We start from the raw sequence: 56,819 nt of genomic DNA, 5'->3' as shown, positions 1-56,819 counted from the left end.
TTTACCCAAGCCTTTAAGAAACCTGCCTTTTTTTTTATGGCACGCGGATTGCATTTCGACCTTCAGGAACATTTCTTGAGGTCGAGTCCATGCCACTTTCCATAGACAGGGCCATTGGTATCCACGGCGATGCGCTGCAGGTGCGCTCAAAGCGCCTGGAGTTGCTCGCCTCCAATATCGCCAATTCCGATACCCCCAACTACAAGGCGCGGGACCTGGATTTTCGTCAGGTGCTCAGCCGTGCACATCAACCTGATGCACTGGGTCTGCGCCTCACCCACGCCGCCCATATTGCCACTGATGCCTCGGGGCAGGGCATGGGCGAGCCGCTCTACCGGGTGCCCACCCAGCCATCCCTGGACGGCAATACGGTGGACCCCCAGCTGGAGCAGGCGGCCTTTGCCGAAAACACCGTGCAGTACCAGGCCAGCCTGGATTTTCTCAGCAAGAAATTCAGCGGCTTGCGTACGGCCCTGAAAGGCGAATAGGCCGGGAGGTTAACCCATGAGCAACATGTTCAAGATCTTTGACGTCTCCGGTTCGGCGCTAAGCGCCCAGTCGGTGCGTCTGAACACCATCGCCAGCAACATGGCCAATGCCCAGGTAGCCAGCACTACCCCCGAGCAGGCCTACCGTTCCAAACAGCCGGTATTCCAGACGGTGATGGACCAGTTCGGCAGGAGTGCGTCCACCACTCCGGTGCGGGTGGCCGGCATCGTCGAGAGCCAGGCCGAGCCCTTCGTGAAATATGAGCCCCATCACCCGCTGGCCAATGAGCAAGGGTATGTCTACATGCCCAACGTGAACCTAGTGGACGAGATGGCCAACATGATCTCCGCCTCCCGCAGTTACGAGAACAACGTGGAGGTGATGAACACCACCAAGCAACTGTTGCTGCGGACCCTACAGCTGGGTCAGTCATAGGAGGGATGAGACATGAGTGTCATTGACGCCAATACCCTGGCCAGTTTGGGGCTGACCTCGGCCGCCGGGCAGGGCAAGGAATCCAGCCGGGATGAGCTGGGACAGGCGGATTTCTTCAAGCTGATGATCACCCAGTTGCAGAATCAGGATCCCTTCGAGCCCATGGAAAGCGGCGATTTCCTGGGTCAGATCGCCCAGTTCGGCACGGTCAACGGGATCGGCGAGCTGCAGAAATCCTTTGAAGGCATTGCCCAGACCATGCAGGCCAACCAGACCCTACAGGCCGCCGCTCTGGTGGATCGCGAGGTCCTGATCCCCGTGGATCTGGCGGTGCTGGGTGACGAGGGAGGCATCCGCGGTGGAGTGGACCTGAAATCCTCCGCCAATGACTTGACGGTAAATGTCTACAACGAGGCGGGTGTGCTGGTAAGTCGCATTCCCATGGGCGGGCAGGGGAGCGGCGTGAAGTCCTTCGTCTGGGACGGCACTACCACGGAGGGCGAGCGGGCACCACCGGGGGTGTATGAGTTTCGCGCCGAGGCTCAGCTGGATGGCCAGACCAGCCAGCCCCAGACCCTGCTCAATGCTCGGGTGGACAGCGTCCGTACCGGGCAGGCCGGCGGGGGAATCACGCTGATCGTTGAAGGCTTCGGTGAGATCGACTTGGTCAATGTAAGACAGATTGGCTGAATGCCATCCTGGGCATTTTTTGTTTATTTTGAGGGGTTCATATCATGCCATTCAATGTTGGAGTTACTGGTCTTAATGCCGCATCAGCGGACCTTAATGTGACCGGTCATAATATTGCCAATGCATCTACTTCAGGATTTAAAGAGTCAAGAGCCGAGTTTATGGACATCTTTGCGCAGTCCTATAACTCAGCTTATAAGACTGCGACAGGTAGTGGTGTCAGATTGGCCTCCGTGAGTCAGCAATTTACTCAGGGCAGTTTGAACTTCACGGGTAATAGTATGGATATGGCGATTAATGGTCAGGGTTTCTTTGTCCTGGAGCGAGACGGTGTCACTGAATACACCCGCGCCGGCCAGTTTCAGGCAAACCAGGAAGGTTTTGTGGTCAATGCTGCTGGGCAGCGCCTGATGGGGTATCCGCCTGAGGGGGGAAACCTGCTGGCGCCGATCCAACTCACGACGGGGGATGCCGAACCAAAGGTGACCTCGAAGATCGATGTGCTGATGAATCTGAGTGCCGAGGCAGAGCCGATTGATGGAGACACAATAGGCATCGACCCCGCAGACCCCGATACATTCAATTATTCCACCTCCTTGACCGTCTATGATTCACTCGGCAGTGCCAGAACAGTTTCCCTATTCTTTCAGCGCCAGCCTCCACCAGAAGATAAGTCATGGAATGTTGATGCATATATGGATGTTGGTGGGGACCTTACCTCTGTAGGCACGGGCGGTCTCGAGTTCAATTCCGACGGCACCCTGGAGACAGTTACGCCCCTACGGATTGAGGCGGTAGATCTGCCCAACGGCGCAGAGAACCTGGGTATCGATGTGGACTTCGGCCAGACCACCCAGTACGGCAACAAATTCAGCGTCGCCGCGTTGAGACAGGATGGTTATGCCATCGGTCAGTTGGTCAGTGTGGATGTGGATACGGACGGCACAGTGTTTGCTAGGTATTCCAACGGTACCGATCGGTCATTGGGACGGGTGGCGCTGGCGAATTTTACTAACCCTCAAGGCTTGCAGTCTGTTGGCGGCACCAACTGGGCCGTGACCCCCGCTTCCGGTGAGCCTGTGCTTGGTGCAGGGGGAGAGTCCAACTTCGGCCTGATTCAGGGCGGGGCTTTCGAAGAGTCCAACGTCAACATCGCCGACCAGCTGGTGAAGCTCATCACCGCCCAGCGTAACTTCCAGGCCAATGCCCAGGTGATCAGCACCGCCGACACCCTGACGCAGACCATCATCAATATCCGTTAACGGAGGTAGCGACTGATGGACCGCATGCTTTACATCGCCATGACCGGCGCCAGGGAGGCCGCGCACTCCCAGCAGGTCAACACCCATAACCTGGCCAATGCCAACACCACCGGGTTTCGCAAGAGCCTGGAGGTGTTCACCAACCACCCCTTGCGGGGGCCGGTGTTCGACAGCCGGGACTATGCCCAGCTTCAGGCCGTGGAAGCGGATTTCACCCATGGTCCGCAGATTGCCACCGGCCGGGATCTGGACGTGGCGGTGCAGGGGGACGGCTGGATTGCGGTCCAGGCCATGGACGGTACCGAGGCCTACACCCGGGCGGGCAATTTCAAGGTGAACAACGTGGGCCTGCTCACCACCGGTGATGACCTGCCGGTACTGGGCGAAGACGGCCCTATCGCCATCCCGCCCTTCGAGACCATTCTCGTGGGTGGTGACGGCACCATGAGCATCCGCCCCATTGGCCAGGAGGCCAATGTCCTGGCCGAGGTGGGACGGGTGAAACTGGTGAATCCGGCTCTGCAGGATCTGGCACGGGGCGAGGATGGCCTGTTCCGCCGCGGCGATGGCCAGGTGGAAGAGGCTGATGCCGCCGTTTCCCTGACCTCCGGGGTGCTGGAAGGCAGCAACGTCAACACCGTGCACGCCATGGTCAACATGATCGAACTGGCACGGAACTACGAGACCCACGTAAAGCTTATGAAGACCGCCGAAGACCTGGATCGCAGCAGCGCACAGCTGTTGCGCATGTCCTGATCGGCCGGCCATGCCTAGCAGGAGGACAAGATCATGAATCAAGCACTCTGGATCGCCAAGACCGGGCTGGATGCCCAGCAGACCCGCATGTCGGTGGTCTCCAACAACCTGGCCAACGTGAACACCACGGGCTTCAAGAAAGGGCGCGCCTCGTTCGAGGATCTGATCTATCAGACCGTGCGTCAACCAGGTGCCCAGTCGGCACAGAACAATCAGCTGCCCACCGGCCTGATGACCGGGGTGGGGGTGCGCACCGTGGCCACGGACAAGATCTTCACCCAGGGGAACCACATCCAGACCGACAATGCCCTGGACATCTCCGTTCAGGGGCGGGGGTTCTTCGAGATCCTGACCCCCGAGGGCAACATCGCCTACACCCGGGACGGCAGCTTCCAGCTCAGCGCCGATGGTCAGATGGTCATGTCCAACGGCTTTGAGCTGCAGCCGGGGATCTTCATTCCGGAAGGGGCCACCAGCGTCAGCGTCAGTCAGGACGGCATCGTCAGCGTCACCTTGGCAGGCCAGGAAAATGCCCCGGTGGAAGTGGGCAATATCCAACTGGCCGACTTCATCAATCCCGCCGGTTTGCAGCCCATCGGCCAGAACCTGTTTATCGAGACCGCCGCCAGCGGCGCGCCCCAGCAGGGCAATCCCGGTCAGGACGGCCTGGGCCGCCTGATGCAGGGTTCCCTGGAGAGTTCCAACGTGAACATCGCCGAGGAACTGGTGAACATGATCGAGACTCAGCGGGCCTACGAGATCAATTCCAAGGCCATTTCCACCTCCGACCAGATGATGCAGTACATCAACAACAACCTGTAATCCCGGCCCGATTCATGACCGAAGGTAGCCCATCATGAACACCCGAAATCCGAACACGGCAACACGGACGCCACTTGCCCTCGCGGGCCTGCCCCTGGCATGTCTGTTGGTGATCATGAGCGGCTGCGCCACGGTGAAGCCGGTAGAGCGGGGCGACAACCCGAACTTCGTCGCCGTCATGCCCCCCATGCCCGTGCCGCCGGAACACAATAACGGCGCCATCTACCAGCCCACGGCGGTGCAAGGCCTGTTTGCCGACTACAAAGCGCGCCAGGTGGGGGATGTGCTGACGGTGTTGTTGGCGGAGCGAACCCAGGCCACCAAGTCGGCCACCACCTCCACGAGCAAGGAATCCAATGTGAACATGGCCAACCCCACCATCCTGGGGCGGCCGGTCACGCATAACGGGCGTCCTCTGCTCAATACCGAGATCAGCGGCAGCCGGGATTTCGACGGTCAGGGCAATGCCTCTCAGAGTAACCGGCTGGATGGCTCCATCACCGTGATGGTGGCCGAGGTACTGCCCAACGGCAATCTGGTGGTGCAGGGGGAAAAGTGGCTGAAGATCAACCAGGGCGAGGAATACATCCGGCTACGGGGCATTGTCCGTCCCGTGGACATCCGTGCCGACAACACCATCCTGTCCACCCAGGTGGCCTCTGCCCAGGTGGCTTACGGAGGACGGGGTGCCCTGGCCGACAGCAACAGTCAGGGCTGGTTGACCCGATTCTTCAACAGCCCCGTGTGGCCTTTCTAGGAGTTAGCGCGCCATGCACAACATACGCACAGTTCTGATCGTCTGGGCCGTGACGCTCCTGGTGCTGTCCCTGCTCATCCCCCACGGCGCCGGCGCGGCGGAACGTGTCAAGGACATGGCCTCGGTGGCCGGTGTCAGAAGCAATCAGCTGGTGGGCTATGGCCTTGTCGTAGGTCTGGACGGTACCGGTGATCAGACCACCCAGGCACCGTTCACGGTGCAAAGCCTCAAGAACATGCTGGGCCAGTTGGGCGTCACCGTGCCGCCCAACGTCAACCCTCAGCTGCGCAACGTGGCGGCGGTGATGATCCATGCCGATCTGCCGCCCTTTGCCAAGCAGGGCCAGACCATTGATATCACCGTATCTTCCATCGGCAACGCCGGCAGTCTGCGGGGCGGCACCCTGCTCATGACCCCCCTCAAGGGGGCGGACGGCCAGACCTACGCCATTGCTCAGGGCAACCTGATCGTGGGCGGCTTCGGTGTGGCGGGCGCCGATGGTTCCCGGGTCAGCGTGAACGTGCCCAGCGTGGGCCGCATCCCCAACGGGGCCACGGTGGAACGTGAAGTGCCCTCGGCCTTCGCCCAGGGGGATCACGTCACCCTGAATCTGCACCGCCATGACTTCACCACCGCCAATCGCCTGAGTGATGCCATCAACGATGTCATGGGGCCGGGCACTGCCCGTCCGCTGGATGGTTCCTCGGTGCGGGTCAGTGCCCCCCGGGACCCGGGTCAGCGGGTGTCCTTCATCTCGGTGCTGGAAAACCTGCGGGTCCAGCCCGGCGAGCCGCCGGCCAAAGTGATCGTCAATTCCCGCACCGGTACGGTGGTGATCGGCAGCAATGTACGGGTGATGCCGGCGGCAGTGTCCCACGGCAGCATGACGGTGACCATCACCGAACGTGCCCAGGTCACCCAGCCCGCGCCCTTCGGGCAGGGTGAGACGGTGGTGACGCCGCAGACGGACATTGAGGTGACGGAAGAAGACAGCCGCATGTTCCTGTTCAACCCCGGCGTGACCCTGGACGAGATCGTCCGTGCCGTGAACCAGGTAGGCGCCGCCCCCGGTGATCTGGTGTCCATCCTTGAAGCCCTGCGTGAAGCCGGTGCCTTGCGGGCCGAGCTGATCGTCATCTGATGCGCGAGTGAGAAGAGAAAGGACATGACCAGCCACATCGCCGACAGTTACCACTACACCGACATGCACGGTCTGGCGGAACTGCGTGCCCGTACCCAGTCCGGGTCCGTGGAGGCGTCGGACGAGGTGGCGCGTCAGTTCGAGGCCCTGTTCATCCAGCAGATGCTCAAGAGCATGCGGGCCGCCATGCCCACGGATGGGGGACTCACCGGCGAGCACACCCGCTTCTTCCAGGGCATGTTCGATCAGCAGATCGCCCTGGATATGGCCCGGGGTAACGGCATCGGTCTGCGGGAGCAGGTGATGCGTGAACTGACGGGTATCGCCGCCGATGCAGTGTCTGCGTCGCCGGGGGAACTGAACATGCCCACCCACCGCATCCCGGTGGTGCGGTCGGCAATTGAAGCGGCTGCGATGACGGGGGCCTCGAAGGCGCCCGAGACAGCGGCAATGAAGGACTCCGCGAGGGCCGCCCAGGTGACGAGGGCCACCCGGGCGGATGACGGCATGGTGGCCGACGGTCCCTGGTCGCCGGGTTCTCCGCAAGAATTCATCCGGGATCTCTGGCCCCACGCCCAGCGCGCCGCCAAGGCCCTGGGGGTGGCCCCCGAGGTGCTGGTGGCCCAGTCCGCCCTGGAGACCGGCTGGGGACGTCACGTCATCAAGCATGGTGACGGTCGCAGCAGTCACAACCTGTTCGGCATCAAGGCCGACCGGCGCTGGGAGGGAGCCCGGGCTCACGTGCAGACCCTGGAGTACGTGAATGAGGTGCCTGAGCTGCAGCGGGCGGCCTTCCGCTCCTATGGCGGCCTGGCCGAAAGCTTTGCCGACTATGTGAATTTCCTGCAGACCAATCCCCGCTATCGCCAGGCACTGGAAGTGGCGGGGGATGCCGAGGCCTATGTACGGGGCCTGCAGTCGGCCGGTTACGCCACGGACCCGGCCTATGCCGACAAGATTCTCAATATCCTGGCGCGAGGCACCCTGGGGAATACCCTCGCAACCCTCAACCAGACGCAGACAGATTCTGTGCGCGGCAATGAGGGATAGGTCATGCGCATACCACTCATTCCTGAATTACGGCATTTTGCCTGGGAGGCATCATGAGTTTCGGACTACTAGGCATTGGCACTTCCGGGCTGGGCACGGCCCAGCGGGCCCTGGACACCACAGGCCACAATATCGTCAATGTGAATACCGAGGGTTACAGTCGCCAGCGTGTGGATCAGGCGACCAGAAACCCGCTGCATTCCCCCGTCGGCTATCTGGGGCAAGGGGTCAACGTCAGCGCGATACGTCGCCTGTATGATGATTTCGTACAGACCCAGCTGCGCACCACTACCACCACCAGCGAGTACTACAGTACACAATATGACTTTACCCGTCGTATCGACAATCTCCTGGCGGATGCCTCGGCAGGGCTGGCGCCGGGATTGCAGAAATTCTTTTCTGCCTTTCAGGAGCTGGCCAATGATCCCACCTCCACGGCGCAGCGTACCGTGGTGCTGGCGGAGTCGGAATCACTGGTAGACCGTTTTCATTTTCTGGATCAGCGTCTGAAGGATCAGCAGACCATCGTCAATGGCCAGATTCAAACCGCTGTCGATGAAATCAACGGCATTGCCCAGTCCATCGCCCATCTGAATCAACAGATCATCGGCGCCCAGAGCCGTGGCATGCCTCCCAATGACCTGCTCGACAAGCGGGAGCAGTTGCTGCTTGATCTGTCCAGGTTTGTTGATGTGAACACGGTACAAGAAGCCAATGGCGGTTTGAACGTATTCATCGGCTCAGGTCAGGCCCTGGTCATGGGGCATCAGCCCAATGCCCTGCAGGCGCAATCTCCCGGCGCCGGTCTGCAGCTGGAGATCGGTTTCAAGTCCTCCGGTGACATCAGCCGGATGATTTCCGGCAATGGGCATTTAGGTGGGCTGCTGGGGGCTCGTTCCACCCTGGAACAGACCCAGAACGAGTTGGGCAAGGTGGCGGTAAGCATCGCCCTGGCCTTCAATAACCAGCACCGGGCCGGGATGGATCTGGACGGAAAAGCCGGCGAGGACCTGTTCCGGGTGCCCATACCGGCGGTGATCCCCAGCCGTCCCGACAGCGCGTTGCCCGAGGTGTCGTTTGATCCGGAGGGTCTCTCCAGCCTCAAGGCCACGGATTACCGGCTGAGCTATGACGGCGACACCTGGACCTTGCGCACTCACCCCCAGGGGACGGAGGTCAAGCTGCCAAGCGAAGACGCAGACGGCAACATCCTCGTCAACGGGCTGATTATCAAGCTGCCCGCCGATGCCCAGGCTGGAGACCGCTTCATGTTGCAGCCTACCCGCGATGCAGCCCGAGATATTCAGTTTTTGGTCGATGACCCCAATGCCCTAGCTGCCGCCGACGCCGCCGCCCAAACCAATGCTATCGGCGACAACCGCAACGCACTGGCCATGGCCGGCATCCAAGGCGCACGTATCCTGGACAACGGTATGACCGACATCGAGGGCGCATACAACTCGCTTATCGCCGGTATCGGCACGCAGACCCGCAAGCTTGAGGTGGCCTCGGAAGCCCAGCAGCGTCTGCTGGCGGATGCAAAAAATCATCGTGAAAGCATATCAGGCGTCAATCTGGACGAGGAAGCCGCCAACCTGATCCGCTATCAGCAGGCCTATCAGGCCTCGGCACAGGTCATCGCGGCTTCCAATGCCCTGTTCGACACCCTGATCGGCATCGTGAGGCGTTAATCATGCGAATCTCCACCACCCAGATGTTTCAAAACGGCATCGATACCATGCAACGCAGGCAGGCGGAGATGTCCCGGACCCAGAATCAGCTGGGTACGGGGCGCCGCATCCTGTCTCCTTCCGATGATCCCAGCGGTAGCGTGCAGACTTTGCAATTTGAAAGTCGCATCCAGCAATCGAAACAGTTCCAGCGCAACGGTACCCTGGCCGAGCAGCGCCTGCGGTTGACGGAAGTGACCATGGCCGCCATGAACAACGGGCTGCATCGGGTGCGGACCCTGGCGGTGCAGGCCAACAATGCCACCCAGACCCCTGAAACCCGAGGCTATATTGCCCTGGAAATGCGTCAGGTCATGCAGGAAATGGTAGAACTGGGTAATACCAAGGATGCCAACGGCGAGTATATCTTTGCCGGTAACCAGGCCCATGTGCAGCCCTTCAGCATGGATGGCGCAGGCAACATCGTCTACCAGGGCGATGGTGAACAGAGGGAAGTCAGTATCAGCTCGGTGCGCACGATCCGTCTGGGGGATGCCGGCAGCACCGTGTTCGGGGGTGGGGGCAATGAGCTTCTCAAGGACGGCAACGGTGTCTTCACCGTGTCGCCGGATCCGGATGCGGACAATACCGGTTCCGGCATCATCACCAGTGGTATTGTCACCGATGCTGGGGAGTGGGATGGGAATACCTCCTATCGCCTGGTCTTTGAAGGTGAGGGCGACAACCTGGGATACCGGGTTGTCGCGGTTGACGACGGCAGCCCGGTGTTTCCGGTTGACGAAGACGGCAATCCTAGCCAAGACCCGATCGCCTACAAGCAAGGAGCCGCCATTTCATTCCAGGGCATCCAGGTACAAGTGAGCGGCTCTCCCAATGATGGCGATGCGTTCGTGATCCGTCCTTCGGAGCCCCATTCCATCTTCGACGGACTGAATAAGCTGGTGAAGGCATTGGAGAAAGGGAGAAGTGGGGGAGGCACGGCACCGGTCAACAATGCCATCAACCAGTCATTGACCGAAATCGACAATATGATGGAACACCTGCTAAGCGTCCGTGCCACCGTGGGTACGCGACTCAATGCGGTGGAGTCTCAGGCCCAGCTCCATGGGGAGCAGGTGCTGCAACTGGAGAGTACCCTGTCCGAAATCCGCGACCTGGACTACGCCGAGGCCATCAGCCGCTTCAGCCTGCAGCAGGTGGGTCTGCAGGCCGCGCAGCAGTCTTACGTGCAGGTGCAACGTCTGTCCCTGTTCGACTATCTGCGCTGATCCCAAAGGCCGGTGGTTTCGCCACCGGCCTGTCCTAAGCTGTTACAATGCCGGGCTTTTCCCCATTCACATCCGCGTTGAAAGGCCGAGCGATGCTGGAACTCAACCCGCTGTTTACCCAAATCAAGGATCTGCAAGGGCGTGTGGAAGCCCTGAGGGGGTATCTTTGACTTCGATGCCAAGCGCGAGCGCCTGGAAGAAGTCAGTCGGGAACTGGAAGACCCCAATATCTGGAATGACCCCGAAAAGGCCCAGTCCCTGGGGCGTGAGCGCGCCCAGCTGGACCATGTGGTCGGCAACCTGGCCACCCTCACCGACAGCCTGAGCGAGACCCGCGAGCTGCTGGAACTGGCCCAGGAAGAAAACGACGAGGACACCGCACAGGCCGTTGAGGCCGATCTGGAGCGGTTCGAACAGCAGGTGGGCGAGCTGGAATTCCAGCGCATGTTCGCCGGCGAGATGGACGGCTGCCCCGCCTTCCTCGATATCCAGGCCGGTTCCGGCGGGACCGAGGCCCAGGATTGGGCGGAGATGCTGCTGCGCATGTATCTGCGCTGGGGTGAACGTCGCGGTTTCAAGACCGAACTGATGGAAGTCTCCGAAGGGGATGTGGCGGGCATCAAGAGTGCCACGGTGCGCTTCGACGGACCCTACGCCTTCGGCTGGCTGCGCACCGAGACCGGCGTCCATCGTCTGGTGCGAAAGTCCCCCTTTGACTCCGGTAACCGCCGTCATACCTCCTTCACCTCGGTGTTCGTCTCCCCGGAAGTGGATGACGACATCGATATCGACATCAACCCGGCGGATCTGCGCATCGACGTCTACCGGGCCAGCGGCGCCGGTGGTCAGCACGTGAACCGGACCGAATCCGCCGTGCGTGTCACCCATGTGCCCACCGGTGTGGTGGCGGCCTGCCAGAATGACCGTTCCCAGCACAAGAACAAGGACACGGCCATGAAGCAGCTCAAGGCCAAGCTCTATGAGCTGGAGCTGCAGAAACGCAACGCCGAGAAACAGGCCCTGGAAGACAACAAGGCCGACATCGGCTGGGGCAGCCAGATCCGTTCCTATGTGCTGGACCAGTCCCGTATCAAGGACCTGCGTACCGGCGTGGAAGTGGGTAATACCCAGGCCGTGCTGGACGGGGATCTGGACCCCTTCATCGAAGCCAGCCTCAAGAGCGGGCTTTGAGCCGCCATTTCACGCACTGCATTCATGTCAGGACCCCGATCAAGCCAATGAACGACCAGACCCAGGACGAAAACAAGCTGATCGCCCAGCGCCGGGAAAAACTGGGCAGGTTGCGTGAAGGCGGCATCGCCTTCCCCAACGACTTCCGTCGCAACGTCATGGCCGGTGAGCTCCACGCCGAATACGACGCGCGGGACGATGCCTTCTTCGAGGCAACCCCGGTGCGGGTGTCCGTGGCCGGCCGCATGATGGCCAAACGCGTCATGGGCAAGGCCAGCTTTGCCCAGGTGCAGGACATGTCCGGGCGGATCCAGCTCTTCGTGCAGCGGGACGCCCTGCCCGAGGGGGTGTATCAGGGCTTCAAGTCCTGGGACCTGGGCGACATCCTGGGTGCGGAAGGAACCCTCTTCAAGACCAAGACCGGCGAGCTGTCGGTGCAGGTGGACAGCCTGCGTCTGCTGACCAAGTCCCTGCGGCCCCTGCCGGAGAAGTTCCACGGCCTGTCGGACATGGAAACCCGCTACCGTCAGCGTTACGTGGACCTGATCATGAACGAACCGGTACGGGAGACTTTCCGGGTCCGCACCCGTATCATCCAGGCGATCCGTGATTATTTGAACCGGCGGGGTTTCCTGGAAGTGGAAACCCCCATGATGCAGGCCATCCCCGGCGGCGCCACCGCCCGGCCCTTTGCCACCCACCACAATGCCCTGGACATGCAGCTGTTTCTGCGCATTGCCCCGGAGCTGTATCTCAAGCGCCTGGTGGTGGGCGGTTTCGAAAAGGTCTACGAGATCAACCGCAACTTCCGCAACGAGGGTCTGTCCACCCGGCACAACCCCGAATTCACCATGCTGGAGTTCTACGAGGCCTACGTCACCTACCATGAGCTCATGGACCTGACGGAAGACCTGCTGCGCAGCCTGGCCCGGGATGTGCTGGGCACTACGGTGGTGAGCTACCAGGGCGACGCCTACGACTTCGGCCGGCCCTTTGCCCGCATGACCGTCAAGAACGCCATCCTGCATTTCAATCCGGCGCTCTCGGCCACGGACCTGGAAGACGAGACCCGTGCCCGGGAGGTGGCCCGGCAGTTGGGTATCCCCCTCAAGGACGGCTACGGTCTGGGCAAGGTGTGGATCGAGATCTTCGAGAAGACGGTGGAATCCCGGCTCAAGGACCCCACCTTCATCACCGCCTATCCCACCGAGGTGTCACCCCTGGCACGGCGCAACGACGACGATCCCTTCGTCACCGACCGCTTCGAATTCTTCGTCGGCGGCCGGGAGATTGCCAACGGCTTCTCCGAGCTCAACGACTACGAGGATCAGGCGGAGCGCTTCCGCCGTCAGGTGGCGGATAAGGAGGCCGGTGACGACGAGGCCATGCACTTTGACGCCGATTACCTGCGCGCCCTGGAACACGGCCTGCCGCCGACGGCGGGGGAGGGGATCGGCATCGATCGGTTGGTGATGCTGTTCACCGATTCGCCCTCCATCCGTGATGTGTTGCTGTTCCCCCACATGCGGCCCGAGGTGTCCTGAGGTCGCCATGTCGCCCGCACGACCCATTGCCCGGCGGATGGCCCACATCCAGCCCTTTCATGTCATGGACCTGCTGGCCCGCGCCCGGCGTCTGGAAGCCCAGGGGCGGGATATCGTCCATCTGGAGATCGGCGAACCGGATTTTCAGACCCCGGCCCCCATCGTGGAGGCCGGTATCCGCGCCCTCCAGGCGGGTTACACCCATTACACCCCGGCCACCGGTCTGCCTGCCCTGCGGGAGGCCATTGCCCGTTACTACCAGGATGTCCTGGGCGCGAACGTGGCCCCCGAGCGTATCGTGATCACCCCGGGGGCGTCGGGTGCCCTGCTGCTGGTGATGGGGATCCTGCTCAATCCCGATGACCAGGTGGTGATGACCGATCCGGGTTACCCCTGCAATCGTCATTTTGTCCGCACCTTCGAAGGCGAGGCGGTATCGGTGCCGGTGGGGCCGGAGACGGATTACCAGCTCACGGCGGCCCACCTGGCCCGGCACTGGTCGGAGCGAACCGTGGCGGCCATGGTGGCCACCCCGTCCAATCCCACCGGCACCCTGGCGGACAGCGCCCTGCTGTCCGAGCTCTTGGATTTCACCCGTGGCCGGGGGGGCACCCTGATCGTGGATGAGATCTACCAGGGTCTGGTCTACGAGGGGGAGACGGGCACGGCGGCGGCCTTGTCCGAGGACCTGTTCGTCATCAACAGCTTCTCCAAATTCTTCGGCATGACCGGCTGGCGCCTGGGCTGGGTGGTGGCACCCCGCGACTGCGTGCGGGAGCTGGACAAGCTGGCTCAGAACCTGTTCCTGGCGGCTTCCACGCCGGCCCAGCATGCGGCCCTGGCCGCCTTCACCCCGGCCTGTATGGAAATTCTGGGGGCCAGAAGGGAGGCCTTTCGGGCACGGCGGGATTTCCTGCTGCCGGCCCTGCGGGAGCTGGGCCTGAAGGTGCCGGTGACCCCTCGGGGGGCCTTCTATATTTATGGAGACAGTACGGCCTTCGGTGAAGACAGTTTTGTCCTGGCGGAGCGTTGCCTGGAAGAGACGGGGGTGGCCATTACGCCGGGACTGGATTTCGGTACCCACCTGGCCCGCTCCCATGTGCGGTTTGCCTATACCCGGGATCTGCCGGTCCTGGAGCAGGCGGTGGAGCGGTTGCGGGCTTTCCTGCGGTCGTAGTCTCTCCCCCTCATCCCCGGCCCTTCTCTCCCGGGGGGGCAGGGAGTAAAACCACCGTCTTCCCTCAATGGGAGAAAAGCACTGTTCTCCCTCAGTGAGATGGGGGCTGGGATCTCAGCGGGATGAAGGCTGAAAATAGCCCCTCTCCCCTTGGGGGAGAGGGGCTGGGGTGGAGGGGAAGAAAAACTCACTCCACCCGCGGTGCCGCCGCCAGCAGTTCCGGGCCGGCTTGGTCCGCATAGGTCTTGAAGTTCTCGTGGAACAGGCGGGCCAGTTTGCGGGCCGTTTCCTGATAGGCCTGCTGGTCCTGCCAGGTATTGGAAGGCACCAAGAGCTCGTCCGGCACGTTGGGACAGGAGACCGGAATGTGCACCCCGAAGATGGGATCCTGCACCGTTTCCACCTTGTCCAGCGAGCCGTCATGGATGGCATCAATGATGGCCCGGGTGTGGGCGATGCTCATGCGCTTGCCCACGCCGTAGGGGCCGCCGCTCCAGCCGGTGTTCACCATCCACACGCGTGCGTCATGCTTGCGGATGCGTTCCGCCAGAAGCTCCGCGTAGCGGGTGGGGTGCCAGACCAGGAAGGGGGCACCGAAACAGGCCGAGAAGGTGGCTTCCGGCTCGGTCACGCCCATTTCGGTGCCCGCCACCTTGGCGGTGTAGCCGCTGATGAAGTGATACATGGCCTGGGCCGGGGTCAGTCGGCTGACCGGCGGCAACACGCTGAAGGCGTCGCAGGTGAGAAAGATCACGTTGCTCGGGTGCCCGCCGGTGCAGGGGATCTTGGCGTTGGGGATGAATTCCACCGGGTAGGAACAACGGGTGTTCTCGGTGATGGAACCATCCTCATAGTTCACCGCGCGGGTATCCCGGTCGTAGGCCACGTTTTCCAGCACGGCACCGAAACGGATGGCATTGAAGATCTCCGGTTCCGCCTTCGGGTCCAGGTTGATGGCCTTGGCGTAGCAGCCCCCTTCGATGTTGAAGACCCCTTCATCGCTCCAGCAGTGTTCATCGTCACCGATCAGGGCCCGATCCGGGTCGGCCGAGAGGGTGGTCTTGCCGGTGCCGGACAGACCGAAGAAGATGGAGACCTCGCCGTCCTGGCCCTCATTGGCGGAGCAGTGCATGGAGAGCACGTTCTGTTTGGGCATGATGTAGTTCATGATGGTGAACACGCCCTTCTTCATCTCGCCGGCGTATTCGGTGCCCAGGATCACGAACTCGCGGCGCTCAAAGCACAGGCTCACGCTGGTGCTGTTTTTCACGCCGGGGATGCCGGTGTCGGCGGCGGTACGGCCGGCGTTGTAGATCACGTAGTCCGGTTCACCGTAGCTCTCCAGTTCTTCCGCGGTGGGGCGGATCAGCATGTTCTGCATGAACAGGGCATGGTAGGCCCGCTCGCAGATCACCCGGATGCGGATGCGATAGCGGGGGTCCCAACCGGCGAATCCGTCGATGACGTAGAGGCGGGCACAGGTATTGAGGTGATCCACCGCCTGGGTGCGCAGGCTGTCGAAACTGCCGGGTTCCAGGCCGACGTTGACGGAGCCCCACCAGACGTCGTCGTTGATGTGGTCATGCTGGACCACACGCTTGTCTTTGGGACTACGGCCGGTCTTTGCGCCGGACTTGGCAATGAGCGCGCCGGTGGAGGAGATGGCGGAGCCGTGCTCGTGGGCCAGGGCCTCTTCGTAAAGGACTGCCGGGGAGGGGTTGCGCAGCACCTTTGCCACGCTGATGCCATGTTGCTGGAGGCTGAAAGTCATGTTGCGGGTATTCCTGTGGGGAGGAGAGAGCTGATCCACAAAAGATTATTCAGTTGCAGTACGCAAAACAACAGCAAATCGGGTATTTTGGAATATTTCCTTGATCGATCTCATTGGGTATAACGGAGGTTTCCGCCCGATGCCGGAAATGATGTGAGACACCGCTCAGACTACGCCTATTCCGATCAGCCCATCAACTGGCGCATCCTGCTCAGTCTGCTGCCCTACCTGATGGAATTTCGTGGCCGGGTGGCCCTGGCCGTGATTCTGCTCACCCTGGCCAAGCTGGCCAATGTGGTGGTGCCCGTGGTCCTTAAGTACATCGTGGATCACTTCGATCCCTCGGTGGAGACCGCCTTGGTGACCATCCCCCTGGGCCTGTTGCTGGCCTATGGATTGTTGCGCTTTGGTTCCGTGTTTTTCGGCGAGTTGCGGGATGCCGTCTTTGCCCGGGTGGCGGAGCGGGCCATGCGCCGGCTTTCGCTGCGGGTGTTCCAGCACCTGCATCGGATGGATCTGGGGTTTCACCTGTCCCGGCGGACCGGCGGGCTGACCCGTGACATCGAGCGCGGCACTGCCGGGATCAGCTTTTTGCTGCGCTTCACCGTCTTCAACATCATTCCCACCCTGCTGGAAATCGCCATGGTGGCGGTGATCCTGATGCTGGTCCTGAGCCCGGGCTTTGCCGTGGCCATGGTGGCAGCGGTGGTCATCTACGTGATCTTTTCCATCTTCGTGACCGAGTGGCGCAACCGTTTCGTGCGCGAGGCCAACCAGATGGACAACCGCTCCAACACTCGGGCCGTGGACAGCCTGCTCAACTATGAAACGGTGAAATACTTCGGTAACGAGACCTTCGAGGCCCGGCGCTACGATGCGGACCTGGAGGCCTGGGAGTCGGCCCGCATGAAGAACCGCCTGTCCCTGGCGGCGCTCAACTCCGGACAGGCCTTGATCATCGCCGGCGGGATCACGGTGATGATGGTCATGGCAGCCTCCCGGGTGGCCGCCGGTGAGATGACGGTGGGGGATCTGGTGATGGTCAACGCCTATATGATCCAGCTGTTCATCCCGCTGAATTTTCTGGGCTTTGTGTACCGTGAGATCCGCGAATCCCTGATCAACATCGAGCGTCTGTTCGGTCTCATGGACAAGCCGCCCAAGGTGGTGGATCGCCCCGGGGCGGGCACGCTGGTGGCCGATGGCGGAGAGATCCGGTTTGCGGATGTCTGTTTCGGTTACGGTCCGGATCGCCGGATCCTGGACCGGGTCAGCTTCCAGATCCCTGCGGGCCACAAGGTGGCCATCGTCGGTGCCAGCGGCGCCGGTAAGTCCACCCTGGCCCGTCTGCTGTTCCGGTTCTACGACGTGGATCAGGGCCGCATCTGCATCCATGGGCAGGATATCCGCGACGTGACCCAGGACAGCCTGCGGGCGGCCATCGGCGTGGTGCCCCAGGATACGGTGTTGTTCAACGACAGCATCCGCTACAACATCGCCTACGGGTGCCCCGGCGCCACGGAAGCCGCCGTGCGGCGCGCCGCACGTCTGGCCCATCTGGAGGACTTCATTGCCCGTCTGCCCCAAGGCTATGACACCGTGGTGGGTGAGCGGGGACTCAAGCTCTCCGGCGGCGAGAAACAGCGCATTGCCATTGCTCGGGTGATCCTCAAGGACCCGCCCATCCTGATCCTGGACGAGGCCACCTCATCCCTGGATTCCCATTCGGAGCAGGCCATCATGGGCGCCTTGAAGGAGATTGCCCGGGCGCGCACCACCTTGGCCATTGCCCATCGGCTCTCCACCATCCAGGATGCGGATCACATCATTGTGCTGGATCAAGGGCAGGTGGTGGAGCAGGGCACCCATGATGCCCTCCTGGCCCGGCAGGGGCGCTATGCCGGACTCTGGCAGAGCCAGTTGCAGCAGTCTGTGAAATAGGCCCGGATCGGCCGCCCTGTCGATGGTCTAGACTCGTGGGACGGTGAAGCCATGCTTGTGCCGTCGATCAACGAATCAAGGAGGTCACCATGAGTCAACGCGAAGCGTATATCGAAAAGCTCAAGGCGAGACTGGATGAGTGGAATGCCGAGATCCACAAGCTGGAGGCCAAGGCCAAGGCCGCCCAGGCGGACATGAAGATCAAGTACGAGGAACAGCTCTCGGCCATGCGGGAGCAGCGGGACAAGGCCCGGGAAAGGATGCACGAGCTGCAGGAATCCAGCGAGGATGCCTGGGAGCACATGCGCGAAGGCATGGAGTCGGCCTGGGAGCGCATGTCGAAGGCCTTCAAGGACGCCAAGAATCGCTTCCGCTAGGGACATTCCGACGACAGGAAAATTCGGAAAAAGTCCCCTGTCGTCACTCCCGCTCCCCTGCCGTCACTCACCTCTCCTGTCGTCACTCCCCCCTGTCGTCACTCCCGCGAAAGCGGGAGTCCATGGGTTTTCGGTCGGCCTCTGGATTCCCGCTTTCGCGGGAATGACGGCGGTATTCACGGTGTAGCTGAGCTGATGGATCTGGATTCCCGCGTGCGCGGGAATGACCAACAAACCGGAATGACCAACAAACCGGGATGGCTTGACAGACGGAAATGGCTTTTTTAGACCGGCTCAGGGCAGCTTCACGTCCACCGGCGGTTGCCAGGCAGGGTCACGGTGCTCGGCCGTCACGTTGGTGTACACACCGCCGCGCACATTGAACTCCGCCGTCAGACGCATGAAACGGGGCGCCGTGGCCGCCACCAGGTCGCCGAGGATGCGGTTGGTCACCGCCTCATGAAAGGCGCCCTCATCCCGGAATGACCACACGTACATCTTCAGGGACTTGAGTTCCACGCAGCGCTCATTGGGTACGTACTCCAGTCGCAGTTCGGCAAAGTCCGGCTGGCCGGTCTTGGGGCAGAGGCAGGTAAACTCCGGCACCCGGATGCGAATGGTATAATCCCGATCCTTCTGAGGGTTTTCAAAGGTTTCCAGGTTCTTGCTGGGCTGGCTTGACATGCTGTTCGATATCCGGTCATCAGTGGTTGGTACAGCCTGATATTCTACGCCCTTGCACCCATGTGCCGGAACCCGTCTACCCTACTGGGAATAATCGCCTCTCGATGCGACTGAGCAAGATCAAACTGGCCGGCTTCAAATCCTTCGTCGATCCCACCACCATCCTGCTGCCCAGCAATCGGGTGGGCATCGTGGGTCCCAACGGTTGCGGCAAGTCCAATACCATCGATGCCGTGCGATGGGTGATGGGAGAGTCCTCCGCCCGCTATCTGCGCGGCGACTCCATGGAGGACGTCATCTTCAATGGTTCCTCCACCCGCAAGCCCGTGGGACAGGCCGCCATTGAGCTGGTGTTCGACAACAGCCAAGGGGTGTTGGGTGGTCAGTATGCCCAGTACGCCCAGTACGCCGAAATCTCCATCAGGCGCCGCGTTTCCAGGGATGGACAGTCCCAGTATTTTCTCAACGGCACCCGTTGTCGGCGCCGGGACATCACCGACATCTTCCTGGGTACCGGCCTGGGTCCCCGCAGCTACGCCATCATCGAGCAGGGGATGATCTCCCGCATCATTGAGGCCAGGCCGGAAGAGCTGCGGGTTTATCTGGAAGAAGCCGCGGGCATCTCCAGGTACAAGGAACGGCGCCGGGAAACCGAGACCCGCATCCGCCATACCCGCGAGAATCTCGAACGCCTGCAGGACCTGCGCGACGAGGTGGACAAGCAGTTGCGGCATCTGCAGCGTCAGGCGGACGTGGCCGAGCGCTATAAGGCCTGGCGGGAGGATGAGCGTCGCCTGAAGGCCGAGCTGATGGCCCTGCGTCTGCGTGACCTGGAGGCCGAGGCCGAACGCCGGGGGCAGGAGTTACGGGTGCAGGAAACCCGTCTGGAGGCCACGGTGGCACGCCAGCGACAGCAGGAGGCGGGGTTGGAGCAGGACCGGGCGGCCCTGGTGGACGCCAACGAGACCTTCAACGAAGTGCAGGGACGTTACTACCGTCTGGGCAGCGAGATCTCCCGCACCGAGCAGTCCATCCAGCATCATCGGGAACTGCGGGAACGCCAGTCCAGGGAACTGGCCCAGGTACGCGACAGCCTGGCCCAGGCCCGGGGCCATATCCAGGATGACGAAGCACGACTGGTGGCGGCGCTGACCGATCTGGAAGCCCTGGAACCGGAGCATGCGGTGGGCAGCGAGGCATTGGAGGAGATCAGTGACCGGCTGATGCAGGCAGAGCAGGCGATGATGTCCTGGCAGGGTCACTGGGAGGACTTTAACCGACGGGCGGCCGAGCCCAGCCAGGTGGCTCAGGTGGAACGCACCCGGATGGAACAGCTGGAACGCCAGATCCGCGCCCTGGATGACCGTCTGGGGCGCCTGACTCAGGAACAGGAGGACCTGTCCACGGACGCCTTGCGCGCCGAGATCCAGGTTCTGGCGGAACAGTCTGTCCTGGCCCATGCCGGGGTGGAAACCCTGGACGAGGCACTGCAGGCAGTTCGTGACCGGATCCATGACAATCGTGAACAGGCCCGCCTCCATAACGCCCAGGTGGACGAGCTGCGCCGCCGCATCCAGTCCCTCAATGGCCGTCTCGCTTCCCTGGAAGCCCTGCAGCAGGCGGCTCTGGGCAAGCAGACCGCATCGGTGACGGGCTGGCTCAAGGCCCAAGGACTGGCGGATGCCCCTCGTCTGGGGGAGGGGCTGGATGTGGCCGCGGGTTGGGAAAAGGCGGTGGAGACGGTGCTGGGGCAGTACCTGGAGGCCATCTGTGTACCGGATCTGGACCCGCTGGCCCAGGTCTGCGACAGCCTGGAAGAGGGGGACCTGTTGGCTTGGGAAACCGTCGGTGGTGATCTGACGGACGCCATGCCGGACTCCGAGCGCCTATCGACCAAGGTGCGTGGCCCGATACCGTTGAATGATCTGCTGACCCCGGTCCATGCCGCCCCTGATCTGGAAACGGCCCTGGTCCTGCGTGCCCGCCTGGCACCCCATGAATCCGTGATCACCCCGGATGGGATCTGGCTGGGCCGTTGCTGGCTGCGGGTGGCCCGGGATCGGGATGAACATGCGGGCCTCATCGGTCGAGACCGGGAGTTGCGTCAGCTCCGTGATGAGATGCACGACCTGCAGGAGGAACTGGAGATCCGACAGCAGGGCCTGGAGGACGGCCGTGAAGGCCTGCGCGAGCTGGAGGCCGGACGGGACCAGGTCCAGGTGGAATTGAACCAGGCTCACCGGGCTGCCAGTGAACTGGATGCACAGCTCAGCAACCGCCGCACCCGCCTGGAGCAGGTGGAGACCCGCATGCAGCGGGTGGAGGGCGAGATCACCGAGGTGCAGGCTCAGCGCCTGCAGGAGCATGAGGCCCTGCAGCAGGCCACCCACCGCCGCAACGAGGCCGTCACGCGAATGGAGGCCCTGGCCCGGGAACGGGACTCCCTGGAGCGGGGCAGGGATGGCCTGCGCCGTGACCTGGACATGATCCGGGGCGAGGCCCGGTCCCGCCGCGAGGCAGTGCACCAGATGGCCCTGAAGCTGCAGACCCTGCGGGCCGCACGGGACGCCGCTCGGCAGGCCCTGGATCGCCTGCAGGGGCAGTCCGCTCAGTTACAGGCCCGTCTGGAATACCTGCAGATTGCCCTGGATGATGCTGAGGCACCCATCGGCGAGCTGGAAGACACCCTGGTTACCCTGGTGGATGATCGCATGGACGTGGAGCAGGCCCTGGCCGCGGCCCGCGCCCGGGTCCAGGCCCTGGAGGCGGAGATGCGCGACAAGGATCAGCATCGCCTGGGGGCCGAGCGGGAAGCGGACACCCTGCGCGACCGTCTGGATCAATTGCGCATGGCTTGGCAGGAGATTAAGGTTCGCAGGCAGACGGTACTGGAACAGTTGGAGGAGGCCGGTTTTACCCTCGCCTCATTGTTGGCGGCGATGGACCCGGCGGCCACGGTGGCAGACCGGCAGGCGCAGGCGGATGCCCTGGGGCAACGCATTGCGCGCCTGGGCCCCATCAACCTGGCGGCCATTGATGAATACAAGGCCCAGAGCGAGCGACAGACCTATCTGGACGCCCAGTATAATGATTTGACGCAGGCCCTGGAGACCCTGGAAAGCGCCATCCAGCGTATCGATCGGGAGACCCGGAGCCGTTTTCGCGATACCTTTGAGCGGGTGAACGGGCGCCTGCAGGAGATGTTTCCCCGTTTGTTCGGCGGCGGGCAGGCCCACCTGGAGATGACCGGCGATGACCTGCTCTCTACCGGCATTGCGGTGATGGCCCGGCCACCGGGCAAGCGTCTGTCCACCATTCACCTCATGTCTGGTGGCGAGAAGGCGCTCACGGCCGTGGCCCTGGTGTTCGCCATCTTCGAGCTGAACCCGGCGCCGTTCTGTATGCTGGACGAGGTGGACGCCCCCCTGGACGAGGCCAACGTGGGGCGTTTCTGCGCATTGGTGCGGGAGATGTCGGAACGGGTACAGTTCATCTTCATCACCCACAACAAGACAACCATGGAACTGGCCGATCAACTGGTGGGCGTGACCATGCGGGAACCGGGGGTCTCCCGTCTGGTGACCGTGGACGTGGAAGAAGCCGCCCAGATGGCCACTACCTGAGACACAACCAAGAAGGACCCGGGAGATGGATACGTTGCGCTGGATTCTTTTGATACTGGGAATCATGATTCTTGTCGGCATCTACTTGGCCGGCCGCATGCGGGCGCCCAGGCGTCGCCGTGATCTGCCCAGGGAAAACCTGGAGCCGGATGAGCTGGAGCATGTGCACATCCGGGCTGATGACGGCCTCGAGGACCCGCCGCGAATGGGGGATGATCTGGACGGTCTGAGTGATCTGGTGGCGGACGAGGTCCGTGACCGCCCCGTGGCCATGACCGTGAGGAAGGCCGCGCCCTCCGCACAATCCCGACCGGCGAAAACAACGCGGGCTGCCGGGAAGCCCGGCACCGGCCTGCTGGGGCGGTTGCCGAAGATCCCCGGATTGGGCGGGGCTTCGGGCCCGAACCGGCCGACCCGGGAGACCTCAAAGGCAGGGCCGGCGGTCTCGGCAAGGTCTGCGATCGAACCTGTGGAACCCATGGAGGCCATGGAGCCTGCGGTTCCCGCTGCGCCGGAACCGGCCGAGCGCCCCGGGACATCGGCGGAGCCAAGGGAAAAGCTGGTGGTCCTGCATGTGGTGGCGGGCGTTGAGGATCGTTTCCTAGGGGTGGACCTGGCGGCCGCCCTGACCGCAGAGGGGATGGAGTTCGGCGAGATGAACATCTATCACTACCTGGTGACGGATGGCCGGCGCCAGATACCGGTCTTCAGTCTGGCCAACATGCTCAACCCGGGTACTTTCGACCCGGAGTTCATGGATGAATTCACCACGCTGGGCGTCACCCTGTTCCTGCAGTTGCCCGGCCCTTGCGACGCCATGGAGAGCTTCGATGCCATGTACCACTGCGCCGAGGGACTGGCGGAGCGCCTCAAGGGGCAGGTGCTGGATGCCTCCCGCAGTGCCCTGACCCGCCAGGGCAGTGAGCATATCCGCGAGGATATCCGTCGCTGGCAGCTACGCACCGGTCTGGGATCGACGGGAAGATAACGGGACCATCCTTGCTCATGTCCGCGTCCATTCCCGACACCGTCCGCGACAGGGCGCAGAGTCTGCGCGCCCTGATCGCTCGCCACGATCACCGCTATCACGTCCTTGATGATCCGGAAATACCGGATGCGGCCTATGATGCACTGATGCAGGAACTGTCCGCCCTGGAGGCGGAGTATCCGGCGCTCGTCACTCCGGATTCACCCACCCAGCGGGTGGGTGGAACCCGCCTGGAGGCCTTTCCCGAAGCGATCCATCTACTCCCCATGCTGTCCCTGGACAATGCCTTCGAGGCGGTTGATGTGCTGGCGTTCGACCGCCGGGTGCGGGAACGCTTGGAACTGGAAGACGACAGCCTGGTGGAATACGCCGTTGAACCCAAGCTGGACGGTCTGGCGGTCAGCCTGCTTTATCAAGATGGTCTGCTGGTGCGCGGCGCGACCCGAGGGGACGGCACCACCGGCGAGGATGTCACCGCCAACATCCGGACCCTCCGCGCCATTCCCCTGCGTCTGCAGGGCAGTAATCATCCCCGGCGCCTGGAAGTCCGCGGGGAGGTCTACATGGAGAAGGCCCGCTTCGAGGCCCTCAATGCCCATGCTCGGGAACGGGGGGAAAAGGTCTTCGTCAACCCCCGTAATGCCGCCGCCGGCAGTCTGCGCCAGCTGGACCCGGAGATCACTGCTCGGCGTCCCCTGAGCTTCTTTGCCTATGGTGTCGGTCATGTGGACGACGGGGAGATGCCCGACAATCACGGGGATACCCTGGATCGTCTGGCAGACTGGGGTCTGCGGGTCTGTCCCGAACGGGACGTGGTCACGGGCGGGGAGGGCTGTCTGGCCTATTACCGTCGCATCGGTGAGCTGCGGGACACGCTGCCCTACGAGATCGACGGCGTGGTGTACAAAGTGAACCGGTTTTACCTGCAGCGGGCCCTGGGCTTTGTCTCCCGTGCCCCCCGCTGGGCCATCGCCCACAAGTATCCCGCCCAGGAGCAGATGACCTGGCTGCGGGAGGTGGAATTCCAGGTGGGGCGTACCGGTGCGATCACGCCGGTGGCCCGCCTGGAACCGGTGTTCGTGGGAGGCGTCACCGTCAGTAATGCCACCCTGCACAACATGGATGAAATCCAGCGCAAGGATGTGCGCATCGGTGACCGGGTCATTGTCCGCCGGGCCGGTGACGTGATCCCCGAGGTGGTGGCCGTGGTGTTGCAGGACCGACCGGCGGCCGCCTACCCCATACTCATGCCCGACCAGTGTCCGGTCTGCGGTTCGGCCATCGAGCGCCCCGAAGGGGAGGCCGTATCCCGCTGCTCCGGGGGGCTGTACTGCGCCGCCCAGCGGCGGGAGGCCATCCGGCATTTTGCCTCGCGCCGGGCCATGGACATCGAAGGGCTGGGTGACAGGCTTATCGAGCAGTTGGTGGAGCGAGGGTTGGTGGAGCACGTGGACGATCTCTACCGCCTGCAGGCACCCGCCCTGGCGGTCCTGGAGCGCATGGGAGAGAAATCCGCGGCCAATCTCGTCCGTGCCCTGGAACGCAGCCGGCACACCAGCCTGGATCGCTTCATCTTCGCTCTGGGTATCCGCGAGGTCGGCGAAGCCACGGCACGGGCCCTGGCGGCCCACTTCGGCGGTCTCGACGCCCTGATGCAGGCGGACGAGGCGGCGCTGATGGAGGTCCCGGACGTGGGACCCAAGGTGGCGGCCCATGTGGCCACCTTCTTCCGACAGCCCCATAACCGGGAAGTGATCCGGCAATTGCGGGAGGCCGGGGTGCACTGGGAGGAACACGCGCCCCGCAATGCCGATGACCAGCCCCTGGTCGGCCACACCTACGTACTGACCGGCAGTTTGACGGCCTTTACCCGGGAGGAGGCGGCCGATCGTCTGCGGGCGCTGGGGGCCAAGGTGTCCGGCAGTGTCTCCCGCAAGACCACCGCCGTGATTACGGGGGAGGCCGCCGGGTCCAAGCTGGACAAGGCGCGCAAACTCGGGGTCCCGATCCTGGATGAGGCCGGGCTCAAGGCCCTCCTGGAGGCCGCTCCATGATCCTTCTGGCCTTTCACCGGCCCCACGCATTACACTGACCGCCATGAACCCTTCCACCTTGCTGGGCATGGTCGGCAGTGTGGTGCTGCTGGCCAGTGTGATTGCGTTTACCTCTCAGGATCTGGGGGTATTTCTCAACCTGCCTGGTCTGGGCATCGTGGTGGGCGGCACCATTGCCGCCACCCTGCTGAGCTATCCCCTTCACGAAGTGGTGCGGGTGTTCCGCGTCTTTCTGCTGGTACTGCGCAATGAGCGCTATTTCTTCCGTGAGGACATGGAAGAGATCGTCGAGGTGTCCAGGCTCTGGTTCAGCGGCAAGCTGGCGGCGGTGGATAACCGGCTCGACGGGATTCGTAACCCGTTTTTGCGCACGGGGGTGCAACTCGTCATTGACGGCACGCCCATGGAGGACATCAACGATCTGTTGCAATGGCGCATGAGCCAGCTGCGCCGGCGGGAACATGCCGAAGCCCAGATCTTCCGCACCATGGCCATGTATGCCCCCGCCTTCGGTATGCTGGGCACCTTGATCGGCCTGATCAACATGCTGCTGGCCACCGATACCAACGATTTTGCCGTGATTGCGGTGAATCTGGGGGTTGCCCTCATCACTACTTTCTACGGACTGATTCTGGCCAATCTGGTTTTCAAACCCATTGCCATCAAGCTGGAGCGACGCACGGAAGAGCGCATCATCCTGATGAACATGGTGCTGGAAGGGGTCACGCTGATGCGCAAGGGACGTTCACCGGCCTATATCCGGGAAACCCTCAAGTCCTTCATGGCGCATCATCAGGACGACTTGAGGATGAAGGAGGAACACCGTGACCCTGCCTCCCCAAAGGCCGGTGCCCCCCGCTCCCGCTGATCCGGCCGGAAAACGCGGCGGTAGCGAGGATCAGGATCTGCGCAAGCAGCTGTTGCAGGATGAACTGGAGGCCGCCCCGCATTTTCCACCGCCCTGGTCGCGGGGCTCCCATGGGGAACCGGCGGTGGATCGGGATGATGACCAGGCTTGGCTGCTCATCTATGTGGATCTGCTGACCCTGGTGCTGGTGCTGTTCGTGATCCTGCTGGCCTATACCACCGTGGATGCGGACAGCCAGCTCAAACTGGTGGACTCCCTGGCGGTGGAACTGGGTTATCCCCGCCAGGAAACCATCGTCCCCCCGATTGTGGAAGCCATCCCTCCGGCCCCATCCCCCGGCAAGGCCGAGCGGCTGGCCCGGGATCTGACCGAGTCCCTGGCCGAGAGCGGCGGCCTGGAGGATGTGGACGTGCTGACCACGCCGGGTCAGGTGGAGCTTAGGATGCGCGAAGGCATCCTGTTTGCCAGTGGCCGGGCGGAGTTGCTGGGGGAGGGCGTGGCACTGCTCAGCCGTCTGGCCCCCATCTTCGGCCCTGAAGTGGCACGGGTGACCGTGGAAGGACATACGGATAACGTGCCCATCGCCACGGAGCGCTTCCCCTCCAACTGGGAGCTGTCCGTGGCCCGGGCCACGGTGGTGGTACGTCATCTGATCAGTGAAGGTGTGGCGCCTGAGCGCCTTCAGGCATCAGGATTTGCCGACACAAAGCCGGTTTCGGACAACGACACCCTCCAGGGCCGGGCACAGAACCGCCGGGTCTCCCTGGTATTGCAGATGGCGCCGGAGGGATTCCCAGGGCAGGAATGAGACACCGTCCTCCAGCACATCCTGCCTACCAGTCCAGGTCATTCAGACCCGAGCCGTTCTCGTCGAAGGCATCCTCCAACTGACGCTTCAGGGCCCTGCGCTCCAGGAGTAGTTCCAGGGAGCGACGCGCCGAAAGGCGCGTGGAACTGTCGGATTCCTTCCAGTCAACGCTGTCATCCTCATCATCCGCCAGAAGGGATTCGGGGGCCCTTGCCATGCTGTCGTGTCTCCACGGTTGCTGTGATTTACGTCGCCTTATAAACCTTGTGTGGAAAACTGCAACAAGTTTTTTTCTATCGGCAACGCAAACCTCATTGATGAGCGCGGACAATAAAAAAGCCCGGTCCGCTGATCAGGCGGAACCGGGCTTTGGTCAGTTCGGCGAGGGCCGGACGCGGTGTTTACATGCCGCGGCGCCGTGGCTTGCCGGGGCGGTCCATGCCGGGTTTGCCAGCGCGCCCGGCAGGCTTTCTCGGACCGGCGCTGCGGGGCGGCTTGCCGCCGGGGCCGCCGGGGCCGCGACGGTCACGGAAACCGCCGCCGGAACCGCCGAGTTCTTCACGGCCATCGGCCGGTGCCAGGTTCAGGCGCTGTCCACATACCCAGACCTGTTTCAGGTGCTGAAGCAGTTCCCGGGGCAGGTCGGCCGGCAGATCCACGGTGGAGCACTCCGGCCCGATGTTGATGCGGCCGATGTGCTGGTTGTCCAGTCCCGCCTCGTTGGCGATGGCGCCTACCAGGTTGCCGGGCTTGAGGCCGTGGACTTGGCCCACATTGACCCGATAGCTCTGCATGCCGGTGTCTTCCCCGCCGCGGGCGCCCCTGGGGGCGCGACGCGGTGCGGCATCCCGATCTCTGTGGCCGCCCTGCTCACGTTCGCGTTCGATGGCACGGGGCGCGGCGGGGGCTGATCGCTCATCCAGCAGTAAGGGAGAATCACCCTGGGCCATATGGGCCAGGGCGGCAGCGATTTCCTGGGGGTCGGCATCGTGTTCCTGGACGTATTCGGTCACCAGGTTCTGGAAGAAGGACAGGTCCTCACCCACCAGGGTGTCGGTGATGGTCTGCTTGAAACGGTCGATGCGACGCTCGTTCACATCCCGGGCAGAGGGCATGTGCATGGGTTCGATGGGCTGACGGGTGGCCCGTTCGATGGCCTGCAGCATGCGCTGTTCCCGGGGTGCCACGAACAGGATGGCTTCACCCTTGCGACCGGCACGGCCGGTACGGCCGATACGGTGAACGTAGGACTCGGTATCATGGGGAATGTCGTAATTGACCACGTGGCTGATACGGTCCACGTCAAGCCCCCGGGCAGCCACGTCCGTGGCCACCACGATGTCCACCTGGGCCCGCTTGAGGCGGTCCACGGTGCGTTCCCGCAGTTTCTGGGGGATGTCCCCGTTCAGGGCCTCGGCGGCATAGCCGCGGGCGGTGAGCTTTTCGGCGATTTCCACCGTCTCGGTCTTGGTGCGCACGAATACCAGCATGGCCTCGAAGTCCTCATGCTCCAGCAGGCGGGTGAGGGCATCCAGCTTGTGCAGACCGCTGACCCGCCAGTAACGCTGGCGAATGGTGTTGGCGGTGGTGGTGGCGGCGGCGATACGCACTTCCTGGGGCGACTTCAGATGCTTGCGCGCCACGCGGCGGATCACGTCGGGCATGGTGGCGGAGAACAGGGCCAGCTGGCAGCTCTCCGGGGTCTGTTCCAGCACCCACTCTACGTCGTCGATGAAGCCCATGCGCAACATCTCGTCGGCCTCGTCCAGGACCAGAGCGGTCAGTCCTTCCACGTTCAGGGTGCCCCGGCGCATGTGGTCCATGACCCGGCCCGGCGTTCCTACCACCACTTGGGCGCCCCGGCGCAGCTGGCGCAGCTGAACGCTGTAGGCCTGGCCGCCGTAGATGGGCATGACATGAAAGTCAGGCAGATGTCGGGCGTAGGTCTGGAAGGCCTCGGCCACCTGGATGGCCAACTCGCGGGTGGGGGCCAGCACCAGGATCTGGGTGTCCTTGCGGCTCAGGTCCAGGCGGGAGAGCAGGGGCAGGGCGAAGGCCGCGGTCTTGCCGGTGCCGGTCTGGGCCTGGCCCAACAGGTCCTGCCCGGCGATCAGCGGCGGGATGCTCTGGGCCTGGATGGGGGTGGGGACTTCGTAACCGGCCTCGTTCAGGGCGGTCAGAACGGGTTCAATGAGGCCCAGGGCACGGAAATCGGCCGGATTGGTCTGTACTTGATTCAAGGGGATACCTGCGAAACGCGAAAAGCGGATAGGGATGGATGTCGTGATGAAGCGGACATCCGCGCTCCTCGTGGCGGTGGCCGCTTGAAAGGCCGGAGGTGACATGGGCGTCCTGTTGTCAGACACCGTGCTGCCACGCAGACCTTTGGGTTTTTCATGGTGCCGGGAGCGAGAATCGAACTCGCACTCTGTTTCCAGAACCGGATTTTGAGTCCGGCGCGTCTACCAGTTCCGCCATCCCGGCAAGGTGGGGATTGAGCATTATAACGACCAGGCATGGTCAGCGCCAATAATATTTTGGTGCTGACCGATCGGGTCCCCGTCATGTCGATGGCCCCTCTCCACGGTTCCTGATACCATCGCGCGCCATGCAAGTCAGTGATTTCACCTTCGATCTTCCTCCCGAGCTGATTGCCCAGGCGCCGTTGCCGGAGCGGAGCGCTTCCCGGCTGCTGCGCCTGGATGGTCCCTCCGGCACCCTGGCGGACCGCTGCGTCCGGGATCTGCCGGACCTGCTGCGGCCGGGCGACCTGCTGGTGTTCAATGACACCCGCGTCATCCCCGCGCGCCTGCACGGCTGCAAACGCGACTCCGGCGGGCGGGTGGAGGTGTTGGTAGAGCGCCTGGAGGATCGGCATCAGGTGCTGGCCCATCTGCGCGCCAGCAAATCTCCCGGAGCCGGGGTCTGGCTGTGGCTGGAAGAGGCGGCGGAAGCCCAGGTGCTGGGCCGGGAAGGTGACCTGTTCCGGCTGCGCTTCACCGATCCCGTGCTGGAGGTGCTGGAGCGACATGGTCACATGCCGTTGCCGCCTTATATCGACCGTCCCGACACCAGCGACGATCGCCGGCGCTACCAGACCGTGTTTGCCCGCAGCCCCGGCGCCGTGGCCGCACCCACGGCCGGTCTGCATTTCGATGAAACCCTGCTGGAACGGATCCGCGCCCGAGGGGTCGAAACGGCTTCCGTGACCCTGCATGTGGGGGCGGGTACTTTCCAGCCGGTACGGGTGCAGGATATCCGTGAGCACGTCATGCACGCCGAATGGGTGCAGGTATCGGCGCGGACCTGTGACCAGGTGGCGGCCTGCAAGGCCCGAGGCGGTCGAGTGGTGGCGGTGGGCACCACCAGCGTGCGCAGTCTGGAGAGCGCCGCCAGGGGGGGCGCTCTGGCCCCGTTCGAGGGAGATACCCGTTTGTTTATCGTGCCCGGTTACGATTTTCGGGTGGTGGACGCCCTGGTGACCAATTTCCATCTGCCCGAATCCACCCTGCTGATGCTGGTGAGCGCCTTTGCCGGCCGGGATCAGGTGCTCGCGGCCTACCGGCACGCGGTGCGCGAGCGTTACCGGTTTTTCAGTTACGGCGACGCCATGTTCATGACCCGCCGGCCCCTCGAACCAACGGAACTTTGATACATGCAGTTTGAATTGATGGCCCGGGACGGGGCCGCGCGCCGCGGGCGCCTGATCTTCGACCGTGGCGTGGTGGATACACCGGCCTTCATGCCCGTGGGCACCTACGGCACGGTTAAGGCCATGACCCCGGAGGAGCTGGAGGGCCTGGGTGCCCAGATCATCCTGGGCAACACCTTCCATCTCATGCTCCGGCCCGGTACCGAGGTGATCCGGGCCCACGGGGACCTGCACGACTTCATGCACTGGGAGCGGCCGATCCTGACGGATTCCGGCGGGTTCCAGGTGTTTTCCCTGGCCAAGCTGCGCAAGATCACGGAAGAAGGGGTGCGTTTTGCCTCGCCGGTGGACGGCTCGAAGATCCTGCTCACCCCCGAGCGCTCCATGGAAGTCCAGCGGGCGCTGGGTTCGGACATCGTCATGATCTTCGATGAGTGCACGCCCTATCCTGCCACCGAGGACCAGGCCCGCCATTCTATGGAATTGTCCCTGCGCTGGGCGGCCCGTTCCCGGATCGCCCACGGCGACAATCCGTCGGCCCTGTTCGGCATCGTCCAGGGCGGCATGTACGCGCAACTGCGGCGCCGTTCCCTGGAAGGGCTGGTGGAGATCGGTTTTGACGGCTATGCCATCGGCGGGCTATCGGTGGGTGAGCCGGAGGCGGAACGTAACCGGGTACTGGACGGGCTCACCCCGCTGATGCCGGTGGATCGGCCCCGCTATCTGATGGGGGTGGGCAAGCCGGAGGATATCGTCGAGGCGGTGCGTCGGGGTGTGGACATGTTCGACTGTGTCATCCCCACCCGCAATGCCCGCAACGGCTTTCTCTATACCCATCAGGGCGTGATGCGGATTCGCAATGCCCGTTTCCGGGACGACACCCTGCCCATCGATCCGGAATGTGACTGCTATACCTGTCGTCACTATTCCCGGGCCTATCTGAAACACCTGGACAAGTGCAACGAGATCCTGGCCAGCCGTCTGGCCACCCTCCATAACCTGCACTACTACCAGACACTGATGCGGGAGATGCGTCAGGCCATTGCCGCCGGCACCCTGGAGGACTGGGCCTGCGCCTTCCATGAGCGGCGCGCGCAAACCCCACAGTCTGTGACATAATGTCGGCCTTCAAACATCCTGAACCGTGTCAATTATCCATTCAATTCAAGGAGTCCCGCCCATGAGCTTCTTCATTTCCGACGCCTACGCCCAGACCGGGCAGCCCGCCGGCGGTGGTTTCATCGAATTCCTGATCATGATCGTGATCTTCTTTGCGATCATGTATTTCCTCATCATCCGTCCCCAGAGCAAGCGCGCCAAGGAACACAAGTCCATGGTGGACGGCCTGAACAAGGGTGACGAGATCGTCACCAACGGCGGCCTGGTGGGCAAGATCACCCAGGTGACCGAAAACTTCATCAAGGTGGAAGTCTCCGAAGGTGTCGTGGTCAACGTCCAGCGTCAGGCCGTGGCCACCGTAATGCCCAAGGGTTCGATCAAGGACATCTGATCCAGCCTTTCACTTTTAGTCCACATCTGGTCCCGTCATGAACCAATACCCCTACTGGAAGTATGTCCTGATCGTGGTCGTCATGCTGGTGGGCGTGATTTATTCGCTCCCCAACCTGTATCCGGAGGATCCGGTGGTACAGGTGGCCAACTCCACCACGGACGTGGTGGATGCAGACACCCGGCTGCAGATCCAGGCCGTGCTGGAAGGGCGGGGCGTGGAAATCAAGTCCACGGAGTTCGACGGGGCTCAGTTCATGCTGCGCTTCAGCAGCGCCGATGACCAGTTGCTGGCCGCGGATATCCTGCGTACGGCCCTGCCGGGGAACCATGTGGTGGGGCTGAACCTGGCCCCTGCCACCCCCGGCTGGCTGCGTGCCATCAACGCCCGGCCCATGTCCCTGGGGCTGGATCTGCGGGGCGGCGTCCATTTCCTGATGGAAGTGGACATGGATGCGGTGGCCGACAACATCTATGAGCGTTACACCGGTGAATTCCGCACCCAGTTGCGGGATGCCCGCATCCGCTATCTGAGCGTGGAGCGGGATGCCGACGGCGTGCACGCGCGTTTTGCCGATGCCGACAGCCGTGACGAGGCCCTGCGGGTATTGCGGCGGGAATACCGGGGGGATCTGGATTTCCGTACCACCCAGTCCGGCGAGGTGTTCCGCCTCAGCGGCACCGTGACCTCCGACTATCTGGCGGCCCAGCGGCGCCTGGCCCTGCAGCAGAATATCACCACCCTGCGCAACCGGGTGGACGAGCTGGGGGTGGCCGAACCGGTGATCCAGCAGCAGGGTGAGGACCGCATCGTGGTCCAGCTACCCGGCGTGCAGGATACCGCCCGGGCCAAGGAGATCCTGGGCGCCACCGCCACCCTGGAATTCCGCCTGGTGGACGAGAGCAGCGACCCCTTCACCGCGGCTGAAACCGGGCGTTCTCCGGCCAATTCCCGGCTCTACTTCGAACGTGACGGCACCCCGGTGTTGTTGCAGCGCCAGGTGATGCTCACCGGCGACTTCATCAATGACGCCTCTTCCGGCATCGCCCAGGACAGCGGCAGTCCGGCGGTGTTCATCAACCTGGATGCCCAGGGCGCCCGCATCTTCAGTCGGGTTACCGGTGAGAATGTGGGCCGTTTGATGGGTGTGGTCTTCATTGAGACCAGCACCGAGACGGTGGAGGAGGATGGTGAGCTGGTTCGGCGCACCACACGCACGGAAGAAGTCATCAACGTCGCCCGCATCCAGGAGCAGCTGGGTCGCCGTTTCCAGATCACCGGGCTGGACAGCACCCGGGAGGCCCGCAACCTGGCCCTGTTACTGCGTGCCGGTGCCCTGGCCGCGCCCATGAGCATCGTCGAGGAACGCACCGTCGGCCCGAGTCTGGGGCGCGACAACATCGAGCGGGGCTTCAACTCGGTGGCCATCGGCTTTTTCCTGGTGCTGATCTTCATGGCCCTGTACTACCGGGTGTTCGGTCTGGTGGCCAACGTGGCCCTGACCCTGAACCTGATCCTGATCGTGGCCATCCTGTCCCTGCTCCAGGCCACGCTCACCCTGCCGGGGATTGCCGGGATCGTGCTCACGGTGGGGATGGCAGTGGATGCCAACGTGCTCATCTTTGAGCGCATCCGGGAGGAGTTGCGCAACGGCAATTCGCCTCAGGCGGCAATCAAGGCCGGCTATGACCGGGCCTTCTCCACCATTGCCGATGCCAACATCACCACCCTGATTGCGGCCCTGGTGCTGTTCATGTTCGGTACCGGCCCCATCAAGGGTTTCGCCATCACCCTGTCCATCGGCATCCTGGTGTCCATGTTCACGGCCATCGTGGTGACGCGCGCCATCATCAACCTGACCTATGGACGTCAGCGTCGCCTCAAGACGCTGGCCATCTGACCCGGGGACGACCATGAAGCTCAACTTTGCCAAGGCCAATATCGATTTTCTGGGCCAGCGCCGTATCGCCCTGGTGGTCTCACTGGTGCTCATCATCGGTTCCCTGCTGCTGCTGGGATTTCGCGGCCTGAACTTCGGCATCGACTTCACCGGCGGTACCCTTATCGAGGTGGGGTATCCAGAGGTGGTGGAGTTGGAGCAAGTCCGCAGTCAACTGGAGACGGGCGGCTTCGGCCGGGCCACCGTGCAGTACTTCGGCACCTCCCGGGACGTGTTGATTCGGCTCGCTCCCCGTGACGGTGAAAATACCGCCGAACTGTCCGAGGAGGTCCTGGACGTGTTGCGAGGCGGCGGTCCGGCCGGCGTGGAGCTGCGCCGGGTGGAGTTCGTCGGTCCCCAGGTGGGCGAGGAGCTGCGGGAGCAGGGCGGTCTGGCGATGATCTACGCCCTCATCGGGATCCTGATCTACGTGGCCCTGCGCTTTGAATGGCGTTTTTCGGTGGGGGCGGTGACCGCCCTGGTCCACGACGTCATCATCACCCTGGGGATCTTCTCCCTGTTCTGGCTGGAGTTCGATCTTTCCGTGCTGGCGGCGGTGCTGGCGGTGATCGGTTATTCACTCAACGACACCATCGTGGTCTATGACCGCATCCGCGAGAACTTCCGCAAGCTGCGCAAGCAGGGGGCGGAGCAGGTGATGAACCTCTCCGTGAACGAGACCCTGGCCCGTACCATCATCACCGGCGTGACCACCCTGCTGGTGCTGCTGGCGTTGTACCTGCTGGGCGGCGCCGTGATCCAGAACTTTGCCCTGGCCCTGATCATCGGCATCGTGGTGGGCACCTACTCATCCATTTATGTGGCGGCGGCCGTGGCCCTGGTGATGGGCGTGGATCGCAGCGTCATGTTGCCGGTGAAGAAGGAAGGGGCGGAACTGGACGACCGGCCGTGAGCCGATAGCCGGGGTTTGCCGTGGGGGATGCCTCGGAAGGCCGGCATATCCCCACGAAACCATTGCCGTGTCATCCCCTAAGCGCACACTTGGCGGAAGTTTGTACACGCAAGAGGTGCGTCATGACCGCAATCTCAGCAACTGAGGCGCGCAGCAACCTTTATCGGTTGATTGACGAGACCGCCGAATCCCACCAACCAATCGTCATCATGGGTAAGCGGAACAAGGCTGTCCTGGTCTCCGAGGAAGACTGGTCTGCAATCCAGGAAACGCTTTACCTGCTCTCCGTACCGGGTATGCGGGAGTCTATTCGTGATGGAATGGACGCCCCCGTGGATGGATGCGATGAGGCGCCAGCTTTGATTCATGAATGCTCCTCCTGCTCACTTGCAGAGGTGTGGTTTGATGAAGATGACGGCAATATCTATCTAAACTTGAGCAGGGTCGCCACAGAAGAAGATTTGGAAAACGACCATTATCTTGAGTGTGAAGGGCAGACAATAGAAACCGTTCAGATCCAGGTTGCGTTCTGCCCTTATTGTGGTGAAAAGCTGTCGGTCGGTAAGGAAATTGTTGTACCCAACTTCCAGCACTACAACTTCGGCAGAAAGAAATGAGCACTCATGATCTGTCAGTCAACTTCGCGTCTGCGGCGCTGGACGGCTTACACTACGCTCCGCTCCGTTGTAGCCCCGGTTATTGAGGCGTTACGTTTCCGGTAGCGCTGAGACCAGGCCGAGATGATCAACAAAAGGAATGAAATCGTGGTCAGTGAAAAGCAAGGGCAACTTCTGCTCAATGCAGTAGGTCGCAATAATCACGTCCGTAGTTTTTCGGATAGTTATTCCTTTTTTGCGCAGTGCCCGGTAATTCTCTGCGCACTTCTCGGGCATGTCTTTTCCAAACATTTCAAGCTGGTCCAGCGTCATTAGGCTTTGCTTGGTCGTGCGGTATTCCCGGTCGTCCCGGATTCCCTGAAGAATTTCCAAAAATATCAAATCCCCCATGGCAACGACGCCCTCAACAATAGCAGCGTCAAGAGCATCGGTGTGCCGGCTCTGAGTGCCGTTAAGGTAGTCGATCCAGACACTGGTATCGACCAATATCATTTACCGCCTCGCATTTCGTCAAGGTTGCCTTCCCACTTGATTCGACCTCGGAGCTTGCGAATTTCCTGCTGCTGGCTACGTCGCACCAGAAGCTTAAGCCCTTGTTCTACAACTTCTCTTTTAGTGCTCAGGCCAGAGGCTTTAAGGGCATCCATCATTAGCTTGTCATCTATAACAATGTTGGTTCTCATAAATCACCTATGTGTATTAATATCTGCTATATACACACCCTATCATAGGCAAAGAAACATAACAATCGGATCCACAGCGAGTTCGAACGCCGCTATCCTGCGCAGCATCAATCCTTCCTGCACTGGATCGGTTTTTCGGGTGATGAAATCCGGGTGCGAGAGTGACAGCGATAGCACGCCGCGCAAAGCGCGGCGCATCGAGCCATTTGGAAGTCCTGGTATGGAATTGGCCGAGGATCAGGAAGATCGGGGGGTATTCGAGGAACGGGTTTCTCGGCCGATAAACCCGTGCAATTTCACGCCCGGTTCACCACCGGATTGAGCCTCTGCAGCATGCCCTTGAACACCTTGGGACCGGCGGCCACCACGTTGCCGGTCACCAGATGGTCGGGATCGCCCTTGAGGTCGCTCACCAGGCCGCCGGCCTCCTGCACCATCAGTACGCCGGCCGCCATGTCCCACTCATGCAGGCCGATCTCCCAGAAACCATCCAGTCGACCGGCGGCCACATAGGCCAGATCCAGTGAAGCCGCCCCGGCGCGACGCACGCCGGCGGTGCCCGGCAGCAGGGCGCTCAGGGTGCGCAGGTAGTAGTCCAGGTTCTGGTCTTCCCGGAAGGGGATGCCGGTGCCCAGCAGGACGCCGGTCATGTCCCGGGGCTGGGTTACGCGAATGCGTCGATTGTTGAGGGTGGCACCGGCGCCGCGGCTGGCGGCGAACAGTTCTTCCTTGACCGGGTCGTAGACCACCCCGTGTTCCAGGCGTCCCCTCTGCTTGAGGGCGATGGAGACCGCATACTGGGGGATGCCGTGGAGGTAGTTGGTGGTGCCGTCCAGGGGATCGATCACCCACTGGAACTCCTCGTTGCTGCCCTGAGTGCCGCTTTCCTCCGCCAGGATGGCGTGACCGGGGTAGGCCCGGTGGATCACGCGTATAATCTCCCGCTCCGCCATGCGATCCACTTCGGTCACGAAGTCGTTGGGCTGCTTGTCCTGGACGGTGAGGGTATCAAGCCGATCCGCATGACGTACGATGACCTGTCCCGCGGCGCGGGCCGCCTTGACGGCGATATTGAGCAAGGGATGCATGGAAGACTTCCGGGATGAGCTGGGAAACAGGGCCGCGACCGTGCAGGCCGCGGGGAGATCAAAGAAGATACACAGCCATAGATGATAACTGAACCCATGGAATTACTGAATCCGGTCCGGATCGTGCTCGTCAATACCTCCCACCCGGGCAATGTGGGCGGGGTGGCCCGGGCCATGAAGAATATGGGCCTGTCGGACCTTCGGCTGGTGACCCCCCAGGATTATCCCAGCGCCGAGGCCACGGCCCGGGCCTCCGGGGCCGATGATCTGTTGGCCCGTGCCCGGGTGGTGGATGACCTGGACGAAGCGCTGGCGGGCTGTCGTCTGGTGCTGGGTACCAGTGCCCGCCAGCGCACCCTGCGCTGGCCCGAACTGGACCCCAGACAGGCGGCGGCCAGGCTGCTCGAAGTCGTCCCGACGGGGCCGGTGGCCGTGCTGTTCGGGCGAGAGCGGACCGGGCTGACCAATGAAGAGCTGGATCGCTGCCAGGCCCTGATCCATATCCCGGCCAACCCGGAATACAGCTCCCTGAATCTGGCGGCCGCCGTGCAGGTGCTCAGTTACGAGCTGCGCATGGCCGCCCTGGCCCATGCCCCCGCATCGGCACCGGCACCCACCGGCGGGGAGTTGCCCGCCAGTCATGAAGAGCTGGAGCGGCTTTATGCCCATCTGGAGGAGACGCTGCTGCTGCTGGAGTTTCTGGATCCGGACAACCCGCGGCACCTGATGCGTCGCCTGCGCCGTCTGTTTGCCAAGGCCGACCCCACCATCAACGAGGTGAACATCCTGCGGGGCATCCTCACCCAGGCGGCAAAAGGCCCACCGGAACACTCTGGCAAGCCCTGACGATCGGGGTACAATGACTCCAAAAAGACCCATGCCGGCGCCAATTCACGGGTCGGCCATCAGGACCCTCCATGTTCCAACGCCTGCGCGACGATATTCGCTGTGTCTTCGACCGGGACCCGGCTGCCCGGCATACTTTCGAAGTAATCACCACGTATCCGGGGCTGCATGCCCTGCTGCTGCACCGCCTGAGCCATGCACTCTGGCGTTTACGCCTGTGCTGGCTGGCACGTTATCTGGCCTTTTTGGGGCGCTGGCTGACCGGGATCGAGATCCATCCGGGTGCCACCATCGGTCAGCGCTTCTTCATCGACCACGGCATGGGGGTGGTGATCGGCGAAACCGCCGAGATCGGTGACGACTGCACGCTTTACCATGGTGTGACCCTGGGCGGGACCTCATGGGGGAAGGGCAAGCGTCATCCCACCCTGGAGGACAACGTGGTGGTGGGGGCGGGGGCCAAGATCCTCGGCCCCATCCGCATCGGTGAGGGCGCCCGGGTCGGTTCCAACGCCGTGGTGCTGCGGGACGTACCTGCCGGTGCCACGGTGGTCGGGATTCCCGGGCGCGTCATCACCCCCAGGAGCGATGAGGACCGGCGGCGGGAGGATATGGCCCTGAAGATGGGGTTCGATGCCTACGGCACCACCCAGGATATGCCGGACCCGGTGGCCACGGCCATTACCCGCATCCTGGACCACCTGCATACCCTGGATCAGCGCATGGACGAAAACTGCCACGCCCTCAAGGCCATGGGGGCGCAGGTGGATGACTCCCACATCAAGGAAATCCAGGCGGACGAACTGGGGGATCTGGCCGGGTCGTCCGCGCAGGGGCAGGACGGAGCCGAGTCACGACGGGGCGTTAATACTTGACCAAAAAGATAAGGTATTGTTAGCATACCCGGACGGATCATACGGGAGAGAGGCAATGAGACTGACAACGAAGGGGCGCTATGCCGTGACGGCGATGCTGGATCTGGCGATCCACAATGACCAGGGGCCGATCTCCCTGGCGGATATCTCGGGCAGACAGGGTATCTCACTATCCTACCTGGAACAACTCTTTGCGCGCCTGAGAAAGCGTGGTCTCGTGGTCAGCACCCGCGGTCCCGGCGGTGGTTACACCCTGAGCAGACCGGCGGATGAGCTTGCCATTGCCGACGTCATTTCGGCGGTGGATGAAAAAGTGGATACCACCCGCTGCGGCGGCACCGTGGATTGCCAGGACAGCCATCGCTGTCTCACCCATGATCTGTGGTCCGACCTGAGCGCCCAGATCCACAATTTCCTGGCCAACATCACCCTGGCCGACGTCATGCGTCGTAACGGCGTTCAGGAAGTGGCCGCCCGCCAGGACAGCATCATGTCACGCCAGCCTGCCGGCGCCCGCAGTGGTGCCGGTGCCGGGCTTGCATCCCAGTCCGTGGAATGAACAGGCCCAGGAGTGAAGCCGTGAGCGAGAACAATCGACCCATCTACCTGGATTATGCCGCCACCACCCCGGTGGATGAGCGGGTAGCAGAAAAGATGGCCCGCCATCTCACCATCGACGGCCTGTTCGGCAACCCCGCCTCCCGTTCCCATCCGTTCGGCTGGGAGGCGGAAAAGGCGGTGGAGGAGGCCCGTGAACAGGTGGCTGCCCTGGTGGGCGCCGATCCCCGGGAGATCGTCTGGACCAGCGGCGCCACCGAGGCGGACAACCTGGCCATCAAGGGGGCGGCCCATTTCTACCAGAAGAAGGGGCGCCACATCGTCACCATGAAGACGGAGCACAAGGCCGTCCTGGACACCTGTCGCCAGTTGGAGCGGGAAGGGTATGAAGTGACCTACCTGGATCCGGAACCCAATGGCCTGCTCGACCTGACCAAGCTTGAGGCCGCCCTGCGTGACGACACCGTGCTGGTGTCCATCATGCACGTGAACAACGAGATCGGCGTGATCCAGGACATCGAGGCCATTGGCACTCTGACCCGTGCCCGCGGCATCCTCTATCACGTGGATGCGGCCCAGTCCACCGGCAAGGTGGACATCGATCTGGCCATGCTCCCCGTCGACCTGATGAGCTTCTCCGCCCACAAGAGCTACGGCCCCAAGGGCGTGGGGGCTCTTTATGTGCGGCGCAAGCCCCGGGTGCGGATTGAAGCCCAGATGCACGGCGGCGGGCATGAGCGGGGCATGCGCTCCGGTACCCTCGCGCCCCACCAGATCATCGGCATGGGCGAAGCCTTCCGCATCGCCCGTGAGGAGATGGCTCAGGAAAACCAGCGTCTGCGCCAGTTGCGCGACCGTCTCTGGGCCGGTCTGTCGGACATGGACGAGGTCTATCTCAATGGCGATGCCGAGCGCCGGGTGGCGGGCAGCCTCAATGTCTCCTTCAATTTCGTGGAGGGCGAGAGCCTGATCATGGCGCTCAAGGACATCGCCGTGTCTTCCGGCTCCGCCTGCACCAGTGCCAGCCTGGAACCCTCCTATGTGTTGCGCGCCCTGGGTCGTGACGACGAACTGGCCCACAGCTCCATCCGTTTTTCCGTGGGCCGCTATACGACTACGGACGATATCGATCGCACCATCACCCTGGTCCGCGGGGCGGTACAGAAGCTGCGCGACCTCTCGCCGCTCTGGGAGATGCACCAGGAAGGGGTGGACCTGAAATCGGTGGCATGGGTCGCCCATTGACCTGCGCACGTCCTGCCCCGTGAGGCAGGACATGAAGACATTACTATTCAGAGTTTGGAGAGGTAACCGGAAATGGCCTACAGCGACAAAGTCATCGACCACTATGAAAACCCCCGCAACGTGGGTTCCCTGGACAAGGCGGATCCTCATGTGGGTACCGGCATGGTGGGTGCCCCGGCCTGCGGGGATGTGATGAAGCTGCAGATCCGCGTCAACGATGTCGGTGTCATCGAAGAGGCCATGTTCAAGACCTATGGCTGCGGCTCCGCCATTGCCAGTTCCAGCTTGTTGACCGAATGGGTCAAGGGCAAGACCCTGGAAGAGGCCGCGGCCATCAAGAACACCCAGATTGCCGAGGAACTGGCTCTGCCGCCGGTGAAGATCCACTGCTCGGTGCTGGCCGAAGATGCCATCAAGGCCGCCATTGCCGACTATCGCAAGAAATCCGGCGGTACGGTCGATACCGAAACCGCCTGAGAAGGAGAGTCAAGAGACATGGCCATCATTCTGACCGACACCGCCGCCGACCGGGTGCGCAGCTTTCTGGAAAAGCGAGGCAAGGGCATTGGTCTGCGCCTGGGGGTGAAGACCACCGGCTGTTCCGGCATGGCTTACATCATGGAGTTCGTGGATGAACTGGAGCAGGGTGATACCGTCTTTGAAGACAAGGGCGTCAAGGTGGTGATCAATCCCCGCAGCCTGGTCTATTTGGACGGGATGGAGCTGGACTACACCCGAGAAGGGCTCAACGAGGGTTTCCGCTTCAAGAACCCCAATGAGAACTCCCGCTGCGGCTGTGGCGAGAGCTTCAATGTCTGAGCAGGAGGCGCCCATCGGTCCGGCGCTGGATTTCGGGCGTGACTACTTTGCCTTGCTGGGCCAGCCCCGGGAGTTTCGCATCGACCTGGAGGCCCTGTCCCGAGCCTACCGGGCCTTGCAGGCCGATCTGCACCCGGACCGCTTCGCCCAGGCCTCGGAACAGCAGCGTCGTCTGGCAGTGCAGGGGTCGTCCCACGTGAACGAGGCGTATGCCACCCTCAGGGACGACACCCGTCGGGCCCGGTATCTGCTCAGTCTGCGGGGGGTGGAGGTGGATGATGACCGGGCCACCGCCTCGGATACCGCCTTCCTCATGGATCAGATGGAACTCCGGGAGACCCTGGAAGCGGTGCCGGAAGCCGCGGACCCCTTTGCCGCCCTGGATCGGGTGACCGCAGACATCGAGGCTCGCCACCATGCCCTGATTGAGGCCTTTGAGGCCGCCTGGGCCGCCGGTGACCTGGCGCAGGCCCGGGAACAGGTCCTCAAGTTGCGGTTTTTCAATCGTCTGCGTGATGAGCTGGAGCGTATCCGCGAGCGACTGGAAGACGACTTGCCCTGAACAGGGGTATCCCCAAGAACCCATCAAGACGGACTCAACTCGCCATGGCGCTATTGCAGATCTCCGAACCCGGCCTGTCGCCGGACCCCCATCAGCGACGTCTCGCAGTGGGGATCGACCTGGGGACCACCAACTCCCTGGTGGCGACCGTGCGCAACGGGGTGGCTGAAACCCTGCCGGACGAGGCCGGTCTCCACCTGCTGCCATCGGTGGTGCATTACGGTGCCGAGGCTCGGGTGCTGGTGGGGCATGAGGCCCGGCGCCTCGCCGCCCTGGATCCCCTGAATACCCTGTCCTCGGTCAAGCGTCTGATGGGCCGGGGCGTGGGAGATCTCAAGACCCTGGCCGGCCACGTTCCCTACGACTTCGCGCCGGGGGAGGGCGGCGTACCCCGCATCCGTACCCAGGCGGGGGAAGTGACCCCGGTGGAGGTCTCCGCCGAGATCCTCACGGCCCTGCGCCGCCGGGCGGAAGCGACCCTGGACGGGGATCTGGACGGGGCCGTGATCACCGTGCCCGCCTATTTCGACGACGCCCAGCGCCAGGCCACCAAGGATGCCGCGCGCCTGGCCGGGCTGAATGTCTATCGCCTGCTGAACGAGCCCACGGCCGCCGCCATCGCCTACGGTCTGGATCAGGGCCATCAAGGCCTGATCGCGGTCTTTGACTTGGGTGGGGGTACCTTCGATATCTCCATCCTGCGTCTGCACAAGGGGATCTTCGAGGTCCTGGCCACCGGCGGTGACAGTGCCCTGGGCGGTGACGATTTCGACCGCGCCATCGCCGCCTGGATGATGCAGGAGGCGGGCATCGAAGGAGATGCGGGGCATCGTCGCATGCGCCAGCTCATCCTCGATGCCTGCGCCGTCAAGGAGGCGCTCACGGATCGTGACGAGGCGCAGCTGCGCGTGGCCCGATCCGATTCCGAATACTGGACCGGCTGCATGACCTGCCACCAGATGAACTGTCTCATCGACCCCCTGATCAGCAAGGCCCTGTCCGCCTGCCGGCGCGCCCTGCGCGATGCCGGGGTCAGCCGCGACGAGATCACCGACGTGGTCATGGTGGGTGGCTCCACCCGCGTGCCCCGGGTGCGGGAGCGGGTCGGGGAGTTCTTCGGGCGCGAACCCCGGGTGGACATCGATCCGGATAAGGTGGTGGCCGTGGGGGCCGCCCTGCAGGCGGACATCCTGGCCGGCAACAAGCCCGGCGACGAGATGCTGCTGCTGGACGTGATCCCTCTGTCCCTGGGCATTGAGACCATGGGTGGCCTGGTGGAGCATCTGGTCCCCCGCAATACCACCATCCCGGTGGCCCGTGCCCAGGAGTTCACCACCTTCAAGGACGGCCAGACCGCCATGGTTCTCCACGTGGTCCAGGGGGAGCGGGATCTGGTGGACCACAACCGCTCCCTGGCCCGTTTCACCCTCTCCGGGATTCCGCCCATGGTGGCGGGTGCCGCCCGGGTGCGAGTCACCTATCAGGTGGATGCCGACGGCCTGCTCAATGTGACGGCCCGGGAAATGGTCAGCGGGGTTCAGGCCGGCATCGAGGTGAAGCCCTCCTACGGCCTTACCGACGGCGAAATCGAGTCCATGCTCACCGATTCCCGCAGTCATGCCGCCGAGGACATGCAGGCACGTCGCCTGCGGGAACAGCAGGTGGAGGCGGATCGGGTCCTGGAGGCACTGGAGTCGGCCCTGGCCGCAGATGGCCATCTGCTGAATCAGGGCGAACTGGAAGGTATCCGCGAGGCTGGCCGCCGGTTGTTGGAGGCTCGTCAGGGGGGCGATCACGAGGCCATCCGCCGGGCCATTGCCGAGATGGAGAGGGCCGGCGAGGCCTTCGTGGCCAGGCGCATGAACGAGAGTGTCCGCAAGGCCATGTCCGGCCATCGCGTCGAGGAATTCGAATAAACCCAGCTGGGAGTGAACGACCACATGCCGCAAATCATCTTTCTACCCCACGAGGAGATCTGCCCCGAGGGGTCTGCCATCGAGGTGGAGTCCGGGACCACTATCTGCGACGCCGCCCTGGCCAACGGCATCGAGATCGAGCATGCCTGCGAAAAGTCCTGTGCCTGCACCACCTGCCATGTCTATGTGCGGGAGGGGCTGGACAGTCTCAATGAGGCCACTGAGGACGAGGAAGACCTGCTGGACCGGGCCTGGGGCCTGGAGCCGGACTCACGACTCTCCTGCCAGGCCCGGGTGGGGGACCAGGATCTGGTGGTGGAGATCCCTCGTTACACCATCAATCAGGTATCCGAACATCACTAGGAGTCTGCCATGCGCTTGAAATGGACCGACAGTCTGGAGATCGCTCTGTCCCTGCAGGAGGCCCATCCGGACGTGAATCCGGCGCAGGTGAATTTCGTCGACCTGCGCCACTGGATCATGGCTCTGCCGGAGTTCGACGACGATCCGGATCGCTGCGGGGAGCGTATCCTGGAGGCCGTGCAACTGGCCTGGATGGAGGAGTACGACGGCTGATTGAACGCGGGCTTTCCAGGACCGCCTTCGGTGTCGGGTCATTGTCTGCCACCCGCCCCGCAAGGTAACATTCCCCCTCTGCGTCGCGATGCAACCTTCTTCCCCTGACGCAGGCCACGACGACCTGCGTCGCAATCTTGCACTTCATATCCCATATCGGAGTTTCATTCCATGGCTGTTGAACGCACCATTTCCATCATCAAGCCCGATGCTGTCGCCAAAAACGTGATCGGTGAGATCTACAGCCGCTTCGAGAAGGGCGGCCTGCGCATCGTTGCCGCACGCATGATGCAGCTCAGCCGTGAGCAGGCGGAAGGCTTCTATGCGGTGCACAAGGCGCGTCCCTTCTTCAACGACCTGGTGAGCTTCATGATCAGCGGTCCGGTGATGGTGCAGGTCCTGGAAGGCGAGGACGCCGTTGCCAAAAACCGGGAACTGATGGGTGCCACCAATCCCAAGGACGCCGCCCCCGGCACCATTCGCGCCGATTTCGCCGACAGCATTGACGAGAACGCCGTGCATGGTTCCGATGGCGCCGACACCGCCGCCCAGGAAATCGCCTTCTTCTTCAAGCCCGAAGAACTCTGCCCGCGCATCCGCTGACAGACGGCTTCATGCCGAACCGGGGGCGGGTCCGCCCGCCCCCGGCAGGGGCTTGCCCCACATGCTTTTCCGGCCACCGCCGGTGGATAGATCCATGAGTGAAAGTACCAAGACCAATCTGATGGGCATGACGCGAGAGGAACTGGCCGGGTTCTTCGTCGCTCACGGCGAAAAGCCCTTCCGTGCCGTTCAGGTGCTCAAGTGGATCCACCAGCGCGGCATCACCGATTTTGCGGCCATGACGGACCTGACCAAGGGGCTGCGGATCTGGCTGTCCGAACATGCCGAGGTCAGTGCCCCCGAGATCGTCATGACCCAGGCCGCTCGCGACGGCACCCACAAGTGGCTGTTGCGCCTGGATGACGGCAACTGCATCGAGACCGTCTTCATCCCCGAGGAAGGCCGCGGTACCCTGTGCGTGTCCTCTCAGGTGGGCTGCGCCCTGGACTGCACCTTCTGTTCCACCGCCCGTCAGGGTTTCAACCGTAATCTGACCGCCGCCGAGATCATCGGCCAGCTTCATGCCGCCCGTCGCCATTTGCAGCCGGAAGAGGGCCAGAGCCGGGTGGTGAGCAATGTGGTGCTCATGGGTATGGGTGAACCCCTGCTCAACTTCGAACCTGTGGTGGCGGCCATGTCCCTGATGCTGGAGGACAACGCCTACGGGCTGAGCAAGCGCCGTGTCACTATCAGCACCGCAGGGGTGGTGCCGGCCCTGGATCGTTTGCGCGAGACCGGCCTGCAGGTGGCCCTGGCCTTGAGTCTGCATGCCCCCAACGATCCCCTGCGTGACCAGCTGGTGCCCCTGAATCGCAAGTATCCCATCGCCGAGGTGCTGGCGGCCTGTCGCCGCTATGTGGGCAAGGGTGGCCATCACAGTCGGGTCACGGTGGAGTACGTCCTGCTCGACGGAGTCAACGATAGTCAGGCCCAGGCCCGTGAACTGGCCGTCCTGTTGCAGGATGTGCCCTGCAAGATCAATCTGATCCCCTTCAACCCCTTCCCGGAGAGCCGTTACCGGCGCTCCACCGGGGCCGCCATCGACAAGTTCCGGGACATCCTGGTGCAGGCCGGTTACACCACCATCACGCGCCGTCCCCGGGGTGACGACATCGATGCCGCCTGCGGTCAGCTGGTGGGGCGGGTGGAAGACCGGAGCCGCCGTGAGCTGCGTTTTGCCAGGCTGGAAAACTCGCCGGGAGCCGCGCCGCCATGAGGCCGACCCTGGTCCTGCCCGGCCTGATACTTTGTCTGGCCCTGATCCTGACCGGCTGCGCCGTCACGCCTCAGGTTCAGGAACGCGAACAGCGTGCCGCCCAGGTGAATGTGGAACTGGGGCTGCACTACATGCGCAACAATCAACTGGAACAGGCCAAGGGCAATCTGGAGCGTGCCCTCTCCCAGGACCCGAGTTCCGCCCAGGTCCATGCCGCCTATGCCTTGCTGCAGGAACGGCTGCGTGATCCCCGGCTGGCGGATCGCCACTTCCAGCGGGCCATGGAACTGGACTCGAGCAACGCCCCGGTGCAGAACAACTACGGGACCTTCCTGTGCCGCCAGGATCGCCTTGATGAGGCCGACCGAGCGTTTCGCGCCGCGGCGGACAATCCCCTCTATTCCAGTCCGGAGGTGGCCTGGACCAACGCGGGTATCTGCGTCTTGAAGAAGCCGGATGAAGACCAGGCGGAGCGGTATTTTCGTCGGGCCCTGGAAACCAACCCGCGCCACATCCCTGCCTTGTATGAGATGATGCGTATCACCTTCGAGAACGAGCGTTATCTCCAGACCCGCGCCTATCTGCAGCGCCTGACGGAACAGATGCCCCATACCCCGGAGACCCTCTGGATCTGCTATCGGGCTGAATTGGAATTGGGCAACCGGGATGCCTCCGGGGTCTGCGCCCTGCGCTTGAAGAACGATTTCCCGGACTCAGAACAGACCACACGATTGCTGGAAACCGAATCCCGTGGCAGAAGATAGAATGCAACAAGACGACTGGGACACACCCATGGCTGCAGCGCCTTCGCCGGGCGCGTTGCTGCAGGCCGCCCGCGAGCAGGCCCGCATGACGCAAGAGGATCTGGCGGCGCGTCTGCATCTGCCTCTGCGAACCCTGGAGGCACTGGAAGAGGACCGTTTCGAACAGCTGCCCGAGCCTCCCTATGTGCGGGGTTATCTGCGCAGTTGTGCCAAGGTCCTGGAGGTGGATGCCGAGCCCATGATCAGTGCCCTGGAACAGGCCACCGGCGCGCTGCGGGAACGGCTCGATATCGCGCCTTCGGCCGCATCGACCGGCGGCAAGGTTACGGGGCGCCCAGCACCCGTTGACAAGGCCGTATCCACTGCAGGCTCGGGTCCCTGGATGATCATCATGGGAGTGATCCTGCTGGCGGCACTGATCATCGGCCTGTTCCTGTTCACCAGTGGTCTGTTCCACGATCGGACGGAACCGGTGGCCGGTGGTGAAGAAGCCGCACAGGCACGCCCCGAGCCTTCAGTTGCCACCCTTTCCGCCCGGGTCGTGCCGGCCCCTGAGGCCCCGGAGGCCGCCCCGGAGTCTCAGCCCATCGAGCCCGTCATTCCCGCCCCGGCAATCCCGGAGCAGCCCCTGTCGCTGCCGGCTACCGAGACGCCGCCCGCACCGCCGACCGAGGCCATTCCGGCGCCCGCCGCCACCGAGTCGCCACCGCCGGCCGGGCGGGGTCGGCTGGTGCTGCGGTTTGAAGAAGACTCCTGGGTGGAGATCACCGATGCCGGGGGCGGGCGCCTCCTGGTGGGGTTGATGCGTAAGGGCTCCGAACGTCGCATTGAGGGCGCCACGCCCATCCGCGTCTTCATGGGTAATGCCCCCGGGGTGCGTCTGACCTTCAATGGTCAGACCGTGGACATGTCCGGCGATACCCGGGCCGATAATACCGCCCGTTTCACCGTGGGGCGGCGCTGACAGCCGCCGCCCGCCGTTCCGACCGTTTGACACAGATCCGAGATTGATGAGCAGGCAGATTAGATCCATCCGGGGGATGCATGACATCCTGCCCGAGCACACAGGCGCCTGGCAGTGGCTGGAATCCAGCATCCGGGATATCTTGAGCGGTTACGGCTATCGTGAGATCCGTCTCCCCATTGTGGAAAGCACGGACCTGTTCGCCCGTTCCATCGGTGAGGTGACGGACATCGTCTCCAAAGAGATGTACACCTTCGAGGATCGTAACGGTGACAGCCTGACCCTGCGTCCGGAGGGGACGGCGGGCTGTGTCCGCGCCGGGGTTGAGCATGGCCTGCTGCACAACCAGCAGCAGCGTCTCTGGTACATGGGGCCGATGTTCCGTCACGAGCGCCCCCAGAAGGGGCGCTATCGTCAGTTTCACCAGATCGGGGTCGAGGCCTTCGGCATGGAAGGCCCGGACATTGATGCCGAGCTGATTCTCATGACCGCACGCATGTGGCAGCGTCTGGGACTTCGGCAGGTGCGTCTGGAGCTGAACAGCCTGGGTTCCGCCGAGGCCCGCGCCGCCTATCGCGAGCATCTGGTGGCATATTTCCAGGCCCATCACGAGCAGTTGGACGATGAGTCCCGCCAGCGGCTGCACAGCAACCCGCTGCGCATTTTGGACAGCAAGAATCCGGATTTGCGAACACTGATCCAGGCCGCTCCCAGTTTGTTGGATCATCTGGACGAGACCTCGAAACTGCATTTCGAGGCCCTGCAGGCCATTCTCACCCGGGCCGGGGTCGAATTCACCATCAATCCCCGCCTGGTTCGTGGTCTGGATTACTATGGCCGCACCGTGTTCGAGTGGATTACCGATGCTCTGGGTGCCCAAGGTACGATCTGTGCCGGGGGCCGCTATGACGGCCTGGTGGAGCAATTGGGTGGTCGGGCCACGCCGGCGGCCGGTTTTGCCATGGGAGTGGAACGCCTGCTCAGCCTGCTGGAAGACGACGGGGGCCTGCCCGAGACCGTGTCGCCCCAGGCCTATCTGGTGTTGGCTGGTGAGGGTACGATGACGGCGGGCATGGCCTTGGCGGAGACGTTGCGTTCAGCTATCCCGCAGCTCCGGCTGATGGTCAATTGCGGTGGTGGCGGCTTCAAGGCCCAGATCAAGCGTGCCGATCGCAGCGGTGCGACCGTGGCCCTGATCCTGGGTGAATCGGAGCTGGCTGCCGGACAGGTCGCCGTCAAGCCGCTGCGTGACCCGGAACGTCCCCAGGAAACGGTGTCCATGGCTGACTTGGGTGAACGTCTCCCTGAGCTGCTGGGGCTATCGGCTCCCATCGATTTCTGAATCCGAATCACACTTAAGGAGAACGATCCATGTCCTACGCGACCGACGAGGAACGCGTCGAGGCCATCAAGCGCTGGTGGAAGGAGAACGGTACCGCCGTGATCCTGGGACTGGTGGTGGGTCTTGGCGGTATCGTGGGCTGGCGCCTGTGGACGGGGCATGTGGATTCCCGTGCCGTGGAGGCCTCGGAGATCTATATGGCCATGGTGTCCGCTGCCCGTCAGGGCGGTGAGATCGCCCACAACCACGGCACGACCCTGATGGAAGGTTATCGCAAGACCCCCTATGCCGCCTTGGCGGCCCTGGAGCTGGCCCGGCTGGCCGTGGAGCGGGATGATCTGGTCCAGGCCGAGGGACGTCTGCGCTGGGCCATGGAACATGCCCGCACCCCGGAAACGGCCCAAGTGGCCAGGACCCGTCTGGCCCGCGTGCTGATTGCCGACGACCGGGCCCAGGATGCCCTGAAACTGCTGGAGGATCCGGTGCCCGAGGGCTTCATGGCGGTGGTGGAAGAGTTGCGGGGGGATGCCTACCATGCCCTGAATGATCAGGCCCGTGCCCGTGCCGCCTATGACCGTGCCATGCTGATCTCCGGCGGACTCTCCGACTATCTGCAGATGAAGCGCGACGCACTCAACGTGCCCGCCCAAGTGGGTGATTCATGATGCAGCGACTGCTGGCCTTGTTACTGGTCACCGCCCTGCTTGGCGGCTGTGGTCTGTGGAGCCGGGACACGGCGGAACCGCCTGCGCCGCTGCCCCGGATCGAGGCGGAAGTGTCGCCGAACGTGTTGTGGAGCCGCAATACCGGCTCGGGCGCGGGCAAGTCCTATCTCCAGCTCTCTCCCTATCTGGGGCGGGATCACATCATCGTCGCCGATGCCGATGGACGGGTTTCCGCCTGGAATCCGGAGGATGGGACCAACCTGTGGCGGACGAACCTGCGGGTGCCGGTGACCGGCGGTGTCAATGGCGGCACCGAGGCGGTGGTGCTGGGCACCGGCCGTGGAGAGGCCATCGCCCTGAGCCCGACGGATGGTCAGGTACTATGGCGTCGGATGCTCTCCAGTGAGGTCATGGCCGTGTCTTCGGTGGAGCAGGGCCTGGTGGTTGTGCGCACCAATGACGGCCGTCTCCATGCCCTCGATGTCCTCACCGGCGAGCCGCGCTGGCTGGCGGGGCGCAGCACACCCGCCCTGAGTCTGCGGGGCGCGGGTACCCCTTTGATGATCTCCGGGCGGGTCCTGTCCGGGTTTGACAATGGTCGCCTGGCGGTCTTTGGTCTGGCCCGAGGCAACGTGATCTGGGAAACGGCGCTGGCCGTTCCCAGCGGCCGTTCCGAACTGGAGCGCATGGCCGATGTGGATGGTGAGCTGGCCCTGGCCGGTGGCGTCGTCTACGGCGCGGCCTATCAGGGCCGGGTGGCTGCCTTCGGCGTGGCCGATGGCCGTACCCTCTGGCAACGGGACCTGTCCTCCTATCGCGGCGTGACGGTGGCGGGCGATTTGTTGCTGCTGACCGATGCCTTTGGCCATGTCTGGGCGCTGGACCGTCGCAACGGCGCTACTCTCTGGCAGCAGGACTTGCTGCGGCTGCGGGGGGTGACCCTGCCGGTGGCAGTGGACGATCACGTGGTGGTGGGGGACTACGAGGGCTATCTGCACTGGCTTGCCCCCGAGGACGGCACCCTGGTGGGCCGTGTCCGTACCGACCGTAACGGGATCATGGGGGTGCCTCTGGTGCGAGCCGGGGTCGTCTATGCCCTGGGGCGAGGCGGGAATCTGAGCGCCGTCACCCTGCGTTCCCGGGAAGACTAGACACCCTTTCGTCGCCAGGGTCGGCCCCAGCAACCTCGTTATTTGCGGGGGCGGCCCGCGACCGCAAATGGCCGCCTTTTTCGGATCAACCCAGGGGCAATCGCCCCTGATTCGGGGTAGAATGCACCATCCCGCCGGTACCGGCATCCCTCCCGCATCACCACGCAGTCTTCAGATTATCGGAATGCCCCAATGAAGCCCGTCATTGCCCTGGTAGGGCGCCCCAATGTGGGCAAGTCCACGCTGTTCAATCAGCTCACCCGTTCCCGCGATGCCCTGGTGGCGGACCTGCCCGGACTCACCCGTGACCGTCAGTACGGTACCGGCCGCGTCGGTGGCTACGGTTACATGGTGGTGGACACGGGGGGGCTGAGCGGCGAGAACGAGACTCTGGATGAACTGATGGCCCAGCAGACCCGCCAGGCCATCCGTGAGGCGGATCTGGTGATGTTCATGGTGGACGGTCGTGCCGGTCTGTGCCCTGCCGACGAGACCATCGCCCAGGAACTGAGGGGTTTCAACAAGCCGATCGTCCTGGTGGTGAACAAGACCGACGGGGTGGACCCGCAGGCGGTCACCGTCGAGTTCCACCGCCTGGGCCTGGGCGACCCCCGTTCCATTGCCGCTTCCCATGGTCGTGGTATCCAGGCTCTGATGGCCTCGGTCCGATCCCTGCTGCCCGAAGCCATGGATGACGAGGACGAGGGTGAGCGCTGGCCGGGCATCCGCATTGCCTTTGTGGGGCGCCCCAACGCGGGTAAGTCTACCCTGATCAACCGGATCCTGGGCGAGGAACGGATGGTGGCCACGGATATACCCGGCACCACCCGTGACAGTGTCTTCGTCCCCTTTGAACGGGATGGTCAGGTGTATACCCTGATCGATACCGCCGGTGTGCGTCGCCGCGCCAGGGTGAAGGAGGCGGTGGAGAAGTTCAGCGTGGTGAAGACCATCCAGGCCATCGATGCCGCCCACGTGGTGATCTTCCTGCTGGATGCCCGGGAAGGCATCGCCGAGCAGGATGCCCACTTGCTGGGCATGGTGATGGAGGCGGGACGGGCGCTGGTGGTGGCCATCAACAAGTGGGATGGCCTGACCCCGGATCAGCGCGAACGGGTGCGGACCGATCTGCTGCTCAAGCTACCGTTCCTGGATTTTGCCGAGCGACGGTTCATTTCCGCCCTCCACGGTACCGGGGTCGGAGACCTGTTCGGGGCCGTGCAGCGGGCCCATGAGTCCGCCTTCCGGGACATGGGCACCAGCGTTCTGACCCGGCTGCTGGAAAGCGCCGTGGTGGCGCACCAGCCTCCCTTGGTGCGGGGACGGCGCATCAAACTGCGCTATGCCCACCAGGGGGGCCGCAATCCTCCGCTGATCATCATTCACGGCAATCAGACCGAAGAACTGCCGGGGGCCTACAAGCGTTATCTCACCAACCACTTCCGTGAGCATCTGCAATTGGTGGGCACCCCCATCCGCCTGGAATTCAAGAGCGGTGCGAACCCCTACGAGGGCAAGCGCAACACGCTGACGCCCCGTCAGATCCACAAGCGCAAGCGCCTGATGCGGCACACCAAGAAAAAGGGGCGCTGAGGGCCGGGCCGGTCAGACGAATCTCAGATAGCCGGCCACGAACAGCACCCCCATGATCCCGGCCGTGATGTACAGGGTGTTGGAGAGCTTCTTGTAGTGGGGGCGGCTATAGAAGGCCGCCCATAGCATCAGCAGGATCAGGACGAACAGGAAGAACAGAAAACGCACGGTATGGCTCCCGAAAAGCGATCAGTCCATCAGGAGGCTGCCGCCGGGTCAAGGACATAGGGCAGGACCTCCATCCGGGCCGGGGCACCATCCGGCCCCTCCAGGCGAGGTTCTCCGGCTTCCGCGCTGGCGACCTGCATCACCGCCAGGGCGGACACGCCCCCATCGGGATGGTGTTGGGCATCAACGATGATGCCGGCGGGCTGATCGGATGGCTGTGTTGCGTCAAAGAGGGTGTCTCCCGGCCGCGGCAGCGTCTCCACGGGGAGATGAATCAGATACATGCGGCGTTTGAGCTTGCCCAGATACTGCATCCGTGCCACCACTTCCTGCCCGGGATAGCAGCCCTTCTTGAAACTGACCCCGCCCAGCAGCTGCAGGTTGGTCATCTGCGGCACGAAGGCTTCGGCGGCGGCCGGATAGAGGGTGGGCACCCCCGCCAGGATATCCATCAGGGCCCACTGCGCGGCGCCTACCGGGGCGCAATGGACATTGAGGGCCTGCCACAGCCGTTGCATGGATTCCAGGTCGCCGTACAGCTCGAAGCGGGGATGATGGCCGGGGGTGCGGATGACGGTGATGCCCTCATGCCGGATGCCGGCATCCACCTCGGCAGGTATGTCTTTGCCCAGGGCATCCTTGAGCAGCGTCTCGGCATGGGGGCCGGACAGCCCTATGGGAATGAAAGCGCCGCCGGCGTCTTCCAGGGTGAGCTTGGCGCGCAGTACATACATGGACAGGCGCTTGAGTACCGCTTCCACCTGTTCCCTGGGCAGGCGCAGGTAAAGGGCATCAGCGCGGCTGAAAAGACGGAAGGTGCAGACCATGCGCCCCTTGGCGGTACACCAGGCGCCCAGGCGGCTGCGCTCGGCATTGACCTCGCCTACATCACAGGTGAACTGGCCCTGCAGGAAGGCGGCGGCTTCTTCGCCGTGGGCGCTGATCAGCCCCTGGTGAGACAGGTCGCAGATGACATCGCCGGTCACGGCCACGCTGCGTTCGCGCTCCGGGTTGCCGAAATGGGATACCCGGTCGTTGTCCATCTCCGCACCTGCATCGAGCAGGAACGCTTTCCACTCGGGCTTCATGGTTTTTCTAGCCTCCGGCACTTGTCTCGACATCCGATCGTCATCTTAGAACAAAGTTCGCTGCAGGGGGAGGAAGCCGGCCGGGTCGGCCCATAAACACACATCCCGGCGCGTGGCCGGGATGTGTGTGCGGGGATTGCTGTTCCCTGCAGGGCAAACTCAGTTGCCCCTGACGCACGACGTCATTACTTCTTGGCGGCTTCCAGGTCCTTGGCAGCCAGACGGATGCGGTCGGGCTGGTCGGGGGCCTTGACGGAAGTGGCACCAGGGATGGTCTTGGCGGCCTGAGCAGTCTGGGCAGCCTTGGGCTTCGTGTCGCGCTTCAGTGCCGTGGCGCCGCGGGGATCAGGACGGTTCTGCTGAGGCGCGGCAGCAGCGGCAGGCTTCTGCGGGGCTGCAGGCTTTTGCGGAGCCGGAGCGGCTTTGGGAGCCGGGGCAGGCGCAGCGGCCTTGGGTGCAGCGGCGGCCTTGGGGGCTTCAGGCTTGGCAGCAGCAGGCTTGGCAGCAGGTGCAGCGGCCTGAGCCGGCTTGGCCGCGGCCGGGATGGCACGTCTCTGCTCTTCCTTGGACAGCTCCAGCAGCGCGGAGGCGCGGCGGGGCAGGAAGCGGTTCGAGGGGCCGTCACCCAGACGGTCATAGCTGTCTACCAGGTGCTCATAGAGTTCGCGGTAGGAGTGGGCCATGCCCGTGAACAGAGTGGCGGTCTTTTCGAAGTGACGGTTGACCTGCGCACGGTAGTTGTTGATCTTGCGCTGCTGGTTATCCAGTTCCTTTTCCAGGTCCCGGACCCGACCGGCATCCCCCTGCTGCCGACCAAACCAGAAGCCCAGCAAGCCCGCCCCCACAAAACCGAGGACCGTGAGCATGCTGTCCCCAACCATCAAGAACTCCCGCATATTCGCGGCTATTTCTGTCGATGACATACCTATCTCCTGCAAGTTTGCCGCCGTTGGCCCCCGCGACCATACGGGTCTCCGTGGCGGCGGTTAGCCCGCGGCGTCTTGGCGACCACCGCATGTTGGTTACTCCAGTGAGTCGAAAATCCTGTTGATGCTATCCGGCCCGAACATTATGCACAATAACTGCAAGGTATGCTGCTATGGGTTCGGGATTAAGTGTTTGTTTTCCCATCTTAATAGTCGGTTATAGCCTTTGCATTCGGCCACTGTCCCGACTGATTGTCTTTGATGCTGAATGATGAGTTTGGATGCCTAAGGATGACAGGGATTTTTTACAAGGAGCGTTGACCGTGGTCATGGTGACGAGCAGTCGTGGGCATTTTGTGCCCTTGAAGTCTTCCGGGCGGGTCCTGGGCGGCCTGTTTCTGGTCCATGCGGCCGCCGTGGCATCCGTCTGGGGCAGTGGCCTACCGCTATGGATGCAGGTGCCGGCCGCCTTGGGCGGTCTGTGCAGTTTTGCGTTGATGGTGTGTCGGGTGGGGGTGGGGTCTTTTCCCGGACAGTGGCAGGCCCTGGGTTGGGGGGCTGATGGGGGGTGGTGGCTGGCATCCCGGGACGGCGGACGGCTGATGGTGCAGGTCCTGCCCGGCTCGGTGGTGTTGCCGGGGCTGATCCTGCTGTCGCTACGGGACGAAACGGGGCGCCGTCACCGTCTGCTGTTGGCCGGGGATTCGGTGGCGGGAGGGGATTTGCGGCCGTTGCGTCTGTGCTTGCGTCGGGCGGTCAGGGACAGGCGGACGGCGGAGCCTGGGCCGTGATCAGAAAGCTGCGAGGAAGTGGCGCCTGACCCGATCGATCATCGCCGCCAGCTCGGTCTTTTCCACCGACTCACCATAGAGGAGCCAGCGCTGGAGGTCATCATCTTCCTGTTTGAGGACCTGCTCGAAGGTCTGCAGTTCTCCGGCATCCAGGTCTTCCCCGTAGGCGAGCAGGAACCCCTCCAGCATGAGATCCAGTTCCTTGGTGCCGCGTCGGCAGTGCCAGCGCAGTCGGGCGATATCACTCATCATTCAGGACTCAAGGACAGACAGGGAAGACGCCCGTGGGCGCCGACCTGCCGGTGACCATCGGTGCAGCAAGCCCCGATCCATGCATCATGGTGGTGGTCGGGGCTGCTGCT

At 63.2% G+C, this 56,819-nt stretch carries 56 protein-coding genes, 1 tRNA gene and 1 pseudogene; 46 read left to right on the top strand and 12 right to left on the bottom strand.

All coding sequences use genetic code 11. From position 1 onward, the window contains the following. Positions 1-89 precede the first annotated feature (89 nt). The 14 genes from flgB to LQ952_RS03255 all read left to right on the top strand — a co-directional run bounded on the left by flgB (position 90) and on the right by LQ952_RS03255 (position 14,273). The gene (gene flgB / locus LQ952_RS03320) at positions 90-488 is read left to right on the top strand and encodes a flagellar basal body rod protein FlgB (protein ID WP_238621237.1); all 399 of its coding nucleotides are present in this window, start codon (positions 90-92) and stop codon (positions 486-488) included. 16 nt (positions 489-504) lie between these two features. Continuing rightward, positions 505-924: a flagellar basal body rod protein FlgC gene (gene flgC, locus LQ952_RS03315; RefSeq protein WP_238621236.1), complete on the top strand. Its 420-nt coding sequence runs from the start codon at positions 505-507 to the stop codon at positions 922-924. A gap of 12 nt (positions 925-936) precedes the next feature. After that, on the top strand, positions 937-1,614 hold the full coding sequence (locus tag LQ952_RS03310; protein ID WP_238621235.1) for a flagellar hook assembly protein FlgD: 678 nt from the start codon (positions 937-939) through the stop codon (positions 1,612-1,614). 44 nt (positions 1,615-1,658) lie between these two features. Further along, positions 1,659-2,876: a flagellar hook protein FlgE gene (flgE, locus tag LQ952_RS03305; RefSeq protein WP_238621234.1), complete on the top strand. Its 1,218-nt coding sequence runs from the start codon at positions 1,659-1,661 to the stop codon at positions 2,874-2,876. A gap of 15 nt (positions 2,877-2,891) precedes the next feature. Then, on the top strand, positions 2,892-3,632 hold the full coding sequence (locus tag LQ952_RS03300; protein ID WP_238621233.1) for a flagellar basal body rod protein FlgF: 741 nt from the start codon (positions 2,892-2,894) through the stop codon (positions 3,630-3,632). Between the two features lie 33 nt (positions 3,633-3,665). Next, entirely contained in the window at positions 3,666-4,454 is a 789-nt protein-coding gene (gene flgG, locus LQ952_RS03295; protein WP_238621232.1) for a flagellar basal-body rod protein FlgG, read from the top strand. 34 nt (positions 4,455-4,488) lie between these two features. Further along, on the top strand, positions 4,489-5,211 hold the full coding sequence (flgH, locus tag LQ952_RS03290; RefSeq protein WP_255722487.1) for a flagellar basal body L-ring protein FlgH: 723 nt from the start codon (positions 4,489-4,491) through the stop codon (positions 5,209-5,211). Positions 5,212-5,224: 13 nt separating this feature from the next. Continuing rightward, positions 5,225-6,352 (top strand): flagellar basal body P-ring protein FlgI, encoded by a 1,128-nt coding sequence (locus tag LQ952_RS03285; protein ID WP_238621231.1) that lies wholly within the window; start codon positions 5,225-5,227, stop codon positions 6,350-6,352. A gap of 24 nt (positions 6,353-6,376) precedes the next feature. Beyond that, positions 6,377-7,402 (top strand): flagellar assembly peptidoglycan hydrolase FlgJ, encoded by a 1,026-nt coding sequence (flgJ, locus tag LQ952_RS03280; protein ID WP_238621230.1) that lies wholly within the window; start codon positions 6,377-6,379, stop codon positions 7,400-7,402. Between the two features lie 53 nt (positions 7,403-7,455). Then, entirely contained in the window at positions 7,456-9,093 is a 1,638-nt protein-coding gene (gene flgK, locus LQ952_RS03275) for a flagellar hook-associated protein FlgK (RefSeq protein ID WP_238621229.1), read from the top strand. Positions 9,094-9,095: 2 nt separating this feature from the next. Further along, the gene (flgL, locus tag LQ952_RS03270; protein ID WP_238621228.1) at positions 9,096-10,361 is read left to right on the top strand and encodes a flagellar hook-associated protein FlgL; all 1,266 of its coding nucleotides are present in this window, start codon (positions 9,096-9,098) and stop codon (positions 10,359-10,361) included. Positions 10,362-10,453: 92 nt separating this feature from the next. After that, a protein-coding gene (gene prfB / locus LQ952_RS03265) for a peptide chain release factor 2 (RefSeq protein ID WP_238621227.1) occupies positions 10,454-11,552 on the top strand; the annotation gives its coding sequence in 2 pieces (ribosomal slippage) (positions 10,454-10,528 and positions 10,530-11,552; 1,098 coding nt in all). A gap of 47 nt (positions 11,553-11,599) precedes the next feature. Beyond that, a complete protein-coding gene (gene lysS, locus LQ952_RS03260; protein WP_238621226.1) occupies positions 11,600-13,096 on the top strand; it encodes a lysine--tRNA ligase in 1,497 nt (498 codons plus the stop codon). A gap of 7 nt (positions 13,097-13,103) precedes the next feature. Continuing rightward, complete coding sequence (locus LQ952_RS03255; protein WP_238621225.1) at positions 13,104-14,273, top strand: pyridoxal phosphate-dependent aminotransferase; 1,170 nt, start codon at positions 13,104-13,106, stop codon at positions 14,271-14,273. Between the two features lie 187 nt (positions 14,274-14,460). Here the strand turns inward: LQ952_RS03255 and pckA are convergent, their stop codons facing one another. After that, positions 14,461-16,044 carry a phosphoenolpyruvate carboxykinase (ATP) gene (gene pckA, locus LQ952_RS03250; RefSeq protein ID WP_238621224.1) on the bottom strand — a complete coding sequence of 528 codons (1,584 nt, stop codon included), beginning with the start codon at positions 16,042-16,044 and terminating at the stop codon, positions 14,461-14,463. A gap of 153 nt (positions 16,045-16,197) precedes the next feature. On the opposite strand from pckA, the gene LQ952_RS03245 reads away from it, so the two are divergent. Next, on the top strand, positions 16,198-17,985 hold the full coding sequence (locus LQ952_RS03245; RefSeq protein ID WP_238621223.1) for an ABCB family ABC transporter ATP-binding protein/permease: 1,788 nt from the start codon (positions 16,198-16,200) through the stop codon (positions 17,983-17,985). 89 nt (positions 17,986-18,074) lie between these two features. Then, positions 18,075-18,362 carry a sll1863 family stress response protein gene (locus LQ952_RS03240; protein WP_238621222.1) on the top strand — a complete coding sequence of 96 codons (288 nt, stop codon included), beginning with the start codon at positions 18,075-18,077 and terminating at the stop codon, positions 18,360-18,362. Positions 18,363-18,656: 294 nt separating this feature from the next. On the opposite strand, the gene queF is transcribed toward LQ952_RS03240, so the two are convergent. Beyond that, complete coding sequence (queF, locus tag LQ952_RS03235) at positions 18,657-19,046, bottom strand: preQ(1) synthase (protein WP_238621221.1); 390 nt, start codon at positions 19,044-19,046, stop codon at positions 18,657-18,659. A gap of 104 nt (positions 19,047-19,150) precedes the next feature. On the opposite strand from queF, the gene smc reads away from it, so the two are divergent. Genes smc through LQ952_RS03210 form a run of 5 tightly spaced genes read left to right on the top strand, consistent with a single transcriptional unit; the run spans position 19,151 to position 27,387 of the window. After that, complete coding sequence (gene smc / locus LQ952_RS03230; protein WP_238621220.1) at positions 19,151-22,669, top strand: chromosome segregation protein SMC; 3,519 nt, start codon at positions 19,151-19,153, stop codon at positions 22,667-22,669. Positions 22,670-22,694: 25 nt separating this feature from the next. Next, positions 22,695-23,657 carry a cell division protein ZipA gene (gene zipA, locus LQ952_RS03225; protein WP_238621219.1) on the top strand — a complete coding sequence of 321 codons (963 nt, stop codon included), beginning with the start codon at positions 22,695-22,697 and terminating at the stop codon, positions 23,655-23,657. A gap of 17 nt (positions 23,658-23,674) precedes the next feature. Then, positions 23,675-25,711, top strand: coding sequence for an NAD-dependent DNA ligase LigA (gene ligA / locus LQ952_RS03220; RefSeq protein ID WP_238621218.1), 2,037 nt, complete (start codon positions 23,675-23,677; stop codon positions 25,709-25,711). A gap of 43 nt (positions 25,712-25,754) precedes the next feature. Further along, positions 25,755-26,579: a motility protein A gene (locus LQ952_RS03215; RefSeq protein WP_238621217.1), complete on the top strand. Its 825-nt coding sequence runs from the start codon at positions 25,755-25,757 to the stop codon at positions 26,577-26,579. After that, positions 26,536-27,387: an OmpA/MotB family protein gene (locus LQ952_RS03210; RefSeq protein ID WP_238621216.1), complete on the top strand. Its 852-nt coding sequence runs from the start codon at positions 26,536-26,538 to the stop codon at positions 27,385-27,387. The genes LQ952_RS03215 and LQ952_RS03210 overlap by 44 nt, the downstream gene beginning before the upstream one ends. A 25-nt stretch (positions 27,388-27,412) precedes the next feature. On the opposite strand, the gene LQ952_RS03205 is transcribed toward LQ952_RS03210, so the two are convergent. The 3 genes from LQ952_RS03205 to LQ952_RS03195 all read right to left on the bottom strand — a co-directional run bounded on the left by LQ952_RS03205 (position 27,413) and on the right by LQ952_RS03195 (position 29,871). After that, the gene (locus LQ952_RS03205) at positions 27,413-27,604 is read right to left on the bottom strand and encodes a PA3496 family putative envelope integrity protein (RefSeq protein ID WP_238621215.1); all 192 of its coding nucleotides are present in this window, start codon (positions 27,602-27,604) and stop codon (positions 27,413-27,415) included. A 184-nt stretch (positions 27,605-27,788) separates the two neighbouring features. After that, positions 27,789-29,627, bottom strand: coding sequence for a DEAD/DEAH box helicase (locus LQ952_RS03200; RefSeq protein WP_238621214.1), 1,839 nt, complete (start codon positions 29,625-29,627; stop codon positions 27,789-27,791). A gap of 157 nt (positions 29,628-29,784) precedes the next feature. After that, positions 29,785-29,871 (bottom strand) — tRNA-Leu (locus tag LQ952_RS03195). Positions 29,872-29,995: 124 nt separating this feature from the next. Between LQ952_RS03195 and queA the strand changes: the two genes are divergently transcribed. The 6 genes and pseudogenes from queA to LQ952_RS03165 form a co-directional block, all read left to right on the top strand. Beyond that, positions 29,996-31,039, top strand: coding sequence for a tRNA preQ1(34) S-adenosylmethionine ribosyltransferase-isomerase QueA (gene queA / locus LQ952_RS03190; protein WP_238621213.1), 1,044 nt, complete (start codon positions 29,996-29,998; stop codon positions 31,037-31,039). Positions 31,040-31,042: 3 nt separating this feature from the next. Further along, positions 31,043-32,158 (top strand): tRNA guanosine(34) transglycosylase Tgt, encoded by a 1,116-nt coding sequence (tgt, locus tag LQ952_RS03185; protein WP_238621212.1) that lies wholly within the window; start codon positions 31,043-31,045, stop codon positions 32,156-32,158. A 61-nt stretch (positions 32,159-32,219) separates the two neighbouring features. After that, positions 32,220-32,549, top strand: a complete 330-nt coding sequence (gene yajC, locus LQ952_RS03180; protein WP_238621211.1) for a preprotein translocase subunit YajC — start codon at positions 32,220-32,222, stop codon at positions 32,547-32,549. Between the two features lie 37 nt (positions 32,550-32,586). Further along, complete coding sequence (secD, locus tag LQ952_RS03175; RefSeq protein ID WP_238621210.1) at positions 32,587-34,449, top strand: protein translocase subunit SecD; 1,863 nt, start codon at positions 32,587-32,589, stop codon at positions 34,447-34,449. 13 nt (positions 34,450-34,462) lie between these two features. Further along, complete coding sequence (gene secF, locus LQ952_RS03170; RefSeq protein ID WP_238621209.1) at positions 34,463-35,401, top strand: protein translocase subunit SecF; 939 nt, start codon at positions 34,463-34,465, stop codon at positions 35,399-35,401. A gap of 122 nt (positions 35,402-35,523) precedes the next feature. After that, a pseudogene (locus LQ952_RS03165) lies at positions 35,524-35,751 on the top strand (type II toxin-antitoxin system Phd/YefM family antitoxin); the annotation flags it as partial. A gap of 357 nt (positions 35,752-36,108) precedes the next feature. On the opposite strand, the gene vapC reads toward LQ952_RS03165, so the two are convergent. From vapC to LQ952_RS03150, 3 genes are all read right to left on the bottom strand, one after another. Next, positions 36,109-36,510 carry a type II toxin-antitoxin system VapC family toxin gene (vapC, locus tag LQ952_RS03160; RefSeq protein WP_238621208.1) on the bottom strand — a complete coding sequence of 134 codons (402 nt, stop codon included), beginning with the start codon at positions 36,508-36,510 and terminating at the stop codon, positions 36,109-36,111. After that, positions 36,507-36,701, bottom strand: a complete 195-nt coding sequence (locus LQ952_RS03155; protein WP_238621207.1) for a type II toxin-antitoxin system VapB family antitoxin — start codon at positions 36,699-36,701, stop codon at positions 36,507-36,509. The genes vapC and LQ952_RS03155 overlap by 4 nt, the downstream gene beginning before the upstream one ends. Before the next feature lie 296 nt (positions 36,702-36,997). Then, positions 36,998-37,789, bottom strand: a complete 792-nt coding sequence (locus tag LQ952_RS03150; RefSeq protein WP_238621206.1) for an inositol monophosphatase family protein — start codon at positions 37,787-37,789, stop codon at positions 36,998-37,000. Positions 37,790-37,885: 96 nt separating this feature from the next. Here LQ952_RS03150 and trmJ point away from each other — a divergent pair, with 96 nt between their 5' ends. From trmJ to der, 18 genes are all read left to right on the top strand, one after another. Continuing rightward, positions 37,886-38,635: a tRNA (cytosine(32)/uridine(32)-2'-O)-methyltransferase TrmJ gene (trmJ, locus tag LQ952_RS03145; protein ID WP_238621205.1), complete on the top strand. Its 750-nt coding sequence runs from the start codon at positions 37,886-37,888 to the stop codon at positions 38,633-38,635. A 71-nt stretch (positions 38,636-38,706) separates the two neighbouring features. Beyond that, entirely contained in the window at positions 38,707-39,510 is an 804-nt protein-coding gene (cysE, locus tag LQ952_RS03140; RefSeq protein WP_238621204.1) for a serine O-acetyltransferase, read from the top strand. A 55-nt stretch (positions 39,511-39,565) separates the two neighbouring features. Next, positions 39,566-40,069 carry a Fe-S cluster assembly transcriptional regulator IscR gene (gene iscR, locus LQ952_RS03135; RefSeq protein WP_238621203.1) on the top strand — a complete coding sequence of 168 codons (504 nt, stop codon included), beginning with the start codon at positions 39,566-39,568 and terminating at the stop codon, positions 40,067-40,069. A 20-nt stretch (positions 40,070-40,089) separates the two neighbouring features. After that, positions 40,090-41,313: an IscS subfamily cysteine desulfurase gene (locus LQ952_RS03130; protein WP_238621202.1), complete on the top strand. Its 1,224-nt coding sequence runs from the start codon at positions 40,090-40,092 to the stop codon at positions 41,311-41,313. Between the two features lie 72 nt (positions 41,314-41,385). After that, positions 41,386-41,790, top strand: a complete 405-nt coding sequence (gene iscU, locus LQ952_RS03125) for a Fe-S cluster assembly scaffold IscU (protein WP_238621201.1) — start codon at positions 41,386-41,388, stop codon at positions 41,788-41,790. 18 nt (positions 41,791-41,808) lie between these two features. Further along, positions 41,809-42,132: an iron-sulfur cluster assembly protein IscA gene (gene iscA / locus LQ952_RS03120; RefSeq protein ID WP_238621200.1), complete on the top strand. Its 324-nt coding sequence runs from the start codon at positions 41,809-41,811 to the stop codon at positions 42,130-42,132. After that, positions 42,125-42,694, top strand: a complete 570-nt coding sequence (gene hscB, locus LQ952_RS03115; protein WP_238621199.1) for a Fe-S protein assembly co-chaperone HscB — start codon at positions 42,125-42,127, stop codon at positions 42,692-42,694. The genes iscA and hscB overlap by 8 nt, the downstream gene beginning before the upstream one ends. Before the next feature lie 44 nt (positions 42,695-42,738). Then, positions 42,739-44,610: a Fe-S protein assembly chaperone HscA gene (hscA, locus tag LQ952_RS03110; protein WP_238621198.1), complete on the top strand. Its 1,872-nt coding sequence runs from the start codon at positions 42,739-42,741 to the stop codon at positions 44,608-44,610. A gap of 24 nt (positions 44,611-44,634) precedes the next feature. Then, positions 44,635-44,973, top strand: a complete 339-nt coding sequence (fdx, locus tag LQ952_RS03105; RefSeq protein WP_238621197.1) for an ISC system 2Fe-2S type ferredoxin — start codon at positions 44,635-44,637, stop codon at positions 44,971-44,973. Positions 44,974-44,988: 15 nt separating this feature from the next. Beyond that, on the top strand, positions 44,989-45,186 hold the full coding sequence (iscX, locus tag LQ952_RS03100; protein WP_238621241.1) for a Fe-S cluster assembly protein IscX: 198 nt from the start codon (positions 44,989-44,991) through the stop codon (positions 45,184-45,186). 171 nt (positions 45,187-45,357) lie between these two features. After that, a complete protein-coding gene (gene ndk, locus LQ952_RS03095) occupies positions 45,358-45,789 on the top strand; it encodes a nucleoside-diphosphate kinase (RefSeq protein WP_238621196.1) in 432 nt (143 codons plus the stop codon). A 94-nt stretch (positions 45,790-45,883) separates the two neighbouring features. Further along, entirely contained in the window at positions 45,884-47,005 is a 1,122-nt protein-coding gene (gene rlmN, locus LQ952_RS03090) for a dual-specificity RNA methyltransferase RlmN (RefSeq protein ID WP_238621195.1), read from the top strand. After that, positions 47,002-47,769, top strand: coding sequence for a type IV pilus biogenesis/stability protein PilW (pilW, locus tag LQ952_RS03085; RefSeq protein WP_238621194.1), 768 nt, complete (start codon positions 47,002-47,004; stop codon positions 47,767-47,769). Before rlmN ends, pilW begins: the two co-directional genes overlap by 4 nt. Positions 47,770-47,797: 28 nt before the next feature. After that, a complete protein-coding gene (locus tag LQ952_RS15845) occupies positions 47,798-48,733 on the top strand; it encodes a helix-turn-helix domain-containing protein (protein ID WP_238629893.1) in 936 nt (311 codons plus the stop codon). Between the two features lie 46 nt (positions 48,734-48,779). Further along, positions 48,780-50,075, top strand: a complete 1,296-nt coding sequence (hisS, locus tag LQ952_RS03065; protein WP_347402042.1) for a histidine--tRNA ligase — start codon at positions 48,780-48,782, stop codon at positions 50,073-50,075. Positions 50,076-50,104: 29 nt separating this feature from the next. Then, positions 50,105-50,740, top strand: coding sequence for a YfgM family protein (locus LQ952_RS03060; RefSeq protein WP_238621193.1), 636 nt, complete (start codon positions 50,105-50,107; stop codon positions 50,738-50,740). Further along, positions 50,740-51,891, top strand: coding sequence for an outer membrane protein assembly factor BamB (gene bamB / locus LQ952_RS03055; protein WP_430733415.1), 1,152 nt, complete (start codon positions 50,740-50,742; stop codon positions 51,889-51,891). Before LQ952_RS03060 ends, bamB begins: the two co-directional genes overlap by 1 nt. A 192-nt stretch (positions 51,892-52,083) precedes the next feature. Beyond that, positions 52,084-53,484 (top strand): ribosome biogenesis GTPase Der, encoded by a 1,401-nt coding sequence (gene der / locus LQ952_RS03050; protein WP_238621191.1) that lies wholly within the window; start codon positions 52,084-52,086, stop codon positions 53,482-53,484. 12 nt (positions 53,485-53,496) lie between these two features. On the opposite strand, the gene LQ952_RS03045 is transcribed toward der, so the two are convergent. The 3 genes from LQ952_RS03045 to LQ952_RS03035 form a co-directional block, all read right to left on the bottom strand. Continuing rightward, positions 53,497-53,652: a hypothetical protein gene (locus LQ952_RS03045; protein ID WP_238621190.1), complete on the bottom strand. Its 156-nt coding sequence runs from the start codon at positions 53,650-53,652 to the stop codon at positions 53,497-53,499. 29 nt (positions 53,653-53,681) lie between these two features. Further along, positions 53,682-54,740 carry a CAF17-like 4Fe-4S cluster assembly/insertion protein YgfZ gene (gene ygfZ / locus LQ952_RS03040; protein ID WP_238621189.1) on the bottom strand — a complete coding sequence of 353 codons (1,059 nt, stop codon included), beginning with the start codon at positions 54,738-54,740 and terminating at the stop codon, positions 53,682-53,684. 185 nt (positions 54,741-54,925) lie between these two features. After that, on the bottom strand, positions 54,926-55,621 hold the full coding sequence (locus LQ952_RS03035; RefSeq protein ID WP_238621188.1) for a Z-ring associated ZapG family protein: 696 nt from the start codon (positions 55,619-55,621) through the stop codon (positions 54,926-54,928). A 374-nt stretch (positions 55,622-55,995) separates the two neighbouring features. Here LQ952_RS03035 and LQ952_RS03030 point away from each other — a divergent pair, with 374 nt between their 5' ends. After that, on the top strand, positions 55,996-56,457 hold the full coding sequence (locus LQ952_RS03030) for a protein YgfX (RefSeq protein WP_347402043.1): 462 nt from the start codon (positions 55,996-55,998) through the stop codon (positions 56,455-56,457). On the opposite strand, the gene LQ952_RS03025 is transcribed toward LQ952_RS03030, so the two are convergent. After that, positions 56,458-56,709: an FAD assembly factor SdhE gene (locus tag LQ952_RS03025; RefSeq protein WP_238621186.1), complete on the bottom strand. Its 252-nt coding sequence runs from the start codon at positions 56,707-56,709 to the stop codon at positions 56,458-56,460. Positions 56,710-56,819 lie beyond the last annotated feature (110 nt).

The organism is Ectothiorhodospira lacustris (assembly GCF_022227785.1).
GTDB lineage: Bacteria > Pseudomonadota > Gammaproteobacteria > Ectothiorhodospirales > Ectothiorhodospiraceae > Ectothiorhodospira > Ectothiorhodospira lacustris.
This window is presented reverse-complemented; position numbering and strand designations above follow the sequence as displayed.

Bases quoted from the DNA above. Each gene is read 5' to 3' on its own strand.
- flgB (WP_238621237.1), top strand. From the start codon at position 90: ATGCCACTTTCCATAGACAGGGCCATTGGTATCCACGGCGATGCGCTG.
- flgC (WP_238621236.1), top strand. From the start codon at position 505: ATGAGCAACATGTTCAAGATCTTTGACGTCTCCGGTTCGGCGCTAAGC.
- LQ952_RS03310 (WP_238621235.1), top strand. From the start codon at position 937: ATGAGTGTCATTGACGCCAATACCCTGGCCAGTTTGGGGCTGACCTCG.
- flgE (WP_238621234.1), top strand. From the start codon at position 1,659: ATGCCATTCAATGTTGGAGTTACTGGTCTTAATGCCGCATCAGCGGAC.
- LQ952_RS03300 (WP_238621233.1), top strand. From the start codon at position 2,892: ATGGACCGCATGCTTTACATCGCCATGACCGGCGCCAGGGAGGCCGCG.
- flgG (WP_238621232.1), top strand. From the start codon at position 3,666: ATGAATCAAGCACTCTGGATCGCCAAGACCGGGCTGGATGCCCAGCAG.
- flgH (WP_255722487.1), top strand. From the start codon at position 4,489: ATGAACACCCGAAATCCGAACACGGCAACACGGACGCCACTTGCCCTC.
- LQ952_RS03285 (WP_238621231.1), top strand. From the start codon at position 5,225: ATGCACAACATACGCACAGTTCTGATCGTCTGGGCCGTGACGCTCCTG.
- flgJ (WP_238621230.1), top strand. From the start codon at position 6,377: ATGACCAGCCACATCGCCGACAGTTACCACTACACCGACATGCACGGT.
- flgK (WP_238621229.1), top strand. From the start codon at position 7,456: ATGAGTTTCGGACTACTAGGCATTGGCACTTCCGGGCTGGGCACGGCC.
- flgL (WP_238621228.1), top strand. From the start codon at position 9,096: ATGCGAATCTCCACCACCCAGATGTTTCAAAACGGCATCGATACCATG.
- lysS (WP_238621226.1), top strand. From the start codon at position 11,600: ATGAACGACCAGACCCAGGACGAAAACAAGCTGATCGCCCAGCGCCGG.
- LQ952_RS03255 (WP_238621225.1), top strand. From the start codon at position 13,104: ATGTCGCCCGCACGACCCATTGCCCGGCGGATGGCCCACATCCAGCCC.
- pckA (WP_238621224.1), bottom strand. From the start codon at position 16,044: ATGACTTTCAGCCTCCAGCAACATGGCATCAGCGTGGCAAAGGTGCTG.
- LQ952_RS03240 (WP_238621222.1), top strand. From the start codon at position 18,075: ATGAGTCAACGCGAAGCGTATATCGAAAAGCTCAAGGCGAGACTGGAT.
- queF (WP_238621221.1), bottom strand. From the start codon at position 19,046: ATGTCAAGCCAGCCCAGCAAGAACCTGGAAACCTTTGAAAACCCTCAG.
- smc (WP_238621220.1), top strand. From the start codon at position 19,151: ATGCGACTGAGCAAGATCAAACTGGCCGGCTTCAAATCCTTCGTCGAT.
- zipA (WP_238621219.1), top strand. From the start codon at position 22,695: ATGGATACGTTGCGCTGGATTCTTTTGATACTGGGAATCATGATTCTT.
- ligA (WP_238621218.1), top strand. From the start codon at position 23,675: ATGTCCGCGTCCATTCCCGACACCGTCCGCGACAGGGCGCAGAGTCTG.
- LQ952_RS03215 (WP_238621217.1), top strand. From the start codon at position 25,755: ATGAACCCTTCCACCTTGCTGGGCATGGTCGGCAGTGTGGTGCTGCTG.
- LQ952_RS03205 (WP_238621215.1), bottom strand. From the start codon at position 27,604: ATGGCAAGGGCCCCCGAATCCCTTCTGGCGGATGATGAGGATGACAGC.
- queA (WP_238621213.1), top strand. From the start codon at position 29,996: ATGCAAGTCAGTGATTTCACCTTCGATCTTCCTCCCGAGCTGATTGCC.
- tgt (WP_238621212.1), top strand. From the start codon at position 31,043: ATGCAGTTTGAATTGATGGCCCGGGACGGGGCCGCGCGCCGCGGGCGC.
- yajC (WP_238621211.1), top strand. From the start codon at position 32,220: ATGAGCTTCTTCATTTCCGACGCCTACGCCCAGACCGGGCAGCCCGCC.
- secD (WP_238621210.1), top strand. From the start codon at position 32,587: ATGAACCAATACCCCTACTGGAAGTATGTCCTGATCGTGGTCGTCATG.
- secF (WP_238621209.1), top strand. From the start codon at position 34,463: ATGAAGCTCAACTTTGCCAAGGCCAATATCGATTTTCTGGGCCAGCGC.
- vapC (WP_238621208.1), bottom strand. From the start codon at position 36,510: ATGATATTGGTCGATACCAGTGTCTGGATCGACTACCTTAACGGCACT.
- LQ952_RS03155 (WP_238621207.1), bottom strand. From the start codon at position 36,701: ATGAGAACCAACATTGTTATAGATGACAAGCTAATGATGGATGCCCTT.
- LQ952_RS03150 (WP_238621206.1), bottom strand. From the start codon at position 37,789: ATGCATCCCTTGCTCAATATCGCCGTCAAGGCGGCCCGCGCCGCGGGA.
- trmJ (WP_238621205.1), top strand. From the start codon at position 37,886: ATGGAATTACTGAATCCGGTCCGGATCGTGCTCGTCAATACCTCCCAC.
- cysE (WP_238621204.1), top strand. From the start codon at position 38,707: ATGTTCCAACGCCTGCGCGACGATATTCGCTGTGTCTTCGACCGGGAC.
- iscR (WP_238621203.1), top strand. From the start codon at position 39,566: ATGAGACTGACAACGAAGGGGCGCTATGCCGTGACGGCGATGCTGGAT.
- iscU (WP_238621201.1), top strand. From the start codon at position 41,386: ATGGCCTACAGCGACAAAGTCATCGACCACTATGAAAACCCCCGCAAC.
- iscA (WP_238621200.1), top strand. From the start codon at position 41,809: ATGGCCATCATTCTGACCGACACCGCCGCCGACCGGGTGCGCAGCTTT.
- hscB (WP_238621199.1), top strand. From the start codon at position 42,125: ATGTCTGAGCAGGAGGCGCCCATCGGTCCGGCGCTGGATTTCGGGCGT.
- hscA (WP_238621198.1), top strand. From the start codon at position 42,739: ATGGCGCTATTGCAGATCTCCGAACCCGGCCTGTCGCCGGACCCCCAT.
- fdx (WP_238621197.1), top strand. From the start codon at position 44,635: ATGCCGCAAATCATCTTTCTACCCCACGAGGAGATCTGCCCCGAGGGG.
- ndk (WP_238621196.1), top strand. From the start codon at position 45,358: ATGGCTGTTGAACGCACCATTTCCATCATCAAGCCCGATGCTGTCGCC.
- rlmN (WP_238621195.1), top strand. From the start codon at position 45,884: ATGAGTGAAAGTACCAAGACCAATCTGATGGGCATGACGCGAGAGGAA.
- pilW (WP_238621194.1), top strand. From the start codon at position 47,002: ATGAGGCCGACCCTGGTCCTGCCCGGCCTGATACTTTGTCTGGCCCTG.
- LQ952_RS15845 (WP_238629893.1), top strand. From the start codon at position 47,798: ATGGCTGCAGCGCCTTCGCCGGGCGCGTTGCTGCAGGCCGCCCGCGAG.
- hisS (WP_347402042.1), top strand. From the start codon at position 48,780: ATGAGCAGGCAGATTAGATCCATCCGGGGGATGCATGACATCCTGCCC.
- LQ952_RS03060 (WP_238621193.1), top strand. From the start codon at position 50,105: ATGTCCTACGCGACCGACGAGGAACGCGTCGAGGCCATCAAGCGCTGG.
- bamB (WP_430733415.1), top strand. From the start codon at position 50,740: ATGCAGCGACTGCTGGCCTTGTTACTGGTCACCGCCCTGCTTGGCGGC.
- der (WP_238621191.1), top strand. From the start codon at position 52,084: ATGAAGCCCGTCATTGCCCTGGTAGGGCGCCCCAATGTGGGCAAGTCC.
- ygfZ (WP_238621189.1), bottom strand. From the start codon at position 54,740: ATGAAGCCCGAGTGGAAAGCGTTCCTGCTCGATGCAGGTGCGGAGATG.
- LQ952_RS03035 (WP_238621188.1), bottom strand. From the start codon at position 55,621: ATGGTTGGGGACAGCATGCTCACGGTCCTCGGTTTTGTGGGGGCGGGC.
- LQ952_RS03030 (WP_347402043.1), top strand. From the start codon at position 55,996: ATGGTGACGAGCAGTCGTGGGCATTTTGTGCCCTTGAAGTCTTCCGGG.
- LQ952_RS03025 (WP_238621186.1), bottom strand. From the start codon at position 56,709: ATGATGAGTGATATCGCCCGACTGCGCTGGCACTGCCGACGCGGCACC.